This window comes from Streptomyces sp. NPDC041784, assembly GCF_055591025.1.
In genome coordinates this window covers 178,917-234,285 of sequence record NZ_JBVJAB010000016.1, presented here as the reverse complement: position 1 = coordinate 234,285, position 55,369 = coordinate 178,917, and the positions used below count along the sequence as shown (strand labels likewise).

Below are 55,369 nucleotides of genomic sequence, written 5' to 3'. Positions count from 1 at the left end.
GTGACGAGGAGAGCGCCGTACTGGCGGCGGTCGACGAGGCGGCCGTCGGCCGGACGCTGCTGGAGCTGGTCGCGATACCGAGCGTCACCGGCAGCCCGGCCGAGTCCGAACTCCAGCACCACCTCGCCGGACGGCTGGAACGGCTCGGCCTGGACGTCGACCTGTGGTCCATGGACCTGCCCACCCTGCTCGCCGACCCCGGCTTTCCCGGCATGGAAGTGGCGCGCGAGGAGGCGTGGGGGCTGGTCGGCCACACCGGCGGCACGGACGGGCCGACACTGATCCTCCAGGGCCATGTGGACGTCGTACCGCCCGGCGACCTCGCCGCCTGGGAGGGGGACCCGTTCGTGCCCCGGGTGACCGGTGACGTCGTGCACGGGCGCGGCGCCTGCGACATGAAGGCCGGACTCGCCGCGCAGCTGGCCGCCCTCGCGGCCGTCCGCGCGGCCGGGGTGCGGCTGCGCGGACGGGTCGCCGTGCACTTCGTCGTCGGCGAGGAGGACGGCGGGATCGGCGCGTTCGGCACCCTGCGGCGGGGCTACGGCGGTGACGCGTGCGTGATTGCCGAGCCGACCGCCGGGACGGTCATCACCGCCAACGCGGGCGCGCTGACCTTCCGGATCACCGTGCCCGGCAAGGCCGCACACGCCAGTTCCAGGCAAGAGGGGGTGAGCGCCGTCGACGGCTACCTGCCGCTGCACCGGGCGCTGGCCCGCCTGGAGGCCGACCGCAACCGCGACCCCGACCCGCTGCTCGCCGAGTACCCGATCCCCTACTCCCTCTCCGTCGGCACCCTGCGCGCCGGCGACTGGGCGAGCAGCGTGCCCGACCTGCTGGTCGCCGAGGGACGGCTGGGCGTGCGGCTCGGGGAGGACCCGGCCGAGGCGCGGGCGGCGCTGGAGCGGTGCGTGGCCCGGGCGTGCGCCGAGGACGCCTGGCTGCGCGAGCACCCGGCCACGGTCAGCTGGCCGGGCGGGCAGTTCGCCAGCGGCCGGCTGACGCCGGGCCATCCGCTGCGGGACACCGTGGCCGACGCCTTCGCCGACGCGACCGGCGCCGCCCGCCCCCGGGAACGCGGGGCGACGTACGGCAGCGATCTGCGCCACTACACCGGCGCGGGCATCCCCACACTCCAGTTCGGCCCCGGCGACATCACCGTGGCCCACAGCGCCCGCGAACAGGTGTCCCTGCGGGAGGTGGTGGACGCGGCGCGGGCGATGGCGGTGACGGTGCTGCGGACCGTCGGCACGAAGTGAGGCGGCGGTGAGCGCGTAGGGGACCGGGCGGGGTGGGATCGGTGGGGCTGGTGGGGCCGATGGGGCCGGCGGGACCGATGGGAACCGGTGGGACCCGTGGGGCCGGCGGGACCGGTGGGGTCGGTGCGGCTGCTGGCGTTCGCTGTCGTGCTGCGGCATCGGCGGTTCCGGCGGGTGTGGGCCGGGCAGGCGGCGAGTGCCGTCGGGGACGGGATCACGCTGGTCGCGCTGCCCGGTGCGGTCCTGGACCGGCACTCGAAGGCCGACCTCGGGGTGGTGCTGGGCGCGCAGAGCCTGGCGCTGGTCGGGGCGGCGCTGGTGGGCGGGGTGTCGGCGGACCGGTTCCGGCGCTCCCGGGTGATGGCAGCGGCGGACGGCGTGCGGCTGGTCACGGCGGTGTGCTTCGCGCTGGGCGCGGCACGGGCCCCGCCGGCCGTGCCCGTGCTGCTGGCGCTGGTGACCGGGTTCGCGGCCGGGGTGTTCACGCCCGCGTTCGGGGCGCTGATCCCCGGCCTGGTGCCCGACGAGGACCTGCCGAAGGCGAACGCGCTGCGCTCGATCACCGTCCGCACCGGCCAGGTGCTCGGCCCCGCGCTGGGCGGGCTGCTGCTGGCCGTCGGCACCGCCGACACGGCGTTCTGGGCGGACGCCGGGACGTTCGCCGCGAGCGCCTCACCCTGGTCGGCGCGGGCGACCCCGGCCGGCCCGGCACGGCGGGCGGCACCGTGTTCCGGCAGGCCCGCGAGGGCCTCGCGGGCCTTCAACGTCACCTGGGCCGGCGCCCTGCAGCGCGCGGTCCCCGACGACATGCTGGGCCGCGTCTTCGCGATCGACACCCTCGGCACCTACGGCCTCCAGCCGGTCGGCCTGGCCCTCGCGCCGGTCGCCGCGACCGCCTTCGGCAACGGCCCGGTGCTCTGGGTGGGCCTGGCCGCCCTCACGGCGACCACGGTGGTGCCGCTGTTCCGACGGGACGTCCGTGCCTTCGCGGACCCCCCGACCTGAGGAGAATAATTATGAAACGTACCGTTGTAAGCGAGATATACCGTTGTGCGCGAGAAGTGCGACTGTGCGCGAGAAGGACGACGCCCACGAGAGCGAGATGAGCGGCGATGGAGCCTCACCCCGACCCCGTGCCGGGTACCGGCGGTGCGGCCGAGGCGCTCACCGCGCGCGTCACCGTCGCCGAGGACGGCACGGTGACCGGGTGGAACGCGGGCGCCGAACGGCTCCTCGGACACCCGGCGGAGCGGACGGTGGGCCGGCCGGCGGCCGCGCTGCTCGCAGAGGAACCCGCGCCTGCGGACGTCCCTGACCTCTCCGGACTGCCGCGCTGGCACGGCACGCTCGTGCTCCGCCACCGGGACGGCCGACGCGTGGACGCCCGGGTCCTGGCCCACCACCGGACCGCGCGGGACGGGACCCGCGACTGGCTCCTGGTCAGCGCCGTGACCGGGCGGCGGAGCCGGCCCGAGGACGAGGAACTGGTCCGCACCGGTCTCCTCCAGGCCCCGTCCTGCGCGATCTCGGTGTACGACACGGACCTGCGGCTGCGCGGGTCCACCCGGGCCGGGCAGGGCGTCCTGGGCCTGAGCGACGACGACGCGCGCGGCCTGCGCCTGACGGACCTGGTCGCCCTGCCGCTCGCCGAGGAGGCCGAGGCGCGGATGCGGCTGGCCCTGGAGACCGGTGAGCCGCAGTACCTGGAGAACCATGCGCGGGCCCCCGGCGAGCGCCGCGAGCACGCCTGGTCGCTCCAGGTGTACCGGCTGGAGGACCCGGACGGCCGGGTCCTGGGCGTGGCCTCCACCGGGCACGACATGACCGAGCAGTACTGGGCCCGCAAGCGCCTCCAGCTGATCGCCGAGGCCAGCACCCGGATCGGAAGCACCCTCGACGTGACCCGGACGGCGCAGGAGCTGGCGGACATGGCGGTGCCGGACCTCGCCGACTTCCTCACCGTCGACCTGCTGACCTCGTTCGAGGACGGCGAGGAGGACCCGGTGGCCGGCGGGTCCCTGGCGCTGCGGCGCGTCGCCCACCAGTCCGTGCTGGAGGGCGTCCCCGAGGCGGTCCTCGCCCTGGGCCAGGTGGACGAGTACCCGGAGGGCTCCCCGCCGGTCGAGAGCCTCCGCTCGGGCCGGGCCGTACGGCACCGGGTCGACGAGTCCGCGATCGCCGACTGGGTCGCCGGGGACTCGGTGCGCAGGGCCCGCATCCGTGACTTCGGCTTCCACTCCGTCATCGCCGTGCCGCTGTCGGCCCGGGGCACCACCCTCGGTGTGGCGATCTTCGCCCGGCACCGGCACCCCGCCCCCTTCGAGGCGGACGACGTCGTCCTGGCCGAGGAGCTGGCGGCCCGGGCGGCGGTCTGCATCGACAACGCCCGCCGCTACACCCGGGAGCGCGGTACGGCGGTCACCCTCCAGCGCAGTCTGCTGCCGCAGCGGCTGCCCGAGCAGTCGGCGGTGGAGGTCGCCTCCCGCTATCTGCCGGCGGGCGCCCGCGCCGGGGTGGGCGGCGACTGGTTCGACGTCATCCCGCTCTCCGGTACCCGGGTCGCCCTGGTCGTGGGCGACGTCGTGGGGCACGGCATCCACGCCTCCGCGACCATGGGGCGGCTGCGGACGGCCGTACGCACCCTCGCCGACATCGATCTGCCGCCCGATGAACTGCTCACCCACCTCGACGACCTGGTGGCCCGGCTGGCCACCGACGTGGACGTCCCCGGGGAGGACGACACCGCGGGCGGTGTCGGGGCGACCTGTCTGTACGCCGTGTACGACCCGGTCTCCCGGCACTGCACGCTCGCGCGGGCCGGGCATCCGCCGCCGGCCGTGGTGCGCCCCGACGGCACGGTGGACCTGCTCGACGTGCCCGCGGGGCCCCCGCTGGGCCTGGGCGGGCTCCCCTTCGAGCCGGTCGAGACCGAACTGCCCGAGGGCAGCCTGCTGGTCCTCTACACCGACGGCCTGATCGCCGCCCGGACCTGCCGGGACGACGTCGACGACGGCGTCGGCAGGCTGCTCGCGGCGCTCGGCCGGCCGGCGGACTCACTGGACGTCCTGTGTGACCGTGTCCTGGCCGGGGCGCTGCCGCCGCGGCCGGTGGACGACGTGGCGCTGCTCGTCGCCCGTACCCGGGCGCTGGACGCCTCCCGGGTCGCCACCTGGACCGTCGACGCGGATCCCGCCGCCGTCGCCGAGACCCGTAAGAACGTCGTCACCCGGCTGGAGGCGTGGGGGCTGACGGAGGCGTCCTTCGTCACCGAGCTGATCGTCAGCGAACTCGTCACCAACGCCATCCGGCACGCCGAACCCCCCGTCCGGCTCCGCCTCATCCACGACCGCACGCTGATCTGCGAGGTCACGGACGCCAGCAGCACGGCCCCCCACATGCGGCGCGCCCGCACCTTCGACGAGGGCGGCCGCGGCCTCCTCCTGGTGGCCCAGCTCAGCCTCCGCTGGGGCACCCGGCCACACACCAAGGGGAAGACGATCTGGGCGGAGCAGGAGATCAGGGCGACGGAGGGGTGAGTGCCGCGGCGGAACCATGGGTTCCGTCGTAGCGGGTGTCGGCAGCCCGAGTCGCGGTCGGTGCGTTCACTCATTGGCTGCGCCCCGGCTGCACGTTGCCTTACGGGTCCATACAATTACGCATTGTGACCGAGTGAGGTGGCGGCGTATGGATGACCGTGAGGGCGCGGCCGAGCGCGCGAAGAGTCCGACCGGCGCCGACGGCGCCACGAGAGGCGGGGGCGGGAATGCGCGGTCCAGGGGCAGGCGCACCCGCCCCGTACGGCTGACGGTCGATCTGGATCCGACCCTGCATCGCCGGTTGAAGCAGTGGACGGGCAACGCCGCTGTCGAGCTGGACGTCGTCGACGTGTCGCTGGCCGAGGTCTTCCGCACCCTGGTGCACCGCCTCACCGTCGACCGGTCGCTCGCCGCCGCCGTTCTGCGGGACCTCCGCGATCGATAGGCGGTGCCGCGGCGGCGGTAATTCACGTGAATTCCAACCCGTCACGGATTAAAACTCTCTGGCGCTTGAATTTCCAGGAGTAACGACTGCATTGCTGCATTCCGTAGTGCAGTATGGCGTTTGCGCGTGCTCGTGCGCTGTGGGACTTTGGTTTACGGATCCTTCGAGGCGTCAATGTCGGCCGAGCTGCTCGAGGAATAACTGAGAGCGCTAAGGGCAGGTCGAATTGGATTTCCAAGCCGCGGAAGCAGCGGCACGAAGTACGCGCCGCACGCGGTGAGTCCGGGGTGGTGTGGCAGCGCCGCCGACGCACCCGGAGGGCCGTTTCAAGCCCAACAACGGAGGCCGTAATGCCCGTCCATTCTCGTCGCAGGAAAGTCAGGGTCGCCGGGGGCGCCGTGCTGGCGCTGGCCGCATTGGCGGCTGTCAATCCCATGACCGCCGGTTCGGCGCACGCCGACCCGGCCAATCCCAGGGTCAATCTCGTTGTGACCGCGAGCTGCGCACGGTTCGCCAACGATTCAATACCCACGCGGGTGAGCGTCACCACTGTCACCAATCCGCAGACCCTGCAGAAGACCGTCGACACCGACAACGAGTCGGCCGAGTTCGGCGCCCTGAGGTTCCAGGACATCCCGTCTGGTGCGGGGACCAAGGCGACGGTCACCGTCACATGCGAGGACATCGACGGCAAGGAGCAGGCGTACAGCAAGGCCATCACCGTCAAGCGCCCGGCTGGCAAGGGGGTCGTCAAGCAGGAGGTCAGCGTCAGCTGAAACCCGCTCCGGGCAGTCCCGAGGCCGATCCCCACGGATCGGCCTCCAGGCTGTGCGGGGCTGTCTGCGGCTGTGTGTCCTGCGCCACATTCTGTGATGTGAGTGTGGCCTTGAAGTGAATTCCGTACTCAGACATGACGACCCATGACCGGATGCCAGGATGGGGCGCCATGAACGCAGGGTGGTGTGCGCGCACAGTGAGGGCCGCGTTGTTCGCGGCCGTCTGTGTGCTGCTCGCCGCCCTGGGGCACGTGATGATGTCCGGCGTCCACGTCCCGGGCTGGACCCTGGCTGTCGGCGCGGCCGCGACCGGTGCCGCGGGCTGGTGCCTGGCGGGACGGGAGCGCGGGACGGCGGCGATCGTGTCGGTGGTCGTCGCGGCGCAGACGGCCCTGCACGCCGGGTTCTCGCTCGCCCCGACGACGGGCGCGGCCGCGGCCCGGGCGGCCCTGCCCGGCGGGTCCCCGCACGGAGGGTTCCCGCACCCGGGCCACGCGCACGGCGGGCAGACGCACGGCGGGCCGACGGGCATGCCGGGACCGGACGCGCACCTTCCGCACCCGGTCCCCATGGACAGCATGAACGCCACGGACGGCATGAGCGCCATGGACGGCATGAGCGCCATGGACGGTATGGACGCCATGGACATGCTCGGCGGTGGATCGTCGTCGTTCGGCATGCTCGCCGCCCACCTGCTGGCCGCGCTGCTGTGCGGACTGTGGCTGGCCCACGGCGAACGGGCGGCGTTCCGCGTCCTGCGCGCCGTGGCCGGCCGGCTGGCGTCGCCGCTGCGCCTGCTGCTCGCCCTGCCCGCCACCCCGGAACGCCCCCGCCCCCGCCTGGCCCGGCGCCGCTCGGAACGCGCGCCGCGCCTGCTCCTCGTCCACGCGATCACATCCCGGGGCCCACCCGTGGGGACCGCTGTCGCCTGACGACAGCCGGTGATCCCGGGGCCGCCACCGGCGCGCCCCGGTAGGGGACCGTACGCGCGCGCAGTCGCCGTAGGCCCGATCCCCACCCCACGCCACCGGACCTTTTCCGCCCGCGTACGCGTACCCGCACCCGTGCCCTCGCACGCACGGGTACCCGCGTACCCGTGCGCCCGGTCCGGATCACGGATGACCGAGAAGGACACCAAGTGATCGCTTCCGCCCCTCCGGCCTGCCCCGACGAGTCGATAACCGCCTGGGCGCTCGCCGCCCGCGCCGGCGACCCGGCCGCTGTCGAGCGTTTCGTTGAGGCCCTGCACCGTGACGTCCTGCGGTACGTCGCCCATCTCTGCGCCGACCCGCAGGCCGTGGACGACCTGGCGCAGGACACGTTCCTGCGGGCGCTCGGCAGCCTGCACCGGTTCGAGGGCCGTTCCTCGGCCCGCTCCTGGCTGCTGTCCATCGCCCGCCGGGCCGTCATCGACAGTTACCGGTACGCCTCCACCCGGCCCCGCCTCTCCGACACACCGGACTGGCAGGTGGCGGTCGAATCCGCCCAGCCGCGCGGCCTGCCCGGCTTCGACGACGGCATCGCCCTGCTCGACCTGCTGGCCACGCTCCCGGACGAGCGCCGCGAGGCGTTCGTCCTCACCCAGCTGGCCGGAGTGCCGTACGCCGAGGCGGCGGAGGCGAGCGGCTGCCCGATCGGCACGGTCCGCTCCCGGGTGGCACGGGCCCGCTCGACGCTCCGGGAACTGCTGGACGCCTCCTGAGCCGACCGGCTTCCTGGGGCTCCTAGGGGACGCTGGTTCTCGGCCGGTTCTCGGCTAGTTCTTGCGGGCCAATCCGCCGTAGATGCCGATCGGCGGGGTGTCCGGGGCCGGGGGCTCGTCCGGGCGCCAGTCCGGGACCAGGACCAGGCCCGGGTCGACGAGGGTGAAGTCGCCGAAGAAGTCCAGGATCCGGGCGTGGGGGCGGGGGTTCATGCTGGCGGTGGCGCCCTTGTAGACGGCTGCCGCCTCCGCGCGCCCGTCCTCGTGGAGGTCACCCGTCGCGTGGGACAGCACGAGATACGAGCGGGCCGGCAGCGCGTCGCGGAGGGTGGCGACGACGCCCTCCGGGTCCTCCGCGTCGGTGAGGAAGTGCAGGATCGCCACCAGCAGCAGCGCCACCGGCTGGTCGAAGTCGATGACCTCGCGCACGCCGGGGTCGTCGAGGACGGCCCGGGGGTCCCGCAGGTCGGCCAGGACGACGGAGGTGTCGGCCTCGTCGTTCATCAGAGCCATCGAGTGGGCGCCGACGATCGGGTCGTTGTCGACGTAGGCGACGCGCGTTCCGGGGGCGACGGCCCGCGCGATCTGGTGCACGTTGGGCTCGGTGGGCAGGCCCGTGCCGATGTCGAGGATCTGCCGGATCCCGCCCTCGGCGACGACGTGCCGGACGGCGCGGTGCAGGAAGGAGCGGTTGGCGCGGACGGCCACCCGCACCTCCGGGGCGGCCTTGATGAACCTCTCGGCGGCCTCCTGGTCGACGGGGTAGTTGTCCTTCCCGCCCAGGAAGTAGTCGTACATCCGCGCCGGATGCGGCTTGCTCGTGTCGATCCGTAACGACGGGTCGTCGCTGAGGGGAGACGTCATGCGCCCACCCTACTGATCGACTGTCAGATCACCGTCAAGTCAGGTCGGTTGCCGTCCCGGTTCAGGCGAGGAGCCTGCGCTTCTGCTCCTCGAACTCGGCGTCGGTGAGCACGCCCTGCGCCTTGAGGTCGCCGAGCTGCTTGAGCTGGTCGAGACGTTGGGTCATGTCGTCCTCGGGCGGGGCCGCGGCGGGCTGCTGCTGCGGCGCGGCCTGGGGCTGTGGCGGGGGCTGCTGGGAGTAGCCCTCCTGGGCCGCCCAGCGCCCCTGCTGGCGGCGGGACACACGATTGGAGACGGCGGTCGCCGTACCCGCGACGACCGCGGTGCGGGCGACCCCGCGAAGCAGACCTGGCATGGCGATCCCCTCTCGCACCGGGTACTCCCATTGGACCATCGCCGGGATTTCCCGGCATTCCGGCGAACGCCTCCCGCGAACCGTTCCCGCGAACGGTGCCCGTGCGCGGTGCCCGTGACCGGTTACGGCGACCGGTCACGGCGACGGTTCCGGCGCCGCTGACCTCCGGTTTCGTGCCGATCTGCCGACCCCCGGCTCTCGTGGCACGCTGGAGGCGTGTGGGTCGCCGACCGCTCTTCCACGGCGACGAGGCCCAGTCGAAGGAGCCCGAAATGACCACGCACACCACGGGAATGCGCAGCGGCGGCGGTAGGGGAACGGCCGTGTCCGGCTGGACGGTCTTCGCCGCGATCATGATGATCTTCGGCGGCGTCATGGCGATGTTCGAGGGCATCGCCGCCATCGCCGAGGACGACGTCTTCGTCGCGACGCGCAACTTCACCTTCCAGTGGAGCCTCACCGGCTGGGGCTGGCTGCACCTCGTGCTCGGCGTCGTGGTGACCCTGGCGGGCCTCGCCTTGTTCAGCGGCGCGACCTGGGCCCGGTTCGCCGGTATCGTCCTCGCCGGCCTGTCCATGATCGCCAACTTCGCGTGGCTGCCGTGGTACCCGTTCTGGGCGGTCATGCTGATCGTCATCGACGGCTTCGTCATCTGGGCCCTGTGCGTGGGACCGAGCCGGGACGCGCGCACCGTCTGACCACCGGCACGACCGACCCTCACCGACCCAGCCCTCGAAGTGAAGTCGAGGGCTGGGTCGCTGCGTTTCCCGGGCCTCCGCGTGGCCGGCGTCGGCGCCCGCGTCGGCGCCCGCGTCCCGGCGCGCAGGAGCCGTCGATTCAGCCGACTGGGCCCGCCCCGGATGCCGGGGGACGAAGATCGCGGCAGCCTGGGCCCGAGGGGCCGCACCCTCCCCGCTGACCTTCACGCACAGACGAGGACTCGACGCCATGATCTGTCGTAGTCGCACCGGCCGGCGGGCCGGAGCCGTCGTTCTCCTGCTCGCCGTCGCGGGTTGTACGGAGCACCCCGCCATGGGCACGATCGAGTACATCACCCCCACCAAGCGGGAGGTGAAGATCCAGAGCCCGTCCGACGAGGGCTGCCACCGCCTGCCCGGCGGCGCCTACCACGTGACCAACTACACGGTCGACGACATCCGGCTCTACGCCAACGCGGAATGCGTGCTCACGCAGGCCGGCAACAACCAGAGCGGACGGGTCGGCGGGGAGAGCTTCTACCTCGGGACACTGTTGTCCGTCGAGTACACGCCCGGTCAGTCCCCGTGGCTGAGCTACAGCGTGGTGGGCGGGGGCGGCTGAGCCCCCGCCCCCTCTCCTCGGGCTCCTCGGGCTCCTCGGGCTCGTCAGGATTCGGCGGACTCCGCCGCCTCCACCGCCTCCAGCGAAGCGAGCACCGCCTGCACCGGCAGCCGCCCGGACGCCACCAGTTGCGCGCCGCCGCGCCGCAGGGCGGTGGCGAAGGGCGCGGCCCACAGGTTCTCGTAGACCAGCAGCCCCGCGGAGTTGCCGGGCTCGACGGCCGCGGCGGCCTCCTCCAGGTCGTCCTGGCCCATCAGGCCGGACCGAGCGCCCTCGAAGACGGCGAGGTCGAGGTTGCCGTCACCGGTGAGGTCCGCGATCTCCAGGGCGGTCACCGAGCCGTCCTCGTCCTTCCTGACGAACATCAGGTCCAGGATCCGGATGATGCCCCGCTCCACCAGATCGACCAGCAGCGGGAAGCCCTCGCCCGTCATACGGTTGCCGGGGAACTCGACCACCACGTAGTCGATGGGCCCCATCTCGTCGATTCGCTCGCTCACGGCAGTCCCCTCGTGCGCTCGTGGCCCCCTGCCTGCCATTGCAGCACCGGGCGCCGGTCGTCGCACCCGGTGCGGCGTTCACTCCGTCGGCTCCGCCCGCCTCGCCGAGCGGCCCGCGCCGGGATCTCCTCGAAGACATGACAGACGGCGACGCCCCCCGACCCGAGCCGGAGCGGCCGTCCGAGCAGCCCTCGGACGACCAGCGACTGTCGGCACGAGAACGCGGCGAACTCGAGGACCTCCGGCACCGGATCGGCGCCCTGGAAGCCGCCGGGCACGCACCGAGGCACCGGATGCGCTCGCTGGGCTCGGCCCTCCTGATCCTCCTGGCGTCGGTGCTGGCGCTGCTCTCCGTGGTCGCCGTCTGGACGAACAGCATCGTCCGGGACACCGACCGCTACGTCGCGACCGTGGCGCCGCTGGCCTCCGACCCGGACGTCCAGCAGGCGGTCACCACCCGGGTCACCGACGCCGTGCTCCAGCGGATCGACGTGGACGGTCTGGTCAAGGAGTTGAGCGACGCCGCGGCGCAGCAGGGCGTACCGCCCAGGGCCGCGAGCCTCATCGACAACCTGACCGGTCCGATCAACAGCGGCCTGAAGGAACTCGTCAGCTCCGCCGTGGAGCGAGTGGTCTCCAGCCCCGCCTTCGAGACGGCCTGGACGAACGCCAACCGCCGCGCCCACGCCGCCGTCGACAAGGCCCTGACCGGGCAGGCGGGCGGCGCGGTGACGCTGAAGAACAATCAGGTCGCCATCGACATCGGGCCGGTCATCCAGCAGGTCAAGGAGCGGCTGGTCGACTCCGGGTTCGCGGCGGCCGAGCGGATCCCGGAGGTCCACACCGACTTCGTCGTGGTCGAGGGCAACGGCGTCGAGGAGATCAAGGGGTATCTGCGGGTGCTGGAGATCCTGGGCACCTGGCTGCCCGTGATCACCGTGCTGATCGCCGCCGTCGGCGTGTTCCTGGCCACGCACCGGCGGCGCGCCCTGATCGGGGCCGCGATCGGGGTGCTCGTCGCGATGATCGTGCTGGGCGTCGCCCTCACGGTCTTCCGCGCGGTCTACCTGGACCACCTGCCGCAGGGCACGAACGAGGACGCCGCCGGATCGGTCTACGACGCACTGGTGCGGTTCCTGCGCTCCGGCATCCGGGCCGTCGGCGCCCTCGCCCTGATCACGGCACTCGGCGCGTTCTTCGTCGGTCCCTCCCGGCCCGCCGTCTTCACCCGCCACTTCTTCGGCACCGGCATCGGCGCCGGACGGGACGTGGCCACCTCGGCGGGGCTGCGGCTGGGCGCGGTCGGCCGGTTCACGCACCGCTACAAGCCGTGGATCGGGGCGGCGATCCTGCTGGTGGCCGCGATCGTCCTGTTCACCTGGAGCTACCCGACCATGGCGGTGGTGATCTGGACGGCGGTGATCGTGCTGATCGCCTTCGCCCTCCGTGAGTTCCTGGATCCCGGACCTCCCGGACCGGCGTGACCCAGGGCACCGGAGCCGGACCGGACCACCCGGCTCCGCCCTCCCCCGGGCAGCGGCGGCGAGCCTTCCGCCGCCGCCGACGGCGCGAACGGGGCGCCTCGGTCCTCACCCGGCTGGCCGGGCTGCGCGCCCGCGCCGAGGCCAGGATCCCGCTGATCACCCACCTCATGTCCCACCTGATCTCGGTGAACGTGCTCGACTCCGCGACCCGGCTGGCCGCCCAGACCTTCCTCACGGCCGTACCGCTGCTGTTCGTGGTGGCCTCCGTCGCCCCGCAGGAGATGCGCGAGCGGTTCGTCGCGTCGGTGCGTGACGTGTTCGGCCTGACCGGCAGCGCGAACGACCAGCTGCGCCAGGCGTTCCTGGGCGACACCTCCGGTGAGTTCGTGCAGACCACCGGTGTGGTCAGCGGGCTGCTGGTGCTGATCTCGGCGACCGCGTGCAGCCGGGCCATGCAGCGGCTCTGCGAGCGGGCCTGGAGCATGCCGAGGGCCGGCGCGCGGGTGGCCGCCTGGCGCTGGCTCGCCTGGCTCGCGGCCTGGCTGGTCATGATCGGGTTCCAGGGGGTCCTGCGCAGCGGCTTCGGCCTCGGGCTGTGGCTGGGCGTGCCGCTGCTGCTGGCCGCGGAGGTCGGCCTGTGGTGGTGGACCCAGCACCTGCTGCTGACCGGGCGGGTGGCGTGGCGGCCGCTGCTGCCGGGCGCGCTGCTGACGGGCGTGGCGCTGAGCGTTCTCACCTCCACCGCCACGCTGTACGTGCCCCGGGCCCTCAACCACAGCCTCGCCAGGTACGGCTCGCTGGGCGCGGTCTTCACGATGCTGTCCTGGCTCATCGCGCTGTGCGTGGTGATCACCCTGTGCCTCACGGGCGGCGCGGTCATCGCCCGCGAGCCCTGGATGGCACGACACCTGGGCACACCCGAGAGACCGGGATCCGGGACACCGGGGCCTGGATCACCCGGATCGGGGCCACCGGGCTCCGATCCGCCGTGACCAGGGTCGCCAGGGCCGGCTTACCCCGCATCCGGGTCGCCGGGATCCGGTTCGCCCGGACCCAGGCCGCCGGGGCCCGAGTCGGCAGGTTCTGAGTCGCCGGGACCCAGGTCGCCGGGGCCTGGGGTGCCAGGTTCTGAGCGGCAGGCCGGCCCTGAGTCGGCCGCAGGCCCGGAATCGCCGGGGCCCAAGTCACCGGAATCCGGTTCCGCGCAGGCCCGGTCCGCCGCCCAGGCGCCAGGTCCTGGTTCGAAGCGGCCCCCTTTCCCCGGATCCGGGTCGCTACGGCCAGAGTCGCACGGACCGGGGTCACCGGGACCCGGGTCGCCGGGGCCCTAGTCACCGGGCCCCAAGTCCCCAGCCCCCGACCGACTCACCAGACCCCGACTCATCAGGGCCCCGAGTTCCCACGCCCCGAGTCCCCGCGGCCCCGACTCATCAGGGCCCCGAGTCCCCCCGCCCCGACCCACCGGACCCCGACCCACCGCGCCCCGAGTCCCCCCGCCCCGACTCACCGGACCCCGACCCACCAGGACCCAAGTCCCCCCGCCCCAAGTCCCCCCGCCCCGACTCGCCGGGGTCCACGGCCGGGGATACGTTGGAAGACGGATAGGCGGGAGTGCCTGCGATGAGTGACAACCACCCCACCGGCCACGACCTGCGGCACCGCACCCCGAGGGAGCGAGCCGAACTCGGCCGGGCCGCCCGGTCCGCCGTACCCCGCTCCACGCACGCGGAGTTCACGCCGCCGCCGAAGCGCACGGACCCGGTGGACATCATCGAGGACCAGTCGGCGAGACGGATCACCGAACTCGTACCGATCCGCTACGGCAGGATGAGCGAGTCGCCGTTCCGCTTCTACCGCGGAGCCGCCGCCATCATGGCCGCGGACCTCGCCGAGACCCCCCGTACCGGCATCCGGGTCCAACTCTGCGGCGACGCCCACATGCTGAACTTCCGGCTGCTGGCCTCCCCGGAACGCCGGCTGATGTTCGACATCAACGACTTCGACGAGACCCTGCCGGGCCCCTGGGAGTGGGACGTCAAGCGGCTGGCGGCGAGCCTGGTCATCGCGGGCCGGGCGAACGGCTTCAAGGCCAAGGAACGCGCGGCCGTCGTGCGCGAGACCGTGCGGTCGTACCGCGAACGCATGCGGGAGTTCGCCAAGATGGGCAACCTCGAGGTCTGGTACACGCGCTTCGAGGCGGACGAACTGGCGCGGCAGTTCGCCCCCGAGATAGGCGCCAAGAACCTTGAGATGTGGGACCGGGCCAGGGAACGCGCCCAGTCGAAGGACTCGCTCCAGGCCTTCGAGAAGCTCACGCACGTGGTGGACGGTCGACGGCGGATCGCCCCCGACCCGCCGCTGCTGGTCCCGCTGGAAGACTTGATGCCGAGGGCCGAACGGGACGTGCTGGAGAAGGAGATCAGCCGGCTCGTCGAGCGCTACGGCCAGTCCCTCGCCTCCGACCGCCGGTTCCTGCTGGAGAGCTACCGGCTCGCCGACATCGCCCGCAAGGTCGTCGGCGTCGGCAGCGTCGGCACCCGCTGCTGGATCATCCTGCTGCTCGGCAGGGACGACGAGGACCCGCTGTTCCTCCAGGCCAAGGAGGCCGACGAGTCGGTGCTGGCGCCCTACGCCGGCGCCAGCCGGTTGCGCACCCAGGGCGAGCGGGTCGTCGCCGGTCAGCGGCTGATGCAGGCCACCAGCGACATCTTCCTCGGCTGGGAGCGCACCACCGGCATCGACGGCCGGCGCCGGGACTTCTACGTCCGTCAGCTGCGCGACTGGAAGGGCATCGTGGTGGCCGAGAACCTGTCACCGACGCGAATGACCCTGTTCGGGCGGCTGTGCGGCGCCACCCTGGCCCGCGCCCACGCGCGCTCCGGCGACCGGATCGCGATCGCCGCCTATCTGGGCCGCAGTGACTCCTTCGACCGCGCCCTGGCCGACTTCGCCGAGCTGTACGCGGACCAGAACGAGAAGGACCACCAGGCCCTGGTCGACGCCATCCGCACGGGCCGGGTCACCGCCGAAGCAGCCTGAGGAGACCTTCGCGCCCCGCGAGGACCTTCGTGGTCGTGAAAGGCCACGCAGCCGAAGCAGCCTGAGGAGACCTTCGTGGAACGCTACCCGCCCATCGCCGACCACGGACTGATCGGCGATCTTCAGACCGCGGCCCTGGTGACCGACGAAGGCGTGATCAACTGGTTGGCCGCACCGCGCTTCGATTCGCCCAGCGTCTTCGCGTCCCTGCTCGACCACGACGGCGGGGGCCACTTCCTGTTCGCGCCCACCGCCCCGGACGTGACACGCCGCCAGATCTACTACCCGGACAGCGCCGTCGTCGTGACCCGCTTCCTGTCCCCCGACGGGGTCGGCGAGGTCCTCGACCACATGCCGGTGATCCACGCCCGGACGCCCTCCGCCCGGCACACGGTGGTACGCATCATTCGGACCGTGCGCGGCACCGTCCGCTTCGACCTGGAGTGCCGCCCCCGCTTCGACTACGCGCGGGCCGACCACGCTCTCGACCTGACCGGCCCGCAGGCCGCCGTCTTCCGGGCGCCCGGGACGACCGCCCATCTCCAGACCACCTTCCCCGTGGAGCGGGACGGCCGGGACGTGCGGGGCTCGGTCACGCTGAGCACGGGCCAGTCCGCCGCCGCCGTGTTCACCGTGTGCGACGGGAACGGGGCCGGCGGGAACGCCGAGGCACCGCCGCCGCCGAGCGTCGACACGGTCACCGAGGAGATGTGGAGCGACATCGACTTCTGGCAGTACTGGGTGCGCACGTGCAGCTACCGGGGCCGCTGGCCGGACATGGTGAACCGCTCGGCCATCACCCTCAAGCTGCTCACCTACGCCCCGAGCGGCGCCCCGGTCGCCGCCGCCACGATGGGGCTGCCCGAGCAGGTCGGCGGCGAGCGCAACTGGGACTACCGCTACACGTGGATCCGGGACGGCTCCCTGTCCGTGCGGGCCCTGCTGGACCTGGGGTTCGTCGAAGAGGCGGGGCAGTTCGTCCAGTGGCTGGGGGACCGGCTCCGGGACCGGGCGGGATCGGCCGGCGAACCGCTCCAGATCATGTACCGGGTCGACGGCGAACCCCACCTGACGGAGGAGATCCTCCACCACTTCGAGGGCTACCGCGGCTCCAGCCCGGTACGGGCCGGCAACGCCGCCGCCGACCAGCTCCAGCTCGACATCTACGGCGAGGCCCTCTACGCCCTGTCCGAGGGCATCGAGAAGGTCGGCCAGCAGTGGGGCTACCACGGCTGGAAGGGCCTCTCCCGGCTGATGGACTGGCTCTGCGACAACTGGGACCGGTCGGACGAGGGCATCTGGGAGACCCGAGGCGGCCGCAAGGACTTCACCTACAGCCGCGTGATGTGCTGGTCGGCGCTGGACAACTGCCTGAAGGTGGCGCGGAAGTTCAGCCGCCCCGCCGACACGGCACGCTGGACCCGGGCCCGCGACACGATCCTCGACGAGGTCATGGAGCGCGGCTGGAGCCAGAAGGAACAGGCGCTGGTCCAGCACTACGGCGGCGACGTCCTGGACGCCTCCCTGCTGCTCGCCCCCCGGGTGGGCTTCATCGCCCCGCGCAGCCCCGGCTGGCTCTCCACCCTCGACGCCATCGACCAGCGGCTCGTCTCCGACAGCCTGGTCTACCGCTACGACCCGGCCGCCTCACCCGACGGACTGCGCGGCTCCGAGGGCACGTTCAGCCTGTGCACCTTCCTCTACGTGGATGCCCTCGCCCGCGCCGGCCGCCTCCCGCAGGCCCGCTACACCTTCGAGAAAATGCACACGTACGCCAACCATGTCGGCCTGTTCGCCGAGGAGATCGGCCCGAGCGGCGAGCAACTGGGCAACTTCCCCCAGGCGTTCACCCACCTGAGCGTCATCATGGCGGCGACGACCCTGGACGACGCCCTGGACCGCATGGCGGCGCTCCCCGAGCGGGTGGCTCGCTGACAGCGTGACCCGCCCGAGGCCCGGTCATCACGTCCCCGGCGTGGGCGCCGGGATCCGCGGCCCCTGCGGCAGCAGCTCGGCCACGACGAAGGACACCACGGCCGCCAGCACCACCAGCGCCACCGTGTCCACGTTGCCGAGCAGCAGGACGACCAGGACCACGCAGCTGACCGGCAGCCGCAGGGCCGCCGTCACCGCCGCCGCCATCCCGGCCGCCATGGCCGGCACCAGGCCGTAGCCGGGCAGCGGCGCGAGCAGGACACCGGCCGCCCCGCCCAGGAACAGCGAGGGGAAGACGGGCCCGCCCCGCAGGCTGCCCAGACAGAGCGCGTACGCCAGGGACTTGAACACCAGCACCGCGACGAGCGCGCCGATCGGCCAGGCGTGCGGGTTCTGCGCCAGCTCGCCCAGGGCGCTCTCCCCGGACAGCGCGGCCTCGGCGGGCGAGCGGCCGGTGGAGAGGGAGTACAGCGCGATGGAGGCCGCCGCCCCGAGCGCGCAGAGCGTGGTGTTCCGTACGGTCCGGGACGCCACGAACCCGGCCGTGAACCGCCCGCCCACGAAGATCCAGTGGATCAGGAACGCGACGGCGGGCGCCGTCACCAGCACCCACAGCACGTCCGCCGCGTCGAGCGGCGGCGGCTTGGGCAGTCCGATGTCCAGGCTCCCGGTCTCCAGCCCGGTCCAGTGCACGAACCCGGTGAAGATGAGGTCCCCGACGCCGCTGGACAGCAGCGCGGGCAGCATCACCGCGAACAGCTGCGGCCCGCCCACCCCGGCCACCTCGATCAGGAGCACCGCGCCCACCACCGGGTTCCCGAACAGCGCCGAGATGGCCGCGGCGGAGCCGGCCGCCCCCAGCAGCGTGGTGGACGCCTCGGTCTGCGGCGCCCGCACCAGGCTCCCGAAGAGCAGGGCCAGCCCGCCGCCCAGGGCGAGCAGCGGCGCCTCCGGGCCGAGCACCACGCCGAGCGGCAGGCCGACCAGGGCGGCCACGAGGACCCCGGGCAGCGCCTCCTTCGTGACGCGGCCCGAGTGCAGACCGCCGACCGGGACATGTCCACCGCGGCCGGGCAGCCGTGCGACCACCAGCCCGACGACGGCCCCGGCCACCAGCAGCAGGGGGAATGCCCACCACCAGGGGGCCCGGTCCCAGCCCAGGTCCTTCGGCCAGTCCGTCCAGATCAGCTGCTCCAGCTGATGGAGCGCCACGAGGAACCAGAACGCGACGAGCGCCACGGGGATCCCGATCAGCCCGCAGAACACCAGGGCTCTGCGGTACTCGGGCCGGCGCAGCATGTCCCGCAGCAGATCGGCCTCGGGCGGCTGCCCGGCCGGCGCACCCCCGGCGTCGGCCTGTGGCTTCGTCCCGGCGATGGGGTCCTCCCGATGTCGGCACCTTGAAGGGCAATTCCTCCCAAACCGTCCCAGTATCGGCACGAGGCTATCCGCCCCACGCCCCCACACGGTCCGCCACGCCGTCACCCACCGCCGCCCGCTATGCCGCGTTCGGGGTGACGGTGTCCCGCGATGCGCAGGTGGTCCGGCTCGGGAATCCGAGCGGCCCGCGGTGGCCGCTACCCTCCTGAGACAGCCGACAGCCGACAGCCGACAGCCGACAGCCGACAGCCGACAGCCACCACCGGCGCGAGGACGCCAGGATGGACGACGAACCGCTGGAGGGCTGGGCGGAACGCCGTGACGCGAAGATCGGCCGGCTTCGCGCCGTGCCCGTTGTCTCCGGGGACGGCCCGAGGGGATCGCATCTGAACCCGGACGCGCCCCGAGCCGTCGAGCGGTGGAACGGACACACGTGGGAGCCGTACGGATTCGCCGCCGACCTGGCCGAAGCAAAGGCCGTCCTCTACCCGCAGGCCGTCGAGCCCCCGGCCCCAGGGCCGGCGGCGAAGCCGCTCGGATCCGGCACCGGCAGGCACCGCAAACCCCAGGCGCCCAGGACGGAAGGCGACGGTCGGGCACGGTCGTGATCACTGTCGCCGAGCCCGGGACTCCTGTGACGAAGGCGGAGCGGAGCCCCGGCCGCCCGACGGCCCTTCTCCGGCACCGAAAAGGGCGAGGTCCGAAGAGACCCCGCCCGCTACCAGTGGAACCCCGGCTCAGGGCCACACAAGGCAGTACGGCTGATGCCCCGCCTCATGCAGACGGTGGCTGAAGTCCTGCCACTCATGCAGCAACTGGTACACGTTGAACGCATCGCGTGGCCCACCCCGGTCCGGCACCGTCGACCAGATGAAGGCCGCCGCGCCCACCGCCTCCTCGCCGATCTCGCGGAGCGGGTCCACGACCGTCATGGGGAGCTTCACGACCGCGTAGTCGGGGTGCAGGACGACCAGTTCGAGCGGGGGCACCTTGTGCAGGGGGACGCCTTCGATGCCGGTCAGCACCATCGCGGCCATCGTCTCCGGCTTGATCTTGGTGAACATGCCGTTCATGCCGAGTTCGTCGCCGCCGAGCTCCTCGGGGCGCATCGAGATCGGGACGCGGGCCGCGGTCGCGCCGTCCGGCGCGCCGAAGTACTTGTACGTCACCCCCACCCGACCACCATTCCTGCTCCCCGCCCGGAGGCGATCGACCCGCTGGTCGACTCGCCGGTCGATCAGTTCGGGTTCATTCGGTACACCCTGGTTCACACCTGGGTTCTGACGTGCTTCGTTGGCTTCCTCCGCTTCGCGCCGGTGCCTTCCCCGCCGGGCCCGTCGAGGACCCAGATCATCAGTCCCCTCGCCCAGTCCGCCACCGCGATGCATATCTCCACCCGACTGCTTTTCTAGGACGCGTAGCCCCGGCCGCGCAACCCGATCATCGTGTCAGTGACCTCCCCCACGGCCGCTCGCCGAAACGTGCGGTGAAACACCTGTCCGCAGGATCTTCGCAGCACCTCGACCCATGGTCGCTGTGAGCTGCGTCTATCAGGTCACAGTTTCGCAGATGGCGGACGGGAGCGACTGGCTGTCCGGTCAGGAGGAAGATCGGCGCGCCCCCGGCCCCGGGCCCCGACCCGGCGCGCCCGCGGCATCACCCGCCCCCTGGCCTACTCTGGGAGGCCACTGGCAACCGGAGTCCAGCAAGTCGGAAAGTCGGAGAAGGTCGGAGAAGTCGCAGGTCATGAGCGAACTGCCCTATTCATACGATGCGCCTGTATCGCAGGCACTGTTCGACCGAGCGGCAGCCGTCACACCGGGCGGAGTGAACTCCCCGGTCCGCGCTTTCCGTGCGGTGGGCGGCACACCCCGGTTCATGGTGTCCGGCAGCGGGCCCTACCTCACCGACGCCGACGGCCGGGAGTACGTCGACCTCGTGTGCTCCTGGGGCCCCATGATCCTCGGGCACGCGCACCCCGAGGTGATCGCGGCCGTGCAGGACGCCGTGGCCCGCGGCACCTCCTTCGGTACGCCCGGTGAGGGCGAGGTCGCGCTCGCCGAGGAGATGGTCGACCGGATCGAGCCCCTGGAGCAGGTGCGGCTCGTCTCCAGCGGCACCGAGGCCACCATGTCCGCCATCCGGCTCGCCCGCGGCTTCACCCGCCGCGCCAAGGTGATCAAGTTCGCCGGGTGCTACCACGGGCACGTCGACTCGCTGCTCGCCGCGGCCGGCTCCGGTGTCGCGACGTTCGCGCTGCCCGACACCCCGGGCGTCACCGGCGCCCAGGCGGGCGACACGATCGTCCTGCCGTACAACGACCTGGAGGCCGTCCAGGAGGCCTTCCACCGGCACCCGGGCGAGATCGCCTGTGTGATCACCGAGGCGTCCCCGGGCAACATGGGTGTCGTCCCGCCGCTGCCCGGGTTCAACCAGGGCCTGAAGGACGCGTGCGCCACCAACGGCGCGCTGTTCATCTCCGACGAGGTCATGACCGGCTTCCGGACCAGCCGCGCGGGCTGGTTCGGGATCGACGGGGTCCGGCCGGACCTGATGACCTTCGGCAAGGTGATGGGCGGCGGCTTCCCGGCGGCGGCGTTCGGCGGCCGGGCCGACGTGATGGCGCACCTCGCGCCCGCCGGGCCCGTCTACCAGGCCGGCACCCTCTCCGGGAACCCGGTCGCGACCGCCGCCGGTCTCGCGCAGCTCCGCCTGCTCGACGACGCGGCGTACGCCAAGGTCAACTCGGTGTCCGAGCGGATCCAGGCGCTGGTCTCCGAGGCGCTGACCAAGGAGAGCGTCACGCACACGCTGCAGAGCGCCTCCAACATGTTCTCCGTCTTCTTCACGGACCGCCCGGTCCGTTCGTACGAGGACGCGAAGGCGCAGGAGTCCTTCCGCTTCAACGCCTTCTTCCACTCGCTGCTGGCGAACGGCGTGTATCTGCCGCCGTCGTCCTTCGAGTCCTGGTTCGTTTCCACGGCCCACGACGACCGGGCCATCCAGCGGATCGCCGACGCCCTCCCGGCGGCGGCCCGAGCGGCTGCGGAGGCCACTGCGGCATGACCACCACCGACAAGGACCTCACCGTCGTCCACGTGATGCGGCACGGCGAGGTCGCCAACCCCGACGGCGTCCTGTACGGCCGGCTGTCCGGCTACCACCTCTCCGAGCTGGGCCGGCAGATGGCCGACCGGGTCGCCGAGCACCTCTCCACCCGCGATGTGACGTACGTCGTCGCCTCCCCGCTGGAGCGGGCGCAGGAGACGGCCACCCCGATCGCCAAGGCGCACGGCCTGGACCTCGCCACCGACGAGCGGCTCATCGAGGCCGACAACGTCTTCCAGGGGAAGACCTTCGGCGTCGGGGACGGGGCGCTGAAGAGGCCCGAGAACTGGAAGCACCTCGTCAACCCGTTCAAGCCGTCCTGGGGCGAGCCGTACGTCGACCAGGTCGTCCGGATGAAGGGCGCGCTGGACGCGGCGAAGGACCGGGCGCGCGGGCACGAGGCGGTGCTGGTCAGCCATCAGCTGCCGATCTGGATCGTGCGGTCCTACGTCGAGCGGCGCCGGCTCTGGCACGACCCGCGCAAGCGTCAGTGCACGCTCGCCTCGCTGACGACCTTCACGTACCAGGGCGACCGGATCGTGTCCGTCGGCTACGCGGAGCCCGCCATCGATCTGGTCCCGGCCCATCTGCGCGCCGGTGCCAAGCCGGTGAAGGGCAAGGACAAGGCGTTCGGGGCGTAAGCCCTTTCCCGTTGCTTCCGGGTACATCTGTTACGAAACCCGGAAGTATCGCCGCGGAACCTCGTCGTTCGTCGCGTCCTCTGAATGGGTGACCACCAGAGGACCTGACGAACGAGGACGCCATGCGCAGGATCACCCGAAGGGGAGCACTCGGTCTCGGCGCCGGAGCCGCGGCCGCCGCCGGACTCACGGCCTGCGGCAGCCTCACGAGTTCGGACGGCGACGGCCCCGCCGGCGGTTCCGGAAAGCCGGGGAAGAGCCCCTCCGGCAAACCCAAGCCGACCGCCCGTCCGCTCGGTGACGGCTCCACCTCCTTCACGGGCAAGCAGCCCCACCAGCCCGCGAAGCCGGAGCCGCTGGAGCCCGGCCAGGAGCCGCCGCAGTTCGTCGTGTTCTCCTGGGACGGCGCGGGCGAGGTGGGCAACGGCCTCTTCCCCCGCTTCCTCGACCTCGCCAAGGAGCACGGCGCGTCGATGACCTTCTTCCTCTCCGGGCTGTACGTGCTGCCCGAGTCGAAGAAGCGGCTCTACGACCCGCCGAACAACCCGCGCGGCGCCTCCGACATCGGCTACCTCACGGACGAGCACGTGAAGATGACGCTCGCGGGCGTCCGCCGGGCCTGGCTCGAGGGGCACGAGATAGGCACCCACTTCAACGGCCACTTCTGCGGCGGCTCCGGCTCGGTCGGCAACTGGACGTCCGCGCAGTGGCGCAGCGAGATCGACCAGGCGAAGGCCTTCGTGAAGGAGTGGCGGACCAACAGCGGCTGGACCGACCTCCCGGCGCTCCCCTTCGACTACGACAAGGAACTCGTCGGCGGCCGCACGCCCTGCCTCCTCGGCCAGGACAACCTGCTGCCCACCGCCCGCGCCCTCGGCTGGCGCTACGACGCCTCCTCGCCCGGCGGCCGCCAGGTCTGGCCGGACAAGAAGCAGGGCATCTGGGACCTGCCGTTGCAGCAGATACCTTTCCCCGGCCGTGGCTTCGAGGTCCTGTCGATGGACTACAACATGCTCGCCAACCAGTCCGTCAACTCCACGAACGCCCCCAGCCACAACTACCCGGGCTGGCGTCAGCAGTCCGCCCAGGCGTACATACAGGGATTCAAGCGGGCATACGAGACGAACCGCGCACCCTTCTTCGTCGGCAACCACTTCGAGCAGTGGAACGGCGGCATCTACATGGACGCCGTCGAAGAGGCGTTCAAGCACATCGCCCGGGAGAAGGAGAAGGGCGGCGACGTACGCCTGGTCTCCTTCCGCCAGTTCGTCGACTGGATCGACGTACAGAAGCCGGAAGTCCTCGCCAAGCTCCGCACCCTGGACGTGGGCCAGCAGCCGGCCGGCGGCTGGAAGGAGTTCACGAAGGACGCCGCGGGCACCTCGACGGGCTCCGGAACCGCCGCCTGAAATGCGGATTTCCCCCCGCAAGGGGGGTGCGCAAGATCCCCAGAACGGGCATGCGAAACTTTTCACATGAGTGCCGCCAGCCGCGCCCCCCTGCGCTCGACCGCCCGGATCCGCTCACGCCGCGCCGCCCTGACCGGTGCGGCCGCCGTCGCAGCACTGCTGCTCTCCGCGTGCGGTTCCGGAGGGACCGTCGGCGGCGGAGGAGACACCAACTTCGTCATGGGCAAGGACGGCATCTCCACCGCCGAGAAGGGTGAGCGGGACGCGGTCCCCGACCTGTCCGGCGAGACCGTCGACGGCAAGCAGCTCGACGTCGACAGCTACCGGGGCAAGATCGTCGTCCTGAACGTGTGGGGCTCCTGGTGCGCCCCGTGCCGCGCCGAGGCGCCCAACTTCGAGAAGGTCTACCAGGACCTGAAGGCCGACGGCGTGCAGTTCGTCGGCATCAACACCCGGGACGCCAAGGCCGCCAACGCCCTCGCCTTCGAGAAGGCGCAGGGCGTCACCTACCCCAGCCTGTACGACCCCACGGGCAAGCTGATGCTCCGCTTCGAGAAGGGCACGCTCAACCCGCAGGCGATCCCCTCCACGCTGGTGATAGACCGGGAGGGCAAGATCGCCGCCCGCTCGCTGGCTGCGCTCAGCGAGGACAAGCTGCGCAAGATGATCGCCCCGGTCCTCGCGGAGAAGTGACGTGAGCGCACTCACCACGCTCGCCGCGACGGGCTACAACGACACGGTGCTCAACGGCGCCCTGCTCGTCGCCCTGCCGGTCGCGCTGCTCGGCGGTCTCGTCTCCTTCTTCTCCCCCTGCGTCCTGCCGCTCGTCCCCGGCTATCTGTCGTACGTCACCGGTGTGACCGGCACCGACCTCGCCGAGGCCAGGCGGGGGCGGATGGTGGCCGGCGCCTCGCTGTTCGTCCTCGGCTTCACCGCCGTGTTCGTCTCCAGCGGCGCCCTGTTCGGCTACTTCGGCCAGACGCTCGTGGAGAACCAGGGCGTCCTGTCCAAGGTGCTCGGCGTGCTCATGATCATCATGGGCGTGTTCTTCATGGGCCTGATGCCCTGGATGACCCAGCGGGAGTTCCGCTTCCACCGCAGGCCCGCCACCGGGCTGGCCGGCGCCCCGCTCCTCGGCGCGCTGTTCGGCATCGGCTGGACCCCGTGCATCGGCCCGACCCTCGCCTCCGTGATCGCCCTCTCCTCCCAGCAGGGGAGCGCCGGCCGCGGTGCCATACTGACCGTCGCCTACTGCCTCGGTCTCGGCCTGCCCTTCGTGCTCGCCGCGGTCGCCTTCCGCAAGGCGCTCGGCGCCTTCGGCTGGGTCAAGCGCCACTATGTGTGGGTGATGCGGGTCGGCGGCACGATGATGATCGTGACCGGTCTGCTGCTGCTGACCGGCGCGTGGGACCGCCTTGTGCAGGACATGCAGTCCTGGTCCGCCGGCTTCACTGTGGGGATCTGATCCATGAGCAAGACCGCGACCACCGGCGACACGCCCGTCGCCCCGGACGACCAGGACCTCGGCGCCGCCGGCTCCCAGCTGTCCACCGCCCCCACCGACACGCTCACGGGCGTGCCCGGACTGGGCGTGATCGGCTGGGCCCGCTGGTTCTGGCGCCAGCTCACCTCCATGCGGGTCGCCCTGCTGCTGCTCCTGCTGCTGGCGCTCGGCGCGATCCCCGGCTCACTGATCCCGCAGTCCGGCAGCGACGAGACGAAGGTCGCCGACTTCCGTCAGGCGCACGAGACCCTCGCGCCGATCTACGACAAGCTGGGCCTCTTCCACGTCTACAGCTCGGTGTGGTTCTCCGCGATCTACATCCTGCTGTTCGTCTCGCTCATCGGCTGCATCGTGCCCCGCACCTGGCAGTTCGTGGGCCAGCTGCGTGGCCGCCCGCCGGGCGCCCCCAAGCGCCTGACCCGGCTGCCGGCCTACACGACCTGGCGCACGGAGGCGGAACCCGAGCAGGTCCGCGAGGCCGCGCTCGCCCTGCTCAAGAAGCGCCGGTTCCGCGCCCACCCCACCGGTGACGCGGTCGCCGCCGAGAAGGGCTACCTCCGCGAGGTCGGCAACCTCGCCTTCCACATCGCGCTGATCGTGATGCTGACCGCCTTCGCCTGGGGCCAGCTCTTCAAGTCCGAGGGCAACAAACTGGCCGTCGAGGGCGACGGCTTCTCCAACACCCTGATCTCCTACGACGACTTCAAGTCCGGCAGCCTCTTCAGCCTCGACGACCTGACGCCGTTCAGCTTCACCCTCGACAAGTTCACCGGCACGTACGAGACGACCGGCCCGAACAAGGGCACTGCGCGCACCTTCCAGGCCGCCCTCACCTACAGCGTGGGCGCCTACGGCAAGGACCAGAAGGCGCTCGTCAGGGTCAACCACCCGCTGGAGATCGGCGACTCCAAGGTCTACCTCACCGCCCACGGCTACGCCCCCGTGGTGACCGTCCGCGACGGCAAGGGCGACGTCGTCTACAGCGACGCCGTGCCGCTGCTCCCGCTGGACTCCAACATCACCTCCTCCGGCGTGATCAAGGTCCTCGACGGCTACCGCAACGCCAAGGGCGTCGGCGAACAGCTCGCCTTCCAGTCCTTCTTCCTGCCGAGCTACGTCAAGGGCAACGAGACCGCCTCCGCGTTCCCGTCGCTGCGCAACCCGGTGCTGAACCTGGCCCCGTACCACGGTGACCTCGGCGTCAACTCGGGCATCCCGCAGAGCGTGTACCAGCTGGACACCACGCACATGAAGGAGTTCAAGGACTCCAAGGGGCTCCAGCTGAGGTCGAACCTCAAGCCCGGCGAGACCATGACCCTCCCGGACGGTGCCGGCTCGATCACCTACGAGGGCACCAAGGAGTGGGCGAACTTCCAGGTCACCCAGCAGCCCGGCAGCGGCTGGGCGCTGGGCGGCGCGCTCGCCGCGATCTTCGGCCTGGCCGCCTCCCTGTTCATCCAGCGCCGCCGGGTGTGGGTGCGCGCGGTGAAGGGCGCCGACGGCGTCACGGTCGTCGAGATGGCCGGGCTCGGCCGCAGCGAGTCCGCCAAGGTGCCCGAGGAACTCGGCGACCTCGCCGGGATCCTGTACGACCAGGCGCCCGGGGCATCCGAAGAAACGGGGAAGGAGCCGGACGGTGTGTCCGACTCCAACGCCGCAGCTGCCGAAGGGGCTGAGAATTGAATCCTCTCCCTCGCGGATTCAGGGAGATTCCTGGCTCACGCCGCCCAGCGGACCAGCGGCCCGCCAGGTCTTCCACGATCAACGCCAGCCGGGTTGAAACCAGCCCGGTAACACGACCGCAGTCTTCCTGTAGACCTCACCGCCCGACCGCAAGTCGCCGGGATATTCACCCGAAGGAGTGCTGAGGTGACCTTCGCCGCCGCCACCAACGAGAACCTCGCGAACATCAGCAACACGCTGATCTACTCCGCGATGGCCGTCTACACCCTGGCCTTCTTCGCGTACATCGCCGAATGGCTCTTCGGCAGCCGCAGCAAGGTCGGCCGTACGGCCGCCGCGCTCACCGCCGACGTGAAGGTCAAGGCAGCCAAGGCCCCGGCCGTCACCGTGAAGAAGAACGGCGGCACCGCCGTCCTGGAGCGCCCGAAGGTCGTCGTGCGCTCCGCGGCCGGCGCGCGGGACGTGCCCGACGGTCCCGGCGCCCACGGCGGGGACGAGCAGGGCGACATGTACGGCCGGATCGCCGTCTCCCTCACGGCGCTCGCCTTCCTGGTCGAGCTGGGCGGTGTGATCGCCCGCGCGGCCTCGGTGGAGCGGGCGCCCTGGGGCAACATGTACGAGTTCAACATCACCTTCTCCACGGTGGCCGTCGGCGTGTACCTCACGCTGCTGGCACTGAAGAAGAACGTGCGCTGGCTCGGGCTGTTCCTGATCACCTCGGTCCTGCTCGACCTGGGCCTCGCGGTCACCGTCCTCTACACGGCGAGCGACCAGCTGGTCCCGGCGCTGCACTCGTACTGGCTGTACATCCACGTCTCCACCGCGATCCTGTGCGGCGCGGTGTTCTACGTCGGCGCGGTCACCACGATCCTGTACCTGTTCAAGGACTCGTACGAGAACAAGCTCGCGACCGGCGGCAAGCCGGGCAGGTTCGCGAACTCGGTCCTGGACCGGTTGCCGGCCTCGGCCTCCCTCGACAAGTTCGCCTACCGCGTCAACGCGGCGGTGTTCCCCCTCTGGACGTTCACGATCATCGCGGGCGCGATCTGGGCGGGCGACGCCTGGGGCCGCTACTGGGGCTGGGACCCCAAGGAGACCTGGTCCTTCATCACCTGGGTCGCCTACGCCTGCTACCTGCACGCCCGCGCCACGGCCGGCTGGAAGGGCCGCAAGGCCGCCTACCTCGCCCTGATCGCCTTCGGCTGCTGGCTGTTCAACTACTACGGCGTCAACATCTTCGTCTCCGGCAAGCACTCGTACGCCGGCGTGTGACGCGCTCGACCCGCTGACGGCGAAGGCCGGTTTCTGTGACCTGGGTCACAGAAACCGGCCTTCGCCGCACGGACGGGTAGAGGGGCGATCGATCAATCCTCAAGGAGCATCTGTTGGCTTCATCCCTCTTCTAAGGGAGGGGGTTCCACGGGTTGCTCCGTGGGTTTCCTGCTTCAACGCCGACTGCCCGCCCGGAGTGCTCCGTTGAGGTCTTACACCGGCTCCACAGGCCGACACCGCCAGCCCGGCGGCCCGAAGGTTGAGTGCCGCGTTCACGTCCCGGTCGTGGGCCGCGCCGCAGCTGTCGCACGTCCAGGTACGGACGTTGAGCGGCATGCGCCCGGCGAGCGCGCCGCACTGGGAGCACAGCTTGGAGGAAGGGAACCAGCGATCCACCGCGATCACCTCGCGGCCGTACCACTGGGCCTTGTACTCCAGCAGACCCCGGAACTCGGCCCACGCGGCATCGGAGATGGCGCGGGCCAGGTGGGCGTTCTTCAGCAGGTTGCGAACGGTCAGGTCCTCGATCACGATCGTTTGGTTTTCACGAACGAGTCGGGTGGTGAGCTTGTGCAGGGTGTCCCGCCTGCGGTCGGTGATCCGGGCGTGGATACGGGCGACCTTCCTGCGGGCCTTCTCCCGGTTCGCGGACCCCTTTGCTTTGCGGGACAGTTCCCGCTGGGTTCGTGCCAGTCGGGCACGGTCCTTGCGTTCGTGCCTCGGGTTGGTGATCTTCTCCCCGGTGGAGAGCGTCAGTAGGTGGTCGAGCCCGGCGTCCACGCCCACCGCCTTGGTGTTGGCGGGGAGCCGCTGGATGGCCGGGTCCTCGACCAGCAGGGACACGAACCAGCGTCCCGCACTGTCCTGCGAGACGGTCGCCGTGGACGGCTGCGCATCTGCTGGTAGCGGGCGCGACCACGCGATGTTCAGCGGCTGGTCCATCTTGGCCAGCGTCAGTTTCCCGTCGCGGAAGCGGAAAGCGCTGGTGGTGTACTCGGCGGACTTGCGGGACTTCTTGCGCGACTTGAAGCGCGGGTACTTGGCTCGCTTGGCGAAGAAATGAGTGAACGCCGTCTGTAGGTGCCGCAGCGCCTGCTGCAACGGAACGGACGAGACGTCATTGAGGAAGGCCAGTTCCTCGGTCTTCTTCCAGGCCGTCAGCATCGCGGAGGTGGCGTTGTAGTTGACCCGCTCCTGGCGCAGAGTCCACGCCTCGGTGCGGGCCGCCAGTGCCATGTTGTAGACCTTCCGCACGCACCCGAACGTCCGCGACAGCTCCGCAGCCTGCGCGTCGGTCGGATAGAAGCGGTACTTGAACGCCCGCTTCACGTGAATAACGGTCATGCTTCACAAGGTAGCAGTCATCTTGTGAAGCCAGGGCATTTCCGGCGAGTAGGTGCCCCATGGGCGCGCGCAGCGCGGCCGCCGGTGACTGCTCGGACGTGAAGGAGGGGCCGTCACCGGCAACACGCCGTGCTGATCCGCGCTGTAGTCGATCGTGCAGGTCAGCGGCTGTAAGTGGTGCGCTTTCGGCGGGGCGGGGCCAGGCTGGTGTCATGACCGGTTCCATCGAACAGGGCACCAGCCAGACCCACGGGAACACGCACATCCTGCACTTTCTGGTGCGGCTCCCGAGGCCCATGGACGCGGTCTGGCCGGCGCTGGCCACCCCGGAGGGGATCGGCGCCTGGTGGACCGCCGTGGACCTGCTGGAACCCCGGCTCGGCGGCACCGTCGCGCTGCGCGGGCCGGGGCGGGGCCAGGTCACCGCGTGGGACGTGGACCGGGTCGCCGAGTACTCGGTCGAGGGCGGCCGGATCCGCTTCCACCTGGAGCGGCACGGCGACGAGGGGACCGTTCTGCGCTTCACCCACGAGTTCCAGGAGGGTGTTGGCGAGGGCGCGAGCGAGCCCGGCTGGCGGGCTAAATTCGAACGTCTGATCGAAATTCTGGCGAGCGGCCAGGACGCGACCTAGGGCTCCATCGCGATCGAGTCCAGCTTCTGCCGCAGATACACATGTGAGTCGACCGGCTCGTACGCCACTCGCCCCACCGGCGCGGGCACGGACTCCACGACCGTCCCCGGGGTGCACTCGCCGAAGTAGACGAGCGACATCAGCTCCTCGGCGGGCTCGTCGGCCGGCGGCGGCAGCACCCGGTGCCGGCCCGAACGCCACCGGTCTCCGGTCCAACGGGCCATCAGGTCACCGATGTTGATGGTGAACGCGGCCGGATCGAACGGCGCGTCCTCCCAGCCGCCCTCGTCCGTCCACACCTGGAGACCGCCCTTGCCGGCCTGCCGGTCGAGGATCGTGACGGTCCCGAAGTCGGTGTGCGGCCCGATCCGGAACTGCCCCGGCTCCGGCTCCCCGACGACCTCGCGCCCCGGATACCAGTTGATGTTGAAGCCGTACGTCGGATGCGCCATGTGCCGCGAGAAGAAGTCCGGTTCCAGCCCGAGCGCCTCCCCGAGCAGCGCGAGCAACTGCCGCTCCAGCTCCGCCATCCGCGCCAGGTACTCCTCGCACAGCGGCCGCAGTTCGGGCACCTCCGCGGGCCACACGTTGGGCGCGTACCACTCCGCGTTGACCACCGGGTCGTCGAAGGGCTCGTGCGTGGCGAAACTGAGCGACTCCTTCAGGTCCGGCGGAGTCTCGGTCCCCTCCGCGTACCCGTTCGCCTCGGCCCCCGGTCCCAGCCACCCCCGCCCCCCGACCCGCACGCCGTACGGCTCCTTCACCTCGGCGGGCAGCACGAAGAACCCCCGCGCGGCCTCCCGGATCCGCGCCCGCAGCCCCGCGTCCACCCCATGCCCGGTCACCAGCAGGAACCCGGCACCGCGCAATGCCTCGTCGACGGTGCGGGCGATGTCTTTCCGATCCCGCGGATCACCGGAGAACCAGGGGGCGAGGTCGATGGTCGGGATCCGGGGGGTCTGTCGCTCACTCACCGATGTCCTCATTCCAGAGAGCCGGGTTCTTCTCGACGAAGTCACGCATCATCGCCACGCACTCGGGGTCGTCCAGCAGGACGATCTCCACGCCGTGGTCGGCCAGCCAGTCGTGGCCGCCGTGGAAGGTGACCGCCTCGCCGACGACCACCCGGGAGATGCCGAACTGGCGGACCAGGCCGGAGCAGTACCAGCACGGCGAGAGCGTCGTGACCATCGTCGTGCCACGGTACGACCGCCGCCGGCCCGCCGCGCGGAACGCGGCCGTCTCCGCGTGCAGGGACGGGTCGCCGTCCTGGACGCGCCGGTTGCGGCCCCGCCCGAGGAGTGTGCCGTCCGGCCCGTACAGGGCGGCGCCGATCGGGATCCCGCCCTCGGCGAGACCGGCGCGGGCCTCTGCCAGGGCGGTGGTGAGCCAGGTGCGGGCGGTGGTGGGATCCATGGGGTCCATGACCTCACTGTGCCGAGGAACCCCCGGGGACTCCACAACCGCCCCGCCGCGGCGGCCCCTTGAGGGCTCTGTACCCTGGCCCGATCATCAAGGGGCTTGTGGGAGGAACGGTCATGGGTGCTGCTCCGGTGCTGGAGGAGCTGCGGGAGGTCTGCCAGCCGCAGGCCAAGCTGGCGAGCCGCAACGGCGAACACTGGGCGGGCCGGCTGTACATGCGCCGTCTGTCGCTGCGGTTCACGCGCCAGCTGGTGCGCACCCCGGTCACCCCGGACCAGCTGACCTGGACGATGGTGGTGTGCGGGATCCTGTCCGGCGCGGCGCTGCTGATCCCCGGCCTGGCCGGTGCGGTGCTCGCCGCGCTCCTCATGCAGCTGTTCCTGCTCTTCGACTGCGTGGACGGCGAAGTCGCCCGCTGGAAGGGCCAGAACAGCGCGACCGGCATCTACGTCGACCGGCTCGGCGCCTATCTGGCCGACGCGGCGTTGATGATCGGCTTCGGCTTCCGGGCCGCGGAGTCCGGGCTGGGGGACTGGAACGGCTTCAACGGCTGGGTGTCGCTCGGGCTGGCCACCGCGCTGGGCGTCGTGCTGCTGAAGGCGTCGACCGACCTGGTGGACGTGGCCCGGGCCCGGCGCGGGCTCGCGGTCGCGGACGACGAGGCCGCCGCGCCGCGTTCGCAGGGCGTCGCGTCGGTGCGTCGGCTCGCCGCCGCCTTCAAGATCCACCGGGTGACCAACGGCATCGAGGCGTCCCTCGTCCTCCTGGTCGTGGCCTTCGCCGACGCCGCGACCGGCGGCATCGAGCCGACCCGCTGGGCGCTGGCCGCGATCGCCGCGATCACCTGGCTGATGGTCCCGGCCCACCTGCTGTCGATCCTGTCGTCGTCCCGCCTGCGGTAGGACGCCCGGACGCCCGGTATCGATCAGTCGACCGAGTCGCTCGTACCGTCGACGCGGTCGGGACAGTCGTACAAGTCGAGATAGTCGTCCAGCCGGCCCGCACCCCCGAGCATCGCCCGGGTGCGGGCCGTCAGCGTCTGCGCGCGTGCCGCGAGCGCCGTGCGCAGCGCGGTCTCGCTCCCGCCCTCGCGGCGCAACTCGTCCAGTACGGGGCGGATCTGGGCGAACAGGTAGTGCCCCTGGCGCAGACTGTGCACGATCCGGGCGTCGCGCACATCGGCGGGACCGTAGAGCCGGTAGCCCGTGCCGCGTTCCCGGCCCGGCGCCACGAGCCCCGCCGCCTCCCACACCCGCAGCGCGGACGTCCGTACGCCGAGCAGGGCGGCGACCTCCCCGATGCGCAGCCCGCCGGACCGTTCGGGCCCGTCGGCCTCCCCGCCCGGCGCCTCTCCGGCCAGCGCCTCCAGGGCCGCCCCGGTCGCCCGCAGCGCCGCGCGCTCCTCGTGCAGCGCGGCGTGCGCGGCGTCCACGAGGGCGAGCGCGCCCGGGACGTCCCCGGCGTGCACCGTCCGCATGATCCGTGCCGCCACCACCGGCCCGTACCCCCGGACCAGCCCCCGGTACGCCAGCAGTGCCCGCCGGTGCGCCTCCCCGAAGGTCCGGTACCCCGACTCCGTCCGCACGGCCGCCGGCAGCACCCCGGCGTCCTCGTAGTTACGGACCTGCTGCGTGGAGATCCCGGCCAGCCGGGCCAGATCCACGGGTCGCAGCCGGCGTCCGCTCACCTCGTGCCGGGGTCTTCACCTGCTGGCCCTTGAACTCGAGTAAGTGAGCGTAACCATGCATGAGTAAGTGTCGTTGGCAGAGCGTGAATCTGACGGAATGGGCGAAGACGCAGGGCGTGCATCCGCAGACCGCGTATCGCTGGTTCCGTGAGGGGACGTTGCCGGTACCGGCTCAGCGGGTCGGGCCGCGCACGATCCTGGTGAACATCGAGACCAGCACCGCTCCGGAAGCGGTGGGCGGCCTGGGGCTGTATGTCCGTGTCTCCTCGCACGACCAGAAAGGCGATCTGGAGCGGCAGTTGGCCCGGTTGTCTGCGTGGGCGGCCAAGGCGGGCGGCAAGGTCGTCCGGGTCGAGTCCGAGATCGGCTCGGGTATGAACGGCGGTCGCAGCAAGGTCCGTCGCCTGCTGGCTGATCCGGACGTGACCTGCGTGGTCGTGGAGCACAAAGACCGGCTCGGCCGCGTGAACGTCGAACTCGTCGAGGCTGCCCTGTCCGCACACAACCGCCGTCTCGTCGTCCTGGATGACGGCGAGGTCGAAGACGACCTGGTGCGGGACATGGTGGAGGTGCTGACGTCGTTCTGCGCCCTCCTGTATGGCCGCCGGTCGGCGAAGAACCGTGCCCGCAAGGCGTTGGAGGCCGCCGGGCATGGCTGACTCCGCACTCCGCGAGACCGTGCCGTCGTTCGTGGCCCTCGGCCCCGCCGGTGTGGCGGTCCGGGACCGGCTCAAGCGCCTGACGGCCGGGGACGAGGAAGTCCTTCGGCTGGTCGGCGTGCACATGGGTTCGCTCGCGTCGAAGGACCTCGTGGCCCGCTGCCGGGATGGTCTGGAGCACTCCACCGATACGTGGGCTGCACGCAAACGCTCGCTGACGCCTCAGTCGTCGGCGCGCTGGGCCGGCGCTGTCACCAAAGCCACTCACGATCAGTGGGCGCTCTCGCGTCGCGGCCAGCTCGCGCACATCCAGAATCTCGAAGCCGGGATCAAGACGATCGCGCACCGCCTGTCGCAGCCGATCGGAGCGAAGGGCACGAAGAAGGCCCCCGGCGGCTACCGTTCCGAGGGCGAGTGGTTCCACAAGACCCGCCGCCTGCGCGTGCTCGAAGACCGGCTGGAGCGCGAACGCGCTGACCGTGAGAACGGCCGCGTGCGCGTGGTGCGGGGCGGCAAGCGGCTCGCCCGCAGCCGGCACAACCTGGCTGCCGCCCAGCTCACCGCCGAGCAGTGGCGGGAACGCTGGGAGGCAGAGCGCTGGTTCCTGGCCGCCGACGGCGAGAGCGGGAAGCGATTCGGCAACGAAACGATCCGCATCACCCCGGACGGGGAGGTGTCGATCAAGCTGCCCGCGCCGCTGGCTCACCTGGCCAACGCCCGGCACGGCCGGTACGTCCTCGCGTGCAAGGTCTCCTTCCCGCACCGCGGCCCCGAGTGGGCCGACCGCATCGAAGCCAACCGGGCCGTCGCGTACCGCATCCACTTCGATGTGGACCGGGGCCGCTGGTACATCACCGCGTCCTGGCAGTACGCCCCGACGAAGACCATCCCGATCAAGTCCGCCCTGGCCGACGGGGTGATCGGTGTCGACACCAACGCCGACCACCTCGCCGCCTGGCGCCTCGACACCCACGGCAACCCGATCGGCCGACCGCGCCGCTTCTCCTACGACCTGTCCGGCAACGCCGACCACCGCGACGCCCAGGTCCGCCACGCCCTGACGCGCCTGCTGAACTGGGCCAAGACCTGTGGCGTGAAGGCCATCGCCGTCGAAGACCTGGACTTCACCGCCGAGAAGACCCGCGAGAAGCACGGCCGCCGGCGCCGCTTCCGACAGATCATCTCCGGCATCCCCACCGGAAAACTCCGCGCCCGCCTGACCTCGATGGCCGACCAGAGGGGTATCGCGATCATCGCCGTGGACCCGGCCTACACCAGCCGCTGGGGCGCCCAGCACTGGCAGAAGCCCCTCACCACCAAGAACCGAAAGACCACCCGTCACGATGCCGCGAGCATCGCGATCGGACGACGCGCCCAAGGGCACCCGATCCGGCGACGGACGGCACCGCCCCCGCACGACCAGAGTGATCGTGCGGGGCATCGGACCGTCCAGGCCCGACCGGGCACCCCAAGGCGTGAGGGAACCCGCCCCCGTATTCCCGGACCACGGACACGATCCGTGCAGCCAGATACAGAGCGAAAGCGGGAGACCAGGACATCCAGAACCGTTCGGAATGTCCGCAGTGCACAGGCTTGGGTCCAAGACTCACTCCTGCTCACTGATTAGGAACGGTCAGTCGCCCTTCGGATCCTCGTCCGACTCCCGCCGCTTCAAGTCCTCCTCGCGGCGGCGCAGATCGGCCTCCCAGTCCTTGAGAAGCTGATCGTCCTTCGTGTCCTCGTCGTCCTTCTTGCCGTCGTCCTCGAGGGACTTGAGGAACTCGGGATTGTCGTCCGGGGCGATCCACTCGGTGCGCCGGCCCTGTGCCCGCTCGGCGGCGGTCGCGCCGCCGGCCGCGCCCTGCCGGACCTTGCCGGCCACCAGCCAGGCCACCGGCCCGACCAGCACCTCGCCGAAGAGCAGGATGATGATCACCCAGATCACCTTCGGCAGCCCCCGCACCTCCTCCTCCGGGGTGTTGAGGCAGTCGATGAAGGCGTAGATCCACAGCGCCAGCACCAGCAGGAGGGGCAGATACCTGAGCATGGTGGCGGGTTCCCCCAGAGAACGGCGACGGACCGCGAGTCGGCCCCGATTGACGGGGTCAGGGTAGCGGGTGGCGCGATCGCCCCTCCGGTGGCGGCGGGTGCGCGGGAGGCCGGGCCCGTGGGCCGACGCGGTCCGGCCGGGGGGTGATGCGCCGGCTGGGGGAGGGGCTCGGCGATACTGGGACGCATGGCTTACGACGATCTTCGTTCCCTGCTCAGGGCACTGGAACGCGAAGGCGACCTCAAGCGCGTCAAGGCAGAGGTCGATCCGTACCTGGAAGTCGGGGAGATCGTCGACCGGGTGCAGAAGGCCCAGGGTCCCGCGCTTCTCTTCGAGAACGTGAAGGGCTCCGACCTGCCCCTCGCGATGAACGTCTTCGGCACCGACCGCCGCCTGCTCAAGGCGCTCGGGCTGAAGTCGTACGCGGAGATCAGCGACAAGATCGGCGGACTGCTGCGGCCCGAGCTGCCGCACGGCTTCGTCGGGGTGCGCGAGGCGTTCGGCAAGCTCGGCGCGATGACACACGTCCCGCCGAAGAAGGTGAAGTCCGGCGACGCGCCGGTGCAGGAGGTCGTCCTGCACGGCGACGACGTGGACCTCGACCGCCTCCCCGCCCTCTTCACCTGGCCGCAGGACGGCGGCTCCTTCTTCAACCTCGGGCTCACGCACACCAAGGACCCCGAGTCCGGGATCCGCAACCTCGGGCTGTACCGCCTCCAGCGCCACGACAAGCGCACGATCGGCATGCACTGGCAGATCCACAAGGACAGCCGCAACCACTACCAGGTGGCCGCCCGGCGCGGTGAGCGGCTGCCCGTCGCCATCGCCTTCGGCTGCCCGCCGGCCGTCACCTACGCCTCCACCGCGCCCCTGCCCGGTGACATCGACGAGTACCTCTTCGCCGGGTTCCTCGCGGGCAAGCGGATCGAGATGGTCGACTGCAAGACGGTCCCGCTCCAGGTGCCGGCGCAGGCGGAGGTCGTGATCGAGGGCTGGCTGGAGCCGGGCGAGATGCTGCCGGAGGGTCCCTTCGGCGACCACACCGGTTTCTACACCCCGCAGGAGCCGTTCCCGGCCCTGAAGATCGACTGCGTGACGATGCGGAAGCGGCCGTTGCTCCAGTCGATCGTCGTCGGCCGCCCGCCCACGGAGGACGGACCGCTGGGCCGCGCCACGGAGCGCTTCTTCCTCCCCCTCCTCAAGATCATCGTCCCGGACATCGTGGACTACCACCTGCCCGAGGCCGGCGGCTTCCACAACTGCGCGATCGTCTCGATCGACAAGAAGTACCCCAAGCACGCGCAGAAGGTCATGCACGCGATCTGGGGCGCCCACATGATGTCCCTGACCAAGCTGATCGTGGTCGTCGACTCCGACTGCGACGTCCACGACCTGCACGAGGTCGCGTGGCGGGCGCTCGGCAACACGGACTACGCCCGTGACCTGTCGCTCGTCGAGGGCCCCGTCGACCACCTCGACCACGCCTCCTACCAGCAGTTCTGGGGCGGCAAGGCGGGCATCGACGCGACGAAGAAGTGGCCCGAGGAGGGCTACACCCGCGACGGCGGCTGGCCGGACATGGTCCTGTCGGACCCGGACACGGCGGCGAAGGTCGACCGCCGCTGGAAGGAGTACGGGCTTTGAGTTCCGCATCCGCAGCGCTCCCGCAGCCGGGACGCACGAAGGCCTTCCTCCGTCTCGTGATGATCGAGCACTCGGTCTTCGCGCTGCCCTTCGCCTACATCGCCGCGCTGACCGCGATGTTCCAGCTGGACAAGAACATCCACTGGGGCAGGCTGCTGCTCGTCACCGTCTGCATGGTGGGGCTGCGCACCTTCGCCATGGCGGTCAACCGGATCATCGACCGCGAGATCGACGCCCGCAACCCGCGCACGGCCCACCGCGAACTGGTCACCGGCGCGGTGTCGGTGAAGCACGCCTGGACCGGCGCCCTGATCGCGGTCGTGGTTTTCCTCGGCTCGGCGGCGCTGCTCAACCCGCTCTGTCTGGCCCTGGCGCCCGTCGCGGTGATCCCGATGGTGGTGTACCCCTACGGCAAGCGGTTCACGAACTTCCCGCAGGCCATCCTGGGCCTCGCCCAGGCCATGGGCCCGGTCGGCGGCTGGCTGGCGATCACCGGTGAGTGGTCCTGGGACGCGGTCGTCCTCGGCCTCGCCGTCGGCATCTGGATCGGCGGCTTCGACCTGATCTACGCCTGCCAGGACGTCGAGACCGACCGCGAGACCGGTGTGATGTCGGTGCCGGCCCGCTTCGGCATCCCGGCGGCGATCCACTCCGCCCGCGCCTGCCACGCGATCACCACGGCCCTGCTCGTCTGGTACGCCCTGCTGACCGACGCCGGCGCGTTCTTCTGGCTCGGCCTCCTGATCGTCGCGGCCGCCTTCGGCTACGAGCACACGATCGTCCGCCCCCACGACCTCTCCCGCCTGAACAGGGCGTTCTTCTCCGTCAACGGCTTCATCGGCATTGCCCTGTTCGTGTGCGCGCTGCTGGATCTCCTGGTTCGGGGTCTGACCGCCTGAATACGGTCGGCCTAACATCGAGGGCAGGACCCCAAGGAGGCCACCGTGACCGTCCCGGACCTTGACCGCCTGCACTCGCAGCTCAGCCGGTTCGAGGACATGTTCCCCGGCTATCGCATGGAGATTGTCGAGGGCAACATCATGATGAGTCCGGTCAAGCCCCACCACGCCAAGACCATCCGCTTGGTGTGGAACGACCTCGAGGCCCAGTTGGGCCCCGAGTGGGACTTCGCCAGCGATGTCGCCTTTCCCTTCGACGACGACAACGAGTTCTGCCCCGACCTCGCGGTCATCCCCGCCCCGGAGGCGGCCAAGAACAAGGGTGCCTACTCACCCGATCTCATCGAGCTGGTGGTCGAAGTCGTCTCCCAGGGCAGCATCCGCCGCGACTACGAGGTCAAGCCCCGCTGGTACGCCTTCCGGGGGATCGCCAACTACCTGATCCTCGACCCCCTCCAGGGGCACGCCGTGACCCTGTGGAACCCCGGCCCCGACGGCTACCGCGGCCGCGACACGATCGCCTACGGTCCCGAGCTGACCGTCGACTCCCCGCTCGGCAAGCTCACGATCCCCACCGCGCACCTCCCCGTCGACCCCAACGCGCCCCACCGGTCCTGAAGACCCCCGCGCCCACCGGTACGCTCAAGGTGTGAACGCAGGAGAAACGCAGCGCGTGCCTTGGATCGTGGGGGTGTCCGGGGCGTCCGGTACGCCGTACGCCGCCGCTGTGCTGCGGGCGCTGCTCGCCGGGGGCGAGCGGGTCGATCTGGTGGTCAGCCGGGCCTCGCGGCTCACCCTGCTGGACGAGACGGGGATCTCGTTCCGGGACGCGCACTGGCGGGACGACCTGCGGGAATGGCTGGCGCGGGGGGCCGACGGCAAGCCGGGCACCTTCGACGTCGACCTCGACGGGGTGCGGTACTGGGGTGCCGGGGACCTCGCCGCGGGCCCGTCCTCGGGGTCGTATCCCGCGAAGGGGATGCTGATCGTCCCCGCCTCGACCGCCTGTGTCGCCGGTGTCGCGCTCGGGCTCTCCAAGGACCTTCTCCAGCGGGCGGCGAGCGTGACGCTCAAGGAGCGCCGCACGCTGGTCGTCGCCGTACGGGAGACCCCGCTGAACGGGCAGACCCTGCGGCATCTCGTCGCTCTCGACGACGCCGGCGCGAGCGTCGTGCCCGCGTCGCCCGCCTTCTACGCGGGCGCCACCCACATCCAGGACCTGGTCGACTTCGTCGCCGGACGGGTCCTCGACGCGGCGGGGGTCGCGCACGGTCTCTACCGCCGCTGGGAGGGCGAACTGGGCGGCGCGAGCGGAACCCGGGACACGTGAGCGCCATCTGAGTACGTCGCAGTACCTCTCATCTCTTCAGGAACTTTGATCGGAAGGCTTCGATTCGCATGGACGCGGTGGACAGGCAGCTCATCCAGGCCCTGCGGGAGAACGGCCGGGCCTCCTACGCGGAGCTGGGACGCCTCGTCGGCCTGTCGGGACCCAGCGTCACCGACCGCATCAACCGGCTGGAGGCGGCCGGTGTCATCACCGGCTACCGCGCCACGGTGAACGCCGCCCAGCTGGGCCTCGGCGTCACCGCCCTCATCGGCATCTCCCTCTCCGACGCGGCCGACCACGAGGACGTGGCCAACCGGATGAAGGACCTGAACGAGATCGAGGACTGCTGGTTCATCGCCGGCGACGACTCGTTCATGCTCAAGGTGCGGGCCAACGACGTGGACGGCCTGGAGAAGATCATCCGCCGGCTCAGCGGGACCAAGGGCGTCTCCCGGACGCGTACCACCATCGTGCTCTCCACCAAGTGGGAGAACCGGGTCGGGGACCTTCCGGAAGAGGTCTAGGCGCCTCAAGTGCCGTATGGGGGAACCGCCCGCCCGAAGGGTGGGGGAGTACGGTTTACAGATCTGTCTAGGAGAGGGATGACCATGGACGTCGGGCTCAAGCGCGAGCTGGAGGAGAAGGTCAGGGCCGGTGAGCGGCTGACCCGCGAGGACGGCATCGCGCTGTACGAGTCGGACGACCTGGCCTGGCTGGGCGGGCTGGCGCACGAGGTGCGCACGCGCAAGAACGGCGACGTCGTGCACTTCAACGTCAACCGCCACCTCAACATGACCAACGTGTGCACGGCGTCCTGCGCCTACTGCTCCTTCCAGCGCAAGCCGGGCGAGAAGGACGCGTACACGATGCGCATCGAGGAGGCGGTGAAGCTCGCCAAGGCGATGGAGTCGGAGAACCTCACCGAGCTGCACATCGTCAACGGCCTGCATCCGAACCTGCCGTGGCGGTACTACCCGCGCTCGCTGCGGGAGCTGAAGGCGGCCCTGCCGAACGTGTCGTTGAAGGCCTTCACGGCCACGGAGATCCACCACTTCGAGACGATCTCCGGGCTCACCGCCTCCGAGATCCTCGACGAGCTGATCGACGCCGGTCTGGAGTCGCTGACCGGCGGCGGCGCCGAGATCTTCGACTGGGAGGTGCGCCAGCACATCGTGGACCACCGCACCCACTGGGAGGACTGGTCCCGGATCCACCGCCTGGCGCACGAGAAGGGGCTCAAGACCCCCTCCACGATGCTGTACGGCCACATCGAGGAGCCCCGCCACCGCGTCGACCACGTCCTGCGCCTGCGTGAACTCCAGGACGAGACGGGCGGCTTCCAGGTCTTCATCCCGCTGCGCTACCAGCACGACTTCGTCGACATGAAGGACGGCAAGGTACGCAACCGGCTCCAGGCCCGCACCCAGATGGCCACCGGCGCCGAGGCCCTGAAGACCTTCGCGGTCTCCCGGCTGCTCTTCGACAACGTCCCGCACGTCAAGGTCTTCTGGGTCATGCACGGCGTCCAGACCGCCCAGCTGGCCCTCCAGCACGGCGCCGACGACATGGACGGCTCGGTCGTCGAGTACAAGATCACGCACGACGCCGACAACTACGGCACCCCCAACAAGCTGACCCGCGAGGACCTCCTCGACCTGATCCGCGACGCCGGCTTCCGCCCGGTGGAGCGCAACACGCGCTACGAGATCATCCGTGAGTACGACGGTCCGGACCCCCTGCGCCGGGAGTCGCCGCAGCCGATGCGGGTCTGAATCGCCGTTGAGGCAAGGGCGGGGTAATGACTACCCTGCCCTCATGCCCCTTACCTTCACGCTGGACCCGGCCGTTGACCCCGCCCTGCGCGACGGTGTTCTCGACCTCTGGACGGACGTCTCCAACGCGGGCGGAGCCGTCGGCTTCGTGGCGCCCGTGACCCGCGAGGAGATACGGCCGGAGCTGGTCAAGCACCTCGCGGCCATGGCCGAGGGCCGCCACCGGCTGCTCGTCGGGCACGACGAGAGCGGCGAGGTGGCCGCGACCGCGTTCTTCTCCTTCAACACGCACCGGCTGATGACCCACTGGGTGTGGCTGTACACGGTGATGGTCCACCCCCGGCATCAGGGCAAGGGCTACGGCCGCGATCTGCTGGCGGCCGCGGCCGACGCCGCCCGCGGGTTCGACGGCATCGAGGCCGTACGGCTCACCTGCCGCGGCGGGCTCGGTCTGGAGCGGTTCTACGGCTCCTGCGGCTACAAGGAGGTCGGGCGGATACCCGGCGCGATCCGGGTCGCGCCCGGCGACGACCGCGACGACGTCATCATGCTGCTGCCGCTCGTGTGACCCCCTTCGAAGATCGGGACCTGGGCGTGCTTCACTGGACGTTGGCCCTGTTTTGGAACGGAAGAGTGGGTTGAGATGCTCCGCTACACACTGATGCGCCTCGGTGTCTTCGCCGGTTGCCTCGTGGTCGTCTGGGGCCTCGTCTACTCGGGCGTCGTGCCGCGCGGCCTCGGTGACTCCAACGGCATGTGGATCGTCCTGCTCGCGCTGGTGCTCTCCGCGCCGATCAGCTTCGTCGCGCTGCGCAAGGAGCGCGACCGCGCCTCGGAGACCGTCGTGCGCCGGGTGGACCGGATGAAGGCCAACCTGGAGGCCAACCGCTCCCAGGAGGACGGGGCGGTGGACTCCGCGCAGGGCCAGGCGTCGTAGTGGAGTCTCTCCTGGTCCAGCGGGAGTTCGGACCGGCCGGGCCCAACTAGGCTGGCCCCATGGGTGCCGTGAAGACCAAGCGGATGCCGCGTGCGGTCCGTGAGCAGCAGATGCTGGACGCCGCCGTGGAGACCTTCGGCCGGCGGGGGTACATGGCCGCGTCGATGGACGAGATCGCCGAACTGGCGGGCGTGTCCAAGCCGTTGGTGTACCTGTACCTGAACTCCAAGGAAGACCTCTTCACCGCCTGCATCCGGCGGGAGGCCCAGGCGCTGGTCGCGGCCGTACGGTCCGGCATCCGCACCGACCTGCCCGCCGACCGCCAGCTCTGGGACGGCCTGCTGGCCTTCTTCGCGCACACCGGGGAGCACCCGCACGCCTGGTCCGTTCTGCACCTCCAGGCCCGCACCCACGGCGAGACCTTCGCCGCCGAGGTCACCGCGATGCGCGAGGAGATCGTCGCGTTCGTGACCCAGCTGATCGTCGTCGCGGCCCGCGAGGCGCACCGCGACCCCGACCTTCCCGAACGCGAGGTCGCCGGCCTGGCCGAGGCCCTGGTCGGCGCCGCCGAGTCCCTCGCGGCCTGGGCCAACACGAGCGCGGCCGTCACCCCCCGCCAGGCGGCCGCCACCCTGATGAACTTCGCCTGGTCCGGCCTGTCCAGCCTGATGGAGGGCAACGCCTGGACCCCTCCCGAGGCGTAGGGGCGGTCTCCTCGGCACTGTCCGTTCTCAGGGCAGGAACGCGTAGAACGGGCCGTCGGGCGCGAAGTTGCGCGAACACAGCGTCACGTCCCTGCCCTTGAGGTAGTCCAGCAACCACTCGCTGAACGTCATCTCGTAGAGGGTCCAGGCCGGACTGTCGAACTCCTGGACCACGACGCGCCAGGGCGAGGAGGGGGAGTCGGGAACGCGAAGGAAGATCGCCTCGCCCGTCGTGGCCGACGCCACCGGTATCAGTTCCCCGGGGTTCGCCCCCACCGGACTCGGCAGGAACTCGACCATGTCCTCCTCGCGCCAGAGCTCAAGATCCCCCCTGATGTCCTTTCCCAGACTGTGCAGAAGATGACCGGCGGGGTGCGTCAGATACAGCTGCTTGTTGACCTCGATCGAACCGTAGGCGTCCACGATCTCGCGGAAGTCCGCGGGGAATTCGATGCCGAGTTCCCGCTCCAGTTCGATCCATGGAGCCGGATCCGACCAGTTGAACCGGGGTTCGCCCAACAGGGCTGTGATCTCTGGAAGCGTTGCCACCACTTGGCTCCTTGTCGATCGCCGTACAGGAGCAAGTCTCCTTGATCCCCTGGGCTCACGAGGTCAGCGCATCGACCCTGCCGCTCACATGGACCCGCCCCTCGTCCCCCGCCCCCCGCAGCTCGAACCGCTCCCCGTCCGACGCGAATTCCACCGTGCCCGGCAGCAGCACCGGCGCCCGGAAGTCGGCGCGGACCCGGACGGCCGGTGGGGTGCCGTGGGCGGCGAGGCAGCGGGCGGCGGTCCACATGCCGTGCGCGATGGCCCGGGGGAAGCCGAAGAGGCGGGCGGTGAGCGGGTGCAGATGGATGGGGTTGCGGTCGCCGGACACGGCCCCGTACCGCCGCCCCACGTCACCCCCGAGCCGCCACTCGTCGAGCAGGGGCAGAGGCAGCGGCAGCGCAGCCGGAACCGACTCCGGCACCAGCTGCTCCGGTTCCCTCGGCGCGGTGGCCGCCGTCGTCGCGTGCCGGGCCAGATAGGTACTCGTCGACTCCCACACCGCCTCCCCGCCCCCGCCCCCGGCCTCCCTCAGCTCCGTGACGACCGACGCCTCCGTCCCGCGCCGGTGCGGAACCAAGTGGTCGACGTACACGGTGAGTTCGTACGTGTCCGCGACCGGCAGGGAGGCGTGGCGGGTGATCTCGATCGATGTGTGGACCAGTCCCAGCAGCGGGAGCGGGAAGGCCCGGCCGCTCATGAGGGCCATGGCCAGCGGGAAGCCCAGGACGTGGGGATAGGTGACCGGCAGGCCGTCGCCGCCGGTGGCGAAGCCGCACACCCGCTCGTAGCGGGACAACCGGTCGACGTCGGCCCGCAGACCGGGCAGGACGAGCGGGTCCCCGGTGAAGGCGACCCCCGGTCGGGGCCTCTTGAAGGGCGAGAGCAGGGCGCCGCGCGCCAGCAGCGGGCCCAGGGACGGCGCGTTCCTCAGCGCGGTCATCACGCCCCCAGCAGGCTCTGGCCGCACACCCGCACGACCTGACCGTTCACCGCGCCGGACGCCGGGTGGGCGAGCCAGGCGGTGGTCTCGGCGACGTCCACCGGCAGTCCGCCCTGCGCGAGGGAGTTCATCCGGCGCCCGGCTTCCCGGATGAACAGCGGCACGGCGGCCGTCATCCGCGTCTCGATGAACCCGGGCGCGACCGCGTTCACGGTCACCCCGTGCTCGGCCAGGGCACGCGGCGCGAGCGCCTGCACCAGCCCGGCGATCCCCGCCTTGCTCGCGCCGTAGTTCGTCTGCCCGGCGTTGCCCGCGAGTCCGGCGATGGACGCGGTGGCCACGATCCGCCCGCCCTCCCGCAGGGTGCCCTTGGCGAGGAGGGCGTCCGTGGTGCGCAGCACGCTCGCGAGGTTCACGTCGAGCACCGAACCCCAGCGCTCGGCGGGCATGTTGACCAGCCGCCGGTCCCGGGTGATCCCGGCGTTGTGGATCAGCACGTCCAGCCCGTCGGGGAGTGCGGTGGCGATCCGCTCGCCCGCGTCGGCGGCGGTGATGTCGAGCGTGAGGGCCCGCCCGCCGAGCCGTTCGGCGAGCCGCCGGGCGTCCGCCTCGGCCTGCGGCACGTCGAGGACGACGACCGTCGCGCCGTCCCGCGCCAGCGTCTCGGCGACCGCCGCGCCGATCCCGCGCGCGCCTCCGGTGACGAGCGCGGTACGGCCGGAGAGGGGGCGGTACCCGTCCACCGACGGCCCGCCCCGGGCGGCGCCCACCCCGATCACCTGCCCGCTCACATAGGCCGACTTCGGCGACAGCAGGAACCGCAGCGTGGACTCGGCGGCCGCCGCGTCCGTCAGCCGTACCAGGTTCACCGTCCTGCCCCGCCCGATCTCCTTGCCGAGGGAGCGCGTGAACCCCTCCAGGGCCTGCTGCGCGGCCGCCTGGTGGTGGTCCCCGGCGTCGAGCGGCGCGCCGAGCACCACGATCCGGCCGCTCGCGGCGACGGACCCTACGACCGGGTGCAGCGCCGCGTGGACGTCGGCGAGGGAGCCGACGTCCCGTACACCGGACGTGACGTCTCGTACGCCGGTCGCGTCCAGGACGACGGCGGCGGGGGTGTCGGCCGTGTCGGCGCGGGCCGGTGGCAGTCCCGTGCGGGCGAGCACGGGCGCGAGGTCGAGGGTGGACTCCCCGGCCGTAAGGTGGATCAAGGTTCCTGTGAGGGACGGGTGTTCGGCGGACCAGCGCCTGAGCGCCGCCGGTTGCTGAAGACCGAGCCTTCGGGTGAGGAAGCGGCCCGGTGCGGTGGCGGTGAAGCGCAGATAGCGGTCGGCCATGTTCGTCTCCCACAGGCTCGGCACACACATGCTTACTCTGGAGTAAGGTTACCGTGGGTAAGTCTAGGTCAAGGGTGAGGAGCAGGTCGAGATGAGTGCCTCGGAGCCGTCACGGCTGAAGCTGGTGGAGCCGTCGGATTTCAGCCCTTCGGAGCCCCCGCGCGCCCGTCGCGTGGCGATCGTCGGCGGCACACGTGTCCCCTTCGCCCGCTCCGACGGCCCGTACGCCACCGCGTCCAACCAGGACATGCTGACGGCTGCCGTGAACGGCCTGGCGATCCGGTACGGGCTCGACGTGCCCGGAGTCGTCGGTGAGCTGGTCGCCGGCGCCGTGCTCAAGCACAGCCGCGACTTCAACCTCGCCCGGGAGACCGTCCTCGGCTCGAAGCTGGACTCCCGCACCCCGGCCTACGACATCCAGCAGGCCTGCGGCACCGGCCTCCAGGCCGTCATCGCCGCCGCCAACAAGATCGCCCTCGGCCAGACCGAGTCGGCGATCGCGGGCGGTGCCGACACCGCGAGCGACGCCCCGCTCGGCGTCAACGACGGGCTGCGTCGCATCCTCCTCGAAGCCCGCCGGGCCAGATCCACGGGCGCCCGCCTCAAGGCCCTCGCGAAGATCCGCCCCGGCCATCTGATCCCCGACATGCCGCGCAACGCCGAGCCCCGCACCGGCCTGTCCATGGGCGAGCACGCGGCGGTCACCGCCCGCGCCTGGGACATCTCCCGCGAGGCCCAGGACGAACTCGCGGCGACCAGCCACCAGCGGCTGGCGGCCGCCTACGACCGCGGCTTCTTCCGCGACATGGTGGTCCCCTTCCGCGACCTGGCCCGCGACCAGAACCTGCGCCCGGACTCCACCGCCGAGAAACTGGCCGCGCTCAAGCCGGTGTTCGGCACCGACGGCCCCAACCCCACGATGACGGCGGGCAATTCGACCCCGCTCACCGACGGCGCGGCGGTTGTCCTGCTCGCCTCGGAGGAGTGGGCCGAGGCGCGCGGCCTGGAGCCGCTGGCCTATCTGACCGCCTACGAGACGGCGGCCGTGGACTTCGTGCGCGGCGATGTCGCGGGCGGCGAGGACGGCCTGCTGATGGCCCCGGCGTACGCCGTGCCGCGCATGCTCGCGCGTACCGGGCTCGCCCTCGACGACTTCGACCTGATCGAGGTGCACGAGGCGTTCGCGTCCCAGGTGCTGGCCACCCTCGCGGCCTGGGAGAGGCAGGGCCTCGGGCCCGTCGACCGGGACCGGCTCAACGTGGCCGGCTCCTCGCTCGCGACCGGCCACCCGTTCGCCGCGACCGGCGCCCGGATCGTGGCGACCCTGGCCAAGCTGCTGGCCGAACGAGGCGGCCCCGCACGGGGGTTGATCTCGATCTGCGCGGCCGGCGGCCAGGGTGTCACGGCCGTGCTGGAACGAAGCTGAGCCGAAACCGCGCCGCGCGCCGGAGTGAAACCGAGCCCCGCCGGAGCGAGACTGAACCGCGCCGGAGCGAATCCGTGCCGCGTCGGCGCGAATCCGAGCCGCCCCGGAGCGAAACCGAACCGCACCGAACCGCACTGAACCGAAACCGAACCGCGCCAGAACAAAACTGAATAGCCCTCACATAACCAACGGGATTGCACAGCCCCGACGCCGGACCATCCCCGAACACCCACACCCTCCACACGCGAGCACCGTACGATCCCCTGCCTAACTGGCGGTAACCCCTGTCTTCGGGGGCATCCCGGTTGAACGCCTCGGCATGCGAGGCACGTACGTATGCAGCAAGCAGTTTCCCCGCTGCACGCCCAGGGAGCCGCCCGTGTCCACGCCGTACCCGACCTCCGCCGACTTCGCCGACGCTCCCCCTGCCCTGGTGGAGCCCGAGACGCGGCGGCTGGACGGCGTCGTGCGCGAGGCGGCCGTACCGGCGTTCGCGCACCCGGTCACGCACGGGTCGCTCGCCGATCTGCCCTTCGACAACTCCACAGCCGCCCCACAGGCGGTGGTGCTCAGCCGCAAGGGCCCGGACGGCGAGTGGACGGACATCACGGCGGAACGGTTCGCCGCCCAGGTGAACGCCGTGGCGCGGGGGCTGATCGCGGAAGGGCTGATGCCCGGCGACCGGATCGCCATCATGGCCCGGACGACGTACGAGTGGACGCTGCTCGACTTCGCCGCCTGGGCGGCCGGACTGGTCACCGTGCCCGTCTACCCCACCTCCTCGGTCTTCCAGACCCGCTGGATCCTCCACGACTCCGGCGCGGTCGCCCTGGTCACCGAGACGGTCGCGCAGGCTGCCGCGCTCGGCCCCGAACGCGACCGGCTGCCCGACCTCCAGCATGTGTGGGTCATGGAGAAGGGCCACGTCGACCGGCTCGCGGAGGCGGGCGAGCACGTGCCCGACGGCGAAGTGGCCGTCAGACGGGGCGTGTTGGGCCCCGACACGCTCGCCACCCTCATCTACACCTCCGGCACCACCGGCCGCCCCAAGGGCTGCGCGCTCACCCACGGCAACTTCTTCGCCGAGGTCGACAACGCGATCGAACTCCTCTACCCCGTCTTCAAGGGCTCGGGCGACGACCTCTCGGTCCTGCTCTTCCTGCCGATGTCCCATGTCTTCGGCCGGATGGTCGCCATCGCCTGCGTCCGCGCCCGGGTCCGTCTGGGCCACGCGCCGAGCCTGAAGTCCGACGACCTGCTGCCCGACCTGGCCGCCTTCAGACCCACCTGTCTCCTCGCCATCCCCTACATGCTGGAGAAGGTCTTCAACACCGCCCGCGCGAAGGCGGAGGCCGCCGGCCGGCTGTCCACCTTCGACCGCGCGGTCGGCGTCGCCCGCCGCTACGGCGAGGCCGTCGAGGCCCACAAGACCGGCACCGGCTCCGGCCCCGGCGCCACCCTCCGCGCCTCCCGCACCTTCTACGACCCGCTGGTCTACCGCCGCCTCCGCAACGCCATGGGCGGCCGCGTCCGCCACGCCATCTGCGGCGGCTCCCCGCTGGGCCGGCCCCTGTCGTCGTTCTACCTCGGCGCGGGCATCGAGATCTACGAGGGCTACGGCCTCACCGAGACCACCGGCGCCACCACGGTGACACCTCCGCTGAAACCCAGGCTGGGCACGGTCGGCTGGCCGATGCCCGGCACACGGATCCGGATCGCGGCGGACGGTGAGATCCTCATCGCCGGCGAACACGTCCTGCGCGGCTACTGGGACCCGGCGGCGGGCGGCGTCGTCCCCGCGGCCCCCGACGGCTGGCTCCCCACCGGGGACATCGGCGAGCTGGACGACGAGGGCTATCTGACGATAACCGGCCGCAAGAAGGAGATGATCATCACGGCGGGCGGCAAGAGCGTCGCCCCCGCCCCGCTGGAGAACTGGCTGCGCTCCCACCCCCTGATCTCCCAGGCCATCGTCCTCGGCGACGGCCGCCCCTACGTCTCCGCGCTCCTCACCCTCGACCCCGACGGCCTCACCCACTGGCGCAACATGAACGGCAAACACCCCGTCCCGGTGGAGCTGCTCATCGGGGACGAGGAGCTGGACGCCGTACTGCAACGCGCGGTCGACGAGGCCAACAAGCTGGTCTCCCGCCCGGAGTCGATCCGCCGCTTCGCCGTCCTGCCGACGGACTTCACGGAGCTGGACGGCCATCTGACGCCGTCGATGAAGCTGCGCCGGGAACGGATCCTGCGGGACTTCTCCGAGCAGGTGGAAGGGCTGTACACGCCGTAAAGGGCTCGCGGGGCGGGCGGCCGGGCGGTGAGGATGCCGGGTGTGAACGGCATCGAGTTCTTCCAGTACCCGCCGGAGGACGGCGGACCGGTCTGGGGCGTCCGCGTCGACGGCACCGACCTGCGCGCGCACGCGGCGTGGGCGACCCGCGAGCTGTGGCGCCCGGAACTGGAGGACCAGTTCGAGGACCAGGAGCGGGAGTCGGCGGAACTCCTCTGGCGCGGCCACGACGGACTGGGCGTCCTCGACTTCCCGGCGAACCCGTTCCTGGACACGGCCGACCGGACCCCGCTCCTCGGCTGCCCCTGCGGCATCTGGGAGTGCTGGCCCCTGACGGCCCGCATCGCCGTGACCCCCACGACGGTCACCTGGTCCTCCTTCCGCCAGCCGCACCGCGAGCAGTGGGGCGAACTGCCCCTCGGCCCGTTCGTCTTCGCGCGGGAGACCTACGAGGCGGCGCTGCGCAGCCCGGCGGTGCTCACGGAGGACCCGCTGGGCCCGCCCCCGCCCGGTCTGGGGGTGTGAGCGGGCCATGGCGATGTTCGTCCACCTCACCTCGGCCGCCGACGCGCCCCGCGTCCGCCGGTCCGGCGTCCGCGCGGTCAGCCGCGGGTATGGCGGCGCGCGCGGCGTCTACTGCTTCCCGGTGTTGCCCTCCCACACCCTCACCCACCAGTGGCTGCGCGAACTGGCCCGCTTCGGCACCCGGGGCGGCCTGGTCGCCGTGCACGTACGGCTGGACGACGCCCAGGAGGTGCTGGTCGGCCGCTACGGGCGTGACCAGCCCACCGTCACGGCCGCGGAGGCCGTCCGGCGGATCACGGCACTGGAGGACCCCCGGGGCTGGGAGGTCTTCGTGCCGCGCGCGATCCGCCCGCGCGAGATCCACCGGATCCGCACCGCCCCGCAGGTGGCCGGGTGGCGCTACCGGCCCGACGCCCACGGCACCCGCCCCTGCACCTGCTACGGCTGCGCCGTGCGCGGCGGTTACGGCGACCGCCGCCTCCGCGAGCGGCTGCCGCACCCCCTCGACGGCCCCGGCCCGCCGCCCCGCGTCCTGCTCGCCCGGATCGCGGCGGCCGGCGACCCCGGGGACCCGGCCGTGCTGCGGGAGGCGCTGCACTGGTTCGGGAAGCGCCGGCGCGGCCCGGTCGCCGAGCTGGCACGGCTGGCCACGCATCCCGACCCGATCGTGCGGGAGGAACTGGTGTGGGCGGTCTGCGGCTGGAAGACCCCCGGGGTGCCCGACCTGCTCGACCGCCTCGCCGCCGACCCGGACGCGGACGTCCGGGAGGCGGTGGAGGCGGTGCGGGAGGAGTAGCGGGCCCGGCGGGCCGACGGGCTACGGGCGCTCACCGGGCTTGTCCACCACCCCCCAGGCATCGCGGACGGTGGTCATGACCAGGTCCTCCGGCGCCATCGAGGGGTCGTCCTCGCCGGGGGTGTCGAAGGGCGCGGCCGTCGAGATCTCCCCCAGGTACGCGTACGTCTTCGGATCGAAGTAGATCTCCTGCTTGCCCTGGTGACCCGAGGGGGTGGGCTTGCTGTAGTTCACCGTCACACCGATGGCCGGGCGGCCGATCGGATCCTCGACACCCGTCTCCACCCGGGCGCCCGGAATCTTCGCGAGCGCCCGGAAGAGCCCCGCCTGGGCGTTCGGCGGGATCAGGACGGAGCGGTACAGGACGTCGATCTCCCGCCAGTCGCGCTGCGCCGTCGTCTCGCCCTTCAGGTCGCCGATGGCGTGCTCCTCACGGATCGCCTCCATCATGCGGTCGGGGTCACTGGGGAGGGTCTTGAGGAAGCGGTAGAACTGGCGCTGCGAGCGGTCGTCGTAGCCCTCCTCCTTCCACTTCTCCTCCTGGTTGGGCCCGTACCAGACCTGGAGCTTGTTCGGGTCGAAGTCCTTGATGCTGCCCTCGCCCGGGATGCCGGGCAGCCGGGCACTGCCGGTGCCGTCCCAGCGGGTCCACTGCTCCGAGGTCGAGCCGTTCTCGCCCAGGACCGTGCCCTTCTCGTACACCCACTGCTTGGGGCCGGGCTCGGTCGCGCCGGTCTTCTCCACGGTGGCGGCGGCCAGTTCGAGGGTGGCGGCGGAGGCCTGGGCGGACAGCACTTGAGGGCCAGTCCTGCGCTCGGCGGTGGAGGCGGTCGGCGTGCCGTCGTCGGAGTGGACGGCGATCAGGCCCCCGGTGACGGCCAGGGCCGCGGTCGCCGCGACGGCGATCAGGACGAGTCGGCGCCGGGGGCGCGGAGCGGTCGCTGCGGTGGATGGCCGGGCCTCCTTCTGGAACGCCGCGCTCAGCAGGGCGCGTGAGGGTGCGAGGCGGTCGCTGTCGGGGAGGGGGGCGTCGGCGCGCAGGGCACGGACGGCGGACAGCTCGTCGTTCGGTTCGTCCAGCTCGTTCATGCCAGGTCGCCTTCGGGTACGTGCGGTCCGAACGGATCGGCCGGTTCGGTCGGTTCGGTCGGTTCGGTCGGTTCGGTGAGGGGGCTGACCACGCCTGTCGCGGCGCGCAGCTTGCGGCGGGCCCGGTTGAGCCGGGACCGGACCGTGCCGACGGGGATGCCGAGGGCCTCGGCGATCTCCTGGTAGGTGAAGTCGGCCCAGGCGAAGAGCAGGAGCGCGTGCCGGTCGCCCTCGGAGAGCCTGGCCAGCGCCTTGGCCAGCGGCCGGGACGCGGCCTGGGCGGCCACCCGGTCGTCGGCGGAGTCGGTCCAGCTCTCGGCCACCGGGTCGTGACCGGTACGGGCGAGCAGCCGCAGCGCCTTGACCTCCTCCCGGCGATGCCGGCTGATCAGCTTGGCCGCGATGCCGTGCAGCCACGGGCGCACACCGGCCCGTTCACTGTCGTAGCGGGCCCGGATCCGGAAGGCCGTGAGGAACGTTTCCGCGGTGACGTCGTCGGCCGCGTCCGCACCGAGCCGCCGGGCGACGTACCGGTGGATGGTGGGCGCGTGGCGGTCGAACAGCACCGCGAAGCGCTCGGGTTCGTCGAGCGACGCCGCGATCAGCACGGTGTCCGCTTGCGCGGTGTCGCCGCCGGACGTGCCGCCCCCTTGGGAGGGACGGCACAGCGAATCAGTCATGGACGGGCCCCGTGTGGTCTGAGGAAAAGGACAGCGTTCACTCAGACTTGTCGACCGGGGCCGATCGGGTTCACGGCAGGGTCAGACGGTGACAGCGTGCGTGAGGAAGTCGGCCCAGGCGGCGGGGGAGAGGGCGAGGGTGGGGCCGGTGGGGTTCTTGGAGTCGCGGATGTGGATGGTGTGGGGGCAGGGGGCTACTTCGATGCAGTCGCCGCCCTCGCCGCTGCTGTGGGTCGACTTGCGCCAGGTGTACGCGGCTTCGAGGCACTCGCCGCCCTCACCGCTGCTGTAGCTGGACTTGAACCACGTGAGGTTCTCGCTGCTCATAGCTCCACCAGCTTCCCTTCGATCAAGGTGCGGGACTCCATGGGGTTGAGTGCCAGCGCGCGCATGAAACCATAGCGGTCCGCGATCTTCCTGACCTCTTCTGGATCGGTGATTAGCCGGGGGTGACCCTGAGCCTCCGTGTATGCCACCTGCCCGTGTGCCTTGGGGGTCAGCAAGTTGAACGCGCTGTCCAAGTTGGGGTGTTCCTCGCGCTGTGTCGGCATCACCTGGATCTCGACGTTCCGCAGGCTGCCTACCCGCAGCAGATTCTCCAACTGCCCCTTGAAGATGGCCAGTCCGCCAATCGGGCGATCCAGGAGAACCTCTTCGAGGACGTAGCTCACGATCGGCGGTGGCCAGCCGTCGAAGATCTGCTGGCGTGAGAGTCGGTCCGCTACGCGCTTCTCGATGGTCTCCTCGCTGAGGAAGGGGCGGCGTTGGCGGAACACTGCGAAGGCGTAGTCCTCGGTCTGCAAAAGCCCAGGCATGGCCTGGTTGGCATAGAAGTGCAACTCGACCGCCTCCGCTTCCAGCGCCGCGTAGCTCCGGTACCACTCCGGATGCCGCGTCCGTACCCGGGACATCGCCTCCCGCAGCTCAGGTACCGCCTGCAAGAACAGGCCCCCGGCGTCCAGCAGCTCGTCCGCCTTCTCCAGCACCTCCGGCCGGATCGTCCGTACCCCCCGCTCCATCGCGGAGATCGCATCGGGGCCGTAGCCCACCATCTGGCCGAAGTCCTTCTGCGTGTAGCCCTTTCGTTCCCGCAGGAGTTTCATCATCTTGCCGAGGGCCGTCAGCAGCCCCGTCGTTCCGTCGGCCTCCGCCGGGGTTTCCGGCCTGCGTTCATCCGTCACGTACGCCACCGCCCTCACGCCTTCGTGGTCACGGACGACGGCCCCGTACGCCTGCCCCACCGCAGCCGTACGGCTACACAGAGTCGCCAAGTCGCCCCTGGCCAGGGTAGATACAACCGACCACGCTCAGTCAGGTGAACTCCGAAATCTCCACCCAGATCTCCACCCCCCTCGGTGAGATGACCCTGCGTCTCAGTTCCACCCCGCGCGGTGCCCGCCTGGCCCGCCGGCTGACCGCGCAGCAGCTCACGGCCTGGGGGTACCCGCACGACGGCGACGCCAGCCGCGCCGCGCAGCAGGTCGTCGCGGAACTCGCCGCGAACGCGGTCACGCACGGGCGCGTACCGGGCCGGGACTTCCGGCTGAGGCTGTTGCTGCTCGCAGCCGGCACGCTTCGTGTCGAGGTGAGCGACACGCGGAGCGACCGGCTGCGGATCGTGACGGATCCGGAGGCGGAGGGTGGCCGGGGACTGGTGATCGTCACGGTGCTGGCCAGGGTCTGGGGGGTGACCGAGCGGGAGGTCGGCAAGACGGTGTGGGCGGAGCTGGAGCTGCCGTAGCGGGGCCGCCGCCGTGCCGATTACCGGAACGGGGCCGAATCGATGAATCATGGACCCATGAGCGACAACGTGTACTTCGACATCACCATCAACGACGAGCCCGCCGGCCGCATCGTCTTCAAGCTCTACGACGACGTCGTGCCCAAGACCGCCACCAACTTCCGTGAGCTGGCCACCGGCAAGCACGGCTTCGGCTACGCCGGCTCGTCCTTCCACCGTGTCATCCCGGACTTCATGCTCCAGGGCGGTGACTTCACCCGGGGCGACGGCACGGGCGGCAAGAGCATCTACGGCGAGAAGTTCGCGGACGAGAACTTCCAGCTCAAGCACACCAAGCCGGGCCTGCTGAGCATGGCCAACGCGGGCAAGAACACCAACGGCTCGCAGTTCTTCATCACGACCATCGTCACGTCGTGGCTGGACGGCAAGCACGTCGTCTTCGGCGAGGTCGTCGAGGGCATGGACCTGGTGAAGAAGATCGAGAGCCTGGGCAGCCAGTCCGGCCGCACCAAGGCCAAGGTCACCATCGCGGAGTCCGGCACCGTCTGAGGTTCCTGAGACGCGCTGCGGCGGGTGGGCCCGGTTCCGGGGGGGGGGGGGGGGGGACCCCCCCCCCCCCCCCCACCCCCCCCCACCCCCCCCCCGCCCCCCCGCGGCAAGGGGGGAGAAAAAGGAAAAAAAAAGAACAAGAGCGAGCCAAAACC

Annotated in this window: 57 protein-coding genes (1 of these 57 running past the window's edge); 40 read left to right on the top strand and 17 right to left on the bottom strand. The window is 71.2% G+C overall.

The window, feature by feature from the left end:
* From ACZ6D7_RS31350 to ACZ6D7_RS31320, 7 genes are all read left to right on the top strand, one after another.
* Positions 1–1,256, top strand: partial view of an ArgE/DapE family deacylase gene (locus ACZ6D7_RS31350; protein WP_469497956.1) — the 3' portion only. 7 nt of this gene lie to the left of the window's left edge; only the last 1,256 of its 1,263 coding nucleotides appear in the window; its start codon lies off the left edge, out of view; it ends in the stop codon at positions 1,254–1,256.
* A 96-nt stretch (positions 1,257–1,352) separates the two neighbouring features.
* Positions 1,353–2,261: an MFS transporter gene (locus ACZ6D7_RS31345; RefSeq protein WP_469497953.1), complete on the top strand. Its 909-nt coding sequence runs from the start codon at positions 1,353–1,355 to the stop codon at positions 2,259–2,261.
* Between the two features lie 107 nt (positions 2,262–2,368).
* Entirely contained in the window at positions 2,369–4,792 is a 2,424-nt protein-coding gene (locus ACZ6D7_RS31340; RefSeq protein WP_469497950.1) for a SpoIIE family protein phosphatase, read from the top strand.
* A 148-nt stretch (positions 4,793–4,940) separates the two neighbouring features.
* Positions 4,941–5,237: a hypothetical protein gene (locus ACZ6D7_RS31335; protein ID WP_469497947.1), complete on the top strand. Its 297-nt coding sequence runs from the start codon at positions 4,941–4,943 to the stop codon at positions 5,235–5,237.
* 398 nt (positions 5,238–5,635) lie between these two features.
* Positions 5,636–6,013 carry a hypothetical protein gene (locus tag ACZ6D7_RS31330; RefSeq protein ID WP_469497945.1) on the top strand — a complete coding sequence of 126 codons (378 nt, stop codon included), beginning with the start codon at positions 5,636–5,638 and terminating at the stop codon, positions 6,011–6,013.
* A gap of 170 nt (positions 6,014–6,183) precedes the next feature.
* Positions 6,184–6,945, top strand: coding sequence for a hypothetical protein (locus tag ACZ6D7_RS31325; RefSeq protein WP_469497942.1), 762 nt, complete (start codon positions 6,184–6,186; stop codon positions 6,943–6,945).
* 206 nt (positions 6,946–7,151) lie between these two features.
* Complete coding sequence (locus ACZ6D7_RS31320; RefSeq protein WP_469497939.1) at positions 7,152–7,715, top strand: sigma-70 family RNA polymerase sigma factor; 564 nt, start codon at positions 7,152–7,154, stop codon at positions 7,713–7,715.
* A gap of 54 nt (positions 7,716–7,769) precedes the next feature.
* On the opposite strand, the gene ACZ6D7_RS31315 is transcribed toward ACZ6D7_RS31320, so the two are convergent.
* Positions 7,770–8,579: an SAM-dependent methyltransferase gene (locus ACZ6D7_RS31315; protein WP_469497936.1), complete on the bottom strand. Its 810-nt coding sequence runs from the start codon at positions 8,577–8,579 to the stop codon at positions 7,770–7,772.
* Between the two features lie 61 nt (positions 8,580–8,640).
* Entirely contained in the window at positions 8,641–8,934 is a 294-nt protein-coding gene (locus ACZ6D7_RS31310; protein ID WP_469497934.1) for an SHOCT domain-containing protein, read from the bottom strand.
* Between the two features lie 272 nt (positions 8,935–9,206).
* Between ACZ6D7_RS31310 and ACZ6D7_RS31305 the strand changes: the two genes are divergently transcribed.
* Both ACZ6D7_RS31305 and ACZ6D7_RS31300 read left to right on the top strand, forming a co-directional pair.
* Entirely contained in the window at positions 9,207–9,632 is a 426-nt protein-coding gene (locus tag ACZ6D7_RS31305) for a DUF7144 family membrane protein (protein ID WP_469497931.1), read from the top strand.
* 250 nt (positions 9,633–9,882) lie between these two features.
* A complete protein-coding gene (locus ACZ6D7_RS31300) occupies positions 9,883–10,254 on the top strand; it encodes a hypothetical protein (protein WP_469497929.1) in 372 nt (123 codons plus the stop codon).
* 44 nt (positions 10,255–10,298) lie between these two features.
* Here the strand turns inward: ACZ6D7_RS31300 and ACZ6D7_RS31295 are convergent, their stop codons facing one another.
* Positions 10,299–10,733, bottom strand: coding sequence for a DUF6325 family protein (locus ACZ6D7_RS31295; protein WP_469498012.1), 435 nt, complete (start codon positions 10,731–10,733; stop codon positions 10,299–10,301).
* Between the two features lie 158 nt (positions 10,734–10,891).
* Between ACZ6D7_RS31295 and ACZ6D7_RS31290 the strand changes: the two genes are divergently transcribed.
* The 4 genes from ACZ6D7_RS31290 to ACZ6D7_RS31275 all read left to right on the top strand — a co-directional run bounded on the left by ACZ6D7_RS31290 (position 10,892) and on the right by ACZ6D7_RS31275 (position 17,212).
* Entirely contained in the window at positions 10,892–12,238 is a 1,347-nt protein-coding gene (locus ACZ6D7_RS31290) for a hypothetical protein (RefSeq protein ID WP_469497926.1), read from the top strand.
* Positions 12,235–13,230: a YhjD/YihY/BrkB family envelope integrity protein gene (locus ACZ6D7_RS31285; RefSeq protein ID WP_469497923.1), complete on the top strand. Its 996-nt coding sequence runs from the start codon at positions 12,235–12,237 to the stop codon at positions 13,228–13,230. Before ACZ6D7_RS31290 ends, ACZ6D7_RS31285 begins: the two co-directional genes overlap by 4 nt.
* A 628-nt stretch (positions 13,231–13,858) precedes the next feature.
* Positions 13,859–15,277 (top strand): DUF2252 domain-containing protein, encoded by a 1,419-nt coding sequence (locus ACZ6D7_RS31280; protein WP_469497921.1) that lies wholly within the window; start codon positions 13,859–13,861, stop codon positions 15,275–15,277.
* 75 nt (positions 15,278–15,352) lie between these two features.
* Positions 15,353–17,212, top strand: a complete 1,860-nt coding sequence (locus tag ACZ6D7_RS31275; protein WP_469497918.1) for a glycoside hydrolase family 15 protein — start codon at positions 15,353–15,355, stop codon at positions 17,210–17,212.
* 27 nt (positions 17,213–17,239) lie between these two features.
* Here ACZ6D7_RS31275 and ACZ6D7_RS31270 read toward each other — a convergent pair whose 3' ends face one another.
* Positions 17,240–18,511: a chloride channel protein gene (locus ACZ6D7_RS31270; protein ID WP_469497915.1), complete on the bottom strand. Its 1,272-nt coding sequence runs from the start codon at positions 18,509–18,511 to the stop codon at positions 17,240–17,242.
* Positions 18,512–18,873: 362 nt separating this feature from the next.
* Here ACZ6D7_RS31270 and ACZ6D7_RS31265 point away from each other — a divergent pair, with 362 nt between their 5' ends.
* A complete protein-coding gene (locus ACZ6D7_RS31265) occupies positions 18,874–19,200 on the top strand; it encodes a DUF6087 family protein (protein ID WP_469497913.1) in 327 nt (108 codons plus the stop codon).
* Between the two features lie 129 nt (positions 19,201–19,329).
* Here ACZ6D7_RS31265 and ACZ6D7_RS31260 read toward each other — a convergent pair whose 3' ends face one another.
* A complete protein-coding gene (locus tag ACZ6D7_RS31260; protein WP_469497911.1) occupies positions 19,330–19,980 on the bottom strand; it encodes a hypothetical protein in 651 nt (216 codons plus the stop codon).
* Positions 19,981–20,338: 358 nt separating this feature from the next.
* On the opposite strand from ACZ6D7_RS31260, the gene hemL reads away from it, so the two are divergent.
* The 7 genes from hemL to ccsB all read left to right on the top strand — a co-directional run bounded on the left by hemL (position 20,339) and on the right by ccsB (position 28,209).
* Entirely contained in the window at positions 20,339–21,658 is a 1,320-nt protein-coding gene (gene hemL, locus ACZ6D7_RS31255; protein ID WP_469497908.1) for a glutamate-1-semialdehyde 2,1-aminomutase, read from the top strand.
* Positions 21,655–22,341: a histidine phosphatase family protein gene (locus ACZ6D7_RS31250; RefSeq protein ID WP_469497904.1), complete on the top strand. Its 687-nt coding sequence runs from the start codon at positions 21,655–21,657 to the stop codon at positions 22,339–22,341. The genes hemL and ACZ6D7_RS31250 overlap by 4 nt, the downstream gene beginning before the upstream one ends.
* A gap of 122 nt (positions 22,342–22,463) precedes the next feature.
* The gene (locus ACZ6D7_RS31245; protein ID WP_469497900.1) at positions 22,464–23,750 is read left to right on the top strand and encodes a polysaccharide deacetylase family protein; all 1,287 of its coding nucleotides are present in this window, start codon (positions 22,464–22,466) and stop codon (positions 23,748–23,750) included.
* Between the two features lie 66 nt (positions 23,751–23,816).
* The gene (locus ACZ6D7_RS31240) at positions 23,817–24,443 is read left to right on the top strand and encodes a TlpA family protein disulfide reductase (RefSeq protein ID WP_469497897.1); all 627 of its coding nucleotides are present in this window, start codon (positions 23,817–23,819) and stop codon (positions 24,441–24,443) included.
* A gap of 1 nt (position 24,444) precedes the next feature.
* Positions 24,445–25,215: a cytochrome c biogenesis CcdA family protein gene (locus ACZ6D7_RS31235; protein ID WP_469497894.1), complete on the top strand. Its 771-nt coding sequence runs from the start codon at positions 24,445–24,447 to the stop codon at positions 25,213–25,215.
* A 3-nt stretch (positions 25,216–25,218) separates the two neighbouring features.
* The gene (gene resB / locus ACZ6D7_RS31230; RefSeq protein WP_469497891.1) at positions 25,219–26,937 is read left to right on the top strand and encodes a cytochrome c biogenesis protein ResB; all 1,719 of its coding nucleotides are present in this window, start codon (positions 25,219–25,221) and stop codon (positions 26,935–26,937) included.
* Between the two features lie 186 nt (positions 26,938–27,123).
* Positions 27,124–28,209, top strand: a complete 1,086-nt coding sequence (gene ccsB, locus ACZ6D7_RS31225) for a c-type cytochrome biogenesis protein CcsB (RefSeq protein WP_469497888.1) — start codon at positions 27,124–27,126, stop codon at positions 28,207–28,209.
* 99 nt (positions 28,210–28,308) lie between these two features.
* On the opposite strand, the gene ACZ6D7_RS31220 is transcribed toward ccsB, so the two are convergent.
* Positions 28,309–29,553: an RNA-guided endonuclease InsQ/TnpB family protein gene (locus ACZ6D7_RS31220; RefSeq protein ID WP_469497885.1), complete on the bottom strand. Its 1,245-nt coding sequence runs from the start codon at positions 29,551–29,553 to the stop codon at positions 28,309–28,311.
* A gap of 212 nt (positions 29,554–29,765) precedes the next feature.
* Here ACZ6D7_RS31220 and ACZ6D7_RS31215 point away from each other — a divergent pair, with 212 nt between their 5' ends.
* Complete coding sequence (locus ACZ6D7_RS31215) at positions 29,766–30,185, top strand: SRPBCC domain-containing protein (protein WP_469497882.1); 420 nt, start codon at positions 29,766–29,768, stop codon at positions 30,183–30,185.
* Here the strand turns inward: ACZ6D7_RS31215 and ACZ6D7_RS31210 are convergent.
* Complete coding sequence (locus tag ACZ6D7_RS31210; RefSeq protein ID WP_469497879.1) at positions 30,182–31,159, bottom strand: isopenicillin N synthase family dioxygenase; 978 nt, start codon at positions 31,157–31,159, stop codon at positions 30,182–30,184. The genes ACZ6D7_RS31215 and ACZ6D7_RS31210 overlap by 4 nt on opposite strands.
* Positions 31,152–31,601, bottom strand: a complete 450-nt coding sequence (locus ACZ6D7_RS31205) for a nucleoside deaminase (protein ID WP_469498009.1) — start codon at positions 31,599–31,601, stop codon at positions 31,152–31,154. Before ACZ6D7_RS31205 ends, ACZ6D7_RS31210 begins: the two co-directional genes overlap by 8 nt.
* Positions 31,602–31,723: 122 nt before the next feature.
* Here ACZ6D7_RS31205 and ACZ6D7_RS31200 point away from each other — a divergent pair, with 122 nt between their 5' ends.
* A complete protein-coding gene (locus tag ACZ6D7_RS31200; RefSeq protein ID WP_469497877.1) occupies positions 31,724–32,509 on the top strand; it encodes a CDP-alcohol phosphatidyltransferase family protein in 786 nt (261 codons plus the stop codon).
* Positions 32,510–32,532: 23 nt separating this feature from the next.
* Here ACZ6D7_RS31200 and ACZ6D7_RS31195 read toward each other — a convergent pair whose 3' ends face one another.
* Positions 32,533–33,294, bottom strand: coding sequence for a MerR family transcriptional regulator (locus tag ACZ6D7_RS31195; RefSeq protein WP_469497876.1), 762 nt, complete (start codon positions 33,292–33,294; stop codon positions 32,533–32,535).
* Positions 33,295–33,377: 83 nt separating this feature from the next.
* Between ACZ6D7_RS31195 and ACZ6D7_RS31190 the strand changes: the two genes are divergently transcribed.
* Together ACZ6D7_RS31190 and ACZ6D7_RS31185 are read left to right on the top strand one after the other, a co-directional pair.
* The gene (locus ACZ6D7_RS31190; protein WP_469497875.1) at positions 33,378–33,953 is read left to right on the top strand and encodes an IS607 family transposase; all 576 of its coding nucleotides are present in this window, start codon (positions 33,378–33,380) and stop codon (positions 33,951–33,953) included.
* Positions 33,946–35,580 (top strand): nuclease/transposase family protein, encoded by a 1,635-nt coding sequence (locus tag ACZ6D7_RS31185; protein WP_469497871.1) that lies wholly within the window; start codon positions 33,946–33,948, stop codon positions 35,578–35,580. The genes ACZ6D7_RS31190 and ACZ6D7_RS31185 overlap by 8 nt, the downstream gene beginning before the upstream one ends.
* A 6-nt stretch (positions 35,581–35,586) precedes the next feature.
* Here the strand turns inward: ACZ6D7_RS31185 and ACZ6D7_RS31180 are convergent, their stop codons facing one another.
* Positions 35,587–36,000: a PLD nuclease N-terminal domain-containing protein gene (locus ACZ6D7_RS31180; protein ID WP_469497868.1), complete on the bottom strand. Its 414-nt coding sequence runs from the start codon at positions 35,998–36,000 to the stop codon at positions 35,587–35,589.
* A 189-nt stretch (positions 36,001–36,189) separates the two neighbouring features.
* Between ACZ6D7_RS31180 and ACZ6D7_RS31175 the strand changes: the two genes are divergently transcribed.
* From ACZ6D7_RS31175 to ACZ6D7_RS31135, 9 genes are all read left to right on the top strand, one after another.
* Positions 36,190–37,647, top strand: a complete 1,458-nt coding sequence (locus ACZ6D7_RS31175; RefSeq protein WP_469497865.1) for a menaquinone biosynthesis decarboxylase — start codon at positions 36,190–36,192, stop codon at positions 37,645–37,647.
* On the top strand, positions 37,644–38,546 hold the full coding sequence (mqnP, locus tag ACZ6D7_RS31170) for a menaquinone biosynthesis prenyltransferase MqnP (protein ID WP_469497861.1): 903 nt from the start codon (positions 37,644–37,646) through the stop codon (positions 38,544–38,546). Before ACZ6D7_RS31175 ends, mqnP begins: the two co-directional genes overlap by 4 nt.
* 45 nt (positions 38,547–38,591) lie before the next feature.
* Positions 38,592–39,164, top strand: coding sequence for a Uma2 family endonuclease (locus ACZ6D7_RS31165; RefSeq protein ID WP_469497859.1), 573 nt, complete (start codon positions 38,592–38,594; stop codon positions 39,162–39,164).
* Positions 39,165–39,219: 55 nt separating this feature from the next.
* The gene (locus tag ACZ6D7_RS31160; protein WP_469498006.1) at positions 39,220–39,876 is read left to right on the top strand and encodes a UbiX family flavin prenyltransferase; all 657 of its coding nucleotides are present in this window, start codon (positions 39,220–39,222) and stop codon (positions 39,874–39,876) included.
* A 68-nt stretch (positions 39,877–39,944) separates the two neighbouring features.
* The gene (locus ACZ6D7_RS31155; RefSeq protein WP_469497857.1) at positions 39,945–40,400 is read left to right on the top strand and encodes an Lrp/AsnC family transcriptional regulator; all 456 of its coding nucleotides are present in this window, start codon (positions 39,945–39,947) and stop codon (positions 40,398–40,400) included.
* A gap of 84 nt (positions 40,401–40,484) precedes the next feature.
* The gene (gene mqnE / locus ACZ6D7_RS31150; protein ID WP_469498003.1) at positions 40,485–41,648 is read left to right on the top strand and encodes an aminofutalosine synthase MqnE; all 1,164 of its coding nucleotides are present in this window, start codon (positions 40,485–40,487) and stop codon (positions 41,646–41,648) included.
* A gap of 43 nt (positions 41,649–41,691) precedes the next feature.
* Positions 41,692–42,216 carry a GNAT family N-acetyltransferase gene (locus ACZ6D7_RS31145; protein ID WP_469497855.1) on the top strand — a complete coding sequence of 175 codons (525 nt, stop codon included), beginning with the start codon at positions 41,692–41,694 and terminating at the stop codon, positions 42,214–42,216.
* Between the two features lie 75 nt (positions 42,217–42,291).
* Positions 42,292–42,585, top strand: a complete 294-nt coding sequence (locus ACZ6D7_RS31140; protein WP_469497852.1) for a DUF4229 domain-containing protein — start codon at positions 42,292–42,294, stop codon at positions 42,583–42,585.
* A gap of 59 nt (positions 42,586–42,644) precedes the next feature.
* Positions 42,645–43,289, top strand: coding sequence for a TetR/AcrR family transcriptional regulator (locus ACZ6D7_RS31135; RefSeq protein ID WP_469497849.1), 645 nt, complete (start codon positions 42,645–42,647; stop codon positions 43,287–43,289).
* Positions 43,290–43,316: 27 nt separating this feature from the next.
* Here ACZ6D7_RS31135 and ACZ6D7_RS31130 read toward each other — a convergent pair whose 3' ends face one another.
* From ACZ6D7_RS31130 to ACZ6D7_RS31120, 3 genes are read right to left on the bottom strand one after another with little or no spacing between them, the layout of a single operon-like run.
* Positions 43,317–43,838 carry an SMI1/KNR4 family protein gene (locus tag ACZ6D7_RS31130; protein ID WP_469497846.1) on the bottom strand — a complete coding sequence of 174 codons (522 nt, stop codon included), beginning with the start codon at positions 43,836–43,838 and terminating at the stop codon, positions 43,317–43,319.
* Between the two features lie 55 nt (positions 43,839–43,893).
* Positions 43,894–44,781, bottom strand: coding sequence for a MaoC family dehydratase (locus ACZ6D7_RS31125; protein ID WP_469497844.1), 888 nt, complete (start codon positions 44,779–44,781; stop codon positions 43,894–43,896).
* Positions 44,781–46,115: a 3-oxoacyl-ACP reductase gene (locus ACZ6D7_RS31120; protein ID WP_469498000.1), complete on the bottom strand. Its 1,335-nt coding sequence runs from the start codon at positions 46,113–46,115 to the stop codon at positions 44,781–44,783. The genes ACZ6D7_RS31125 and ACZ6D7_RS31120 overlap by 1 nt, the downstream gene beginning before the upstream one ends.
* Positions 46,116–46,206: 91 nt before the next feature.
* Between ACZ6D7_RS31120 and ACZ6D7_RS31115 the strand changes: the two genes are divergently transcribed.
* The 4 genes from ACZ6D7_RS31115 (at position 46,207) to ACZ6D7_RS31100 (ending at position 51,155) form a co-directional block, all read left to right on the top strand.
* Positions 46,207–47,541, top strand: coding sequence for an acetyl-CoA C-acetyltransferase (locus ACZ6D7_RS31115; protein WP_469497840.1), 1,335 nt, complete (start codon positions 46,207–46,209; stop codon positions 47,539–47,541).
* A gap of 379 nt (positions 47,542–47,920) precedes the next feature.
* Positions 47,921–49,834 (top strand): AMP-dependent synthetase/ligase, encoded by a 1,914-nt coding sequence (locus ACZ6D7_RS31110; protein WP_469497837.1) that lies wholly within the window; start codon positions 47,921–47,923, stop codon positions 49,832–49,834.
* A gap of 33 nt (positions 49,835–49,867) precedes the next feature.
* Positions 49,868–50,359, top strand: a complete 492-nt coding sequence (locus ACZ6D7_RS31105; protein WP_469497836.1) for a hypothetical protein — start codon at positions 49,868–49,870, stop codon at positions 50,357–50,359.
* A 7-nt stretch (positions 50,360–50,366) separates the two neighbouring features.
* Positions 50,367–51,155 (top strand): HEAT repeat domain-containing protein, encoded by a 789-nt coding sequence (locus tag ACZ6D7_RS31100; RefSeq protein ID WP_469497833.1) that lies wholly within the window; start codon positions 50,367–50,369, stop codon positions 51,153–51,155.
* A 21-nt stretch (positions 51,156–51,176) separates the two neighbouring features.
* On the opposite strand, the gene ACZ6D7_RS31095 is transcribed toward ACZ6D7_RS31100, so the two are convergent.
* From ACZ6D7_RS31095 to ACZ6D7_RS31080, 4 genes are all read right to left on the bottom strand, one after another.
* Complete coding sequence (locus ACZ6D7_RS31095; RefSeq protein ID WP_469497830.1) at positions 51,177–52,244, bottom strand: CU044_5270 family protein; 1,068 nt, start codon at positions 52,242–52,244, stop codon at positions 51,177–51,179.
* A complete protein-coding gene (locus ACZ6D7_RS31090) occupies positions 52,241–52,924 on the bottom strand; it encodes an RNA polymerase sigma factor (RefSeq protein ID WP_469497827.1) in 684 nt (227 codons plus the stop codon). The genes ACZ6D7_RS31095 and ACZ6D7_RS31090 overlap by 4 nt, the downstream gene beginning before the upstream one ends.
* An 81-nt stretch (positions 52,925–53,005) precedes the next feature.
* Complete coding sequence (locus tag ACZ6D7_RS31085) at positions 53,006–53,251, bottom strand: DUF397 domain-containing protein (protein WP_469497826.1); 246 nt, start codon at positions 53,249–53,251, stop codon at positions 53,006–53,008.
* Positions 53,248–54,114, bottom strand: a complete 867-nt coding sequence (locus ACZ6D7_RS31080) for a helix-turn-helix domain-containing protein (RefSeq protein WP_469497824.1) — start codon at positions 54,112–54,114, stop codon at positions 53,248–53,250. The genes ACZ6D7_RS31085 and ACZ6D7_RS31080 overlap by 4 nt, the downstream gene beginning before the upstream one ends.
* Positions 54,115–54,239: 125 nt before the next feature.
* Between ACZ6D7_RS31080 and ACZ6D7_RS31075 the strand changes: the two genes are divergently transcribed.
* Both ACZ6D7_RS31075 and ACZ6D7_RS31070 read left to right on the top strand, forming a co-directional pair.
* A complete protein-coding gene (locus ACZ6D7_RS31075; protein WP_469497821.1) occupies positions 54,240–54,665 on the top strand; it encodes an ATP-binding protein in 426 nt (141 codons plus the stop codon).
* A gap of 57 nt (positions 54,666–54,722) precedes the next feature.
* A complete protein-coding gene (locus ACZ6D7_RS31070; RefSeq protein WP_469497818.1) occupies positions 54,723–55,214 on the top strand; it encodes a peptidylprolyl isomerase in 492 nt (163 codons plus the stop codon).
* Positions 55,215–55,369 lie beyond the last annotated feature (155 nt).

Excerpts from the sequence above, each read along its gene's own strand:
- ACZ6D7_RS31295 (WP_469498012.1), bottom strand. The coding sequence starts at position 10,733 with ATGGGGCCCATCGACTACGTGGTGGTCGAGTTCCCCGGCAACCGTATG.
- ACZ6D7_RS31090 (WP_469497827.1), bottom strand. The coding sequence starts at position 52,924 with ATGACTGATTCGCTGTGCCGTCCCTCCCAAGGGGGCGGCACGTCCGGC.
- ACZ6D7_RS31175 (WP_469497865.1), top strand. The coding sequence starts at position 36,190 with ATGGCTTACGACGATCTTCGTTCCCTGCTCAGGGCACTGGAACGCGAA.
- ACZ6D7_RS31340 (WP_469497950.1), top strand. The coding sequence starts at position 2,369 with ATGGAGCCTCACCCCGACCCCGTGCCGGGTACCGGCGGTGCGGCCGAG.
- ACZ6D7_RS31260 (WP_469497911.1), bottom strand. The coding sequence starts at position 19,980 with ATGCATCGCGGTGGCGGACTGGGCGAGGGGACTGATGATCTGGGTCCT.
- ACZ6D7_RS31220 (WP_469497885.1), bottom strand. The coding sequence starts at position 29,553 with ATGACCGTTATTCACGTGAAGCGGGCGTTCAAGTACCGCTTCTATCCG.
- ACZ6D7_RS31200 (WP_469497877.1), top strand. The coding sequence starts at position 31,724 with ATGGGTGCTGCTCCGGTGCTGGAGGAGCTGCGGGAGGTCTGCCAGCCG.
- ACZ6D7_RS31325 (WP_469497942.1), top strand. The coding sequence starts at position 6,184 with ATGAACGCAGGGTGGTGTGCGCGCACAGTGAGGGCCGCGTTGTTCGCG.
- hemL (WP_469497908.1), top strand. The coding sequence starts at position 20,339 with ATGAGCGAACTGCCCTATTCATACGATGCGCCTGTATCGCAGGCACTG.
- ACZ6D7_RS31185 (WP_469497871.1), top strand. The coding sequence starts at position 33,946 with ATGGCTGACTCCGCACTCCGCGAGACCGTGCCGTCGTTCGTGGCCCTC.
- ACZ6D7_RS31145 (WP_469497855.1), top strand. The coding sequence starts at position 41,692 with ATGCCCCTTACCTTCACGCTGGACCCGGCCGTTGACCCCGCCCTGCGC.
- ACZ6D7_RS31215 (WP_469497882.1), top strand. The coding sequence starts at position 29,766 with ATGACCGGTTCCATCGAACAGGGCACCAGCCAGACCCACGGGAACACG.
- ACZ6D7_RS31270 (WP_469497915.1), bottom strand. The coding sequence starts at position 18,511 with ATGCTGCGCCGGCCCGAGTACCGCAGAGCCCTGGTGTTCTGCGGGCTG.
- ACZ6D7_RS31280 (WP_469497921.1), top strand. The coding sequence starts at position 13,859 with ATGAGTGACAACCACCCCACCGGCCACGACCTGCGGCACCGCACCCCG.
- ACZ6D7_RS31310 (WP_469497934.1), bottom strand. The coding sequence starts at position 8,934 with ATGCCAGGTCTGCTTCGCGGGGTCGCCCGCACCGCGGTCGTCGCGGGT.
- ACZ6D7_RS31240 (WP_469497897.1), top strand. The coding sequence starts at position 23,817 with ATGAGTGCCGCCAGCCGCGCCCCCCTGCGCTCGACCGCCCGGATCCGC.
- ACZ6D7_RS31315 (WP_469497936.1), bottom strand. The coding sequence starts at position 8,579 with ATGACGTCTCCCCTCAGCGACGACCCGTCGTTACGGATCGACACGAGC.
- ACZ6D7_RS31135 (WP_469497849.1), top strand. The coding sequence starts at position 42,645 with ATGGGTGCCGTGAAGACCAAGCGGATGCCGCGTGCGGTCCGTGAGCAG.
- ACZ6D7_RS31115 (WP_469497840.1), top strand. The coding sequence starts at position 46,207 with ATGAGTGCCTCGGAGCCGTCACGGCTGAAGCTGGTGGAGCCGTCGGAT.
- resB (WP_469497891.1), top strand. The coding sequence starts at position 25,219 with ATGAGCAAGACCGCGACCACCGGCGACACGCCCGTCGCCCCGGACGAC.
- ACZ6D7_RS31205 (WP_469498009.1), bottom strand. The coding sequence starts at position 31,601 with ATGGATCCCACCACCGCCCGCACCTGGCTCACCACCGCCCTGGCAGAG.
- ACZ6D7_RS31250 (WP_469497904.1), top strand. The coding sequence starts at position 21,655 with ATGACCACCACCGACAAGGACCTCACCGTCGTCCACGTGATGCGGCAC.
- ACZ6D7_RS31140 (WP_469497852.1), top strand. The coding sequence starts at position 42,292 with ATGCTCCGCTACACACTGATGCGCCTCGGTGTCTTCGCCGGTTGCCTC.
- mqnE (WP_469498003.1), top strand. The coding sequence starts at position 40,485 with ATGGACGTCGGGCTCAAGCGCGAGCTGGAGGAGAAGGTCAGGGCCGGT.
- ACZ6D7_RS31265 (WP_469497913.1), top strand. The coding sequence starts at position 18,874 with ATGGACGACGAACCGCTGGAGGGCTGGGCGGAACGCCGTGACGCGAAG.
- ACZ6D7_RS31300 (WP_469497929.1), top strand. The coding sequence starts at position 9,883 with ATGATCTGTCGTAGTCGCACCGGCCGGCGGGCCGGAGCCGTCGTTCTC.
- ACZ6D7_RS31290 (WP_469497926.1), top strand. The coding sequence starts at position 10,892 with ATGACAGACGGCGACGCCCCCCGACCCGAGCCGGAGCGGCCGTCCGAG.
- ACZ6D7_RS31180 (WP_469497868.1), bottom strand. The coding sequence starts at position 36,000 with ATGCTCAGGTATCTGCCCCTCCTGCTGGTGCTGGCGCTGTGGATCTAC.
- ACZ6D7_RS31155 (WP_469497857.1), top strand. The coding sequence starts at position 39,945 with ATGGACGCGGTGGACAGGCAGCTCATCCAGGCCCTGCGGGAGAACGGC.
- ACZ6D7_RS31120 (WP_469498000.1), bottom strand. The coding sequence starts at position 46,115 with ATGGCCGACCGCTATCTGCGCTTCACCGCCACCGCACCGGGCCGCTTC.
- ACZ6D7_RS31085 (WP_469497826.1), bottom strand. The coding sequence starts at position 53,251 with ATGAGCAGCGAGAACCTCACGTGGTTCAAGTCCAGCTACAGCAGCGGT.
- ACZ6D7_RS31125 (WP_469497844.1), bottom strand. The coding sequence starts at position 44,781 with ATGACCGCGCTGAGGAACGCGCCGTCCCTGGGCCCGCTGCTGGCGCGC.
- ACZ6D7_RS31095 (WP_469497830.1), bottom strand. The coding sequence starts at position 52,244 with ATGAACGAGCTGGACGAACCGAACGACGAGCTGTCCGCCGTCCGTGCC.
- ACZ6D7_RS31245 (WP_469497900.1), top strand. The coding sequence starts at position 22,464 with ATGCGCAGGATCACCCGAAGGGGAGCACTCGGTCTCGGCGCCGGAGCC.
- ACZ6D7_RS31070 (WP_469497818.1), top strand. The coding sequence starts at position 54,723 with ATGAGCGACAACGTGTACTTCGACATCACCATCAACGACGAGCCCGCC.
- ACZ6D7_RS31100 (WP_469497833.1), top strand. The coding sequence starts at position 50,367 with ATGGCGATGTTCGTCCACCTCACCTCGGCCGCCGACGCGCCCCGCGTC.
- ACZ6D7_RS31335 (WP_469497947.1), top strand. The coding sequence starts at position 4,941 with ATGGATGACCGTGAGGGCGCGGCCGAGCGCGCGAAGAGTCCGACCGGC.
- ACZ6D7_RS31305 (WP_469497931.1), top strand. The coding sequence starts at position 9,207 with ATGACCACGCACACCACGGGAATGCGCAGCGGCGGCGGTAGGGGAACG.
- ACZ6D7_RS31105 (WP_469497836.1), top strand. The coding sequence starts at position 49,868 with ATGCCGGGTGTGAACGGCATCGAGTTCTTCCAGTACCCGCCGGAGGAC.